The sequence below is a fragment of the Kyrpidia sp. genome, assembly GCF_023512215.1.
Classification (GTDB): domain Bacteria; phylum Bacillota; class Bacilli; order Kyrpidiales; family Kyrpidiaceae; genus Kyrpidia; species Kyrpidia spormannii.
This window is the reverse complement of sequence record NZ_JAILZZ010000003.1, coordinates 1-57,671: the sequence shown is the minus strand read 5'-3', so window position 1 is coordinate 57,671 and position 57,671 is coordinate 1. Positions and strand designations below refer to the sequence as shown.

The 57,671-nt window shown below is 58.8% G+C and carries 48 protein-coding genes; 24 read left to right on the top strand and 24 right to left on the bottom strand.

Annotated features, from left to right (window positions below):
• Positions 1 to 152: 152 nt before the first annotated feature.
• Complete coding sequence (locus K6T64_RS02480; protein ID WP_288008415.1) at positions 153 to 1,124, top strand: DMT family transporter; 972 nt, start codon at positions 153 to 155, stop codon at positions 1,122 to 1,124.
• A gap of 144 nt (positions 1,125 to 1,268) precedes the next feature.
• Here the strand turns inward: K6T64_RS02480 and K6T64_RS16825 are convergent, their stop codons facing one another.
• From K6T64_RS16825 to K6T64_RS02430, 11 genes are all read right to left on the bottom strand, one after another.
• A complete protein-coding gene (locus K6T64_RS16825) occupies positions 1,269 to 1,526 on the bottom strand; it encodes a type II toxin-antitoxin system RelE family toxin (RefSeq protein ID WP_013076939.1) in 258 nt (85 codons plus the stop codon).
• Positions 1,523 to 1,777: a hypothetical protein gene (locus tag K6T64_RS02475; RefSeq protein ID WP_288008414.1), complete on the bottom strand. Its 255-nt coding sequence runs from the start codon at positions 1,775 to 1,777 to the stop codon at positions 1,523 to 1,525. The genes K6T64_RS16825 and K6T64_RS02475 overlap by 4 nt, the downstream gene beginning before the upstream one ends.
• Positions 1,778 to 1,993: 216 nt before the next feature.
• On the bottom strand, positions 1,994 to 3,661 hold the full coding sequence (locus K6T64_RS02470; protein WP_288008413.1) for an acyl-CoA synthetase: 1,668 nt from the start codon (positions 3,659 to 3,661) through the stop codon (positions 1,994 to 1,996).
• Between the two features lie 48 nt (positions 3,662 to 3,709).
• The gene (locus K6T64_RS02465) at positions 3,710 to 4,453 is read right to left on the bottom strand and encodes an ABC transporter ATP-binding protein (RefSeq protein WP_288008412.1); all 744 of its coding nucleotides are present in this window, start codon (positions 4,451 to 4,453) and stop codon (positions 3,710 to 3,712) included.
• A 4-nt stretch (positions 4,454 to 4,457) separates the two neighbouring features.
• Positions 4,458 to 5,180, bottom strand: coding sequence for an ABC transporter ATP-binding protein (locus K6T64_RS02460; RefSeq protein WP_288008411.1), 723 nt, complete (start codon positions 5,178 to 5,180; stop codon positions 4,458 to 4,460).
• A 43-nt stretch (positions 5,181 to 5,223) separates the two neighbouring features.
• On the bottom strand, positions 5,224 to 6,207 hold the full coding sequence (locus K6T64_RS02455) for a branched-chain amino acid ABC transporter permease (RefSeq protein ID WP_170086531.1): 984 nt from the start codon (positions 6,205 to 6,207) through the stop codon (positions 5,224 to 5,226).
• Positions 6,208 to 7,071 carry a branched-chain amino acid ABC transporter permease gene (locus tag K6T64_RS02450; protein ID WP_100668818.1) on the bottom strand — a complete coding sequence of 288 codons (864 nt, stop codon included), beginning with the start codon at positions 7,069 to 7,071 and terminating at the stop codon, positions 6,208 to 6,210.
• Between the two features lie 39 nt (positions 7,072 to 7,110).
• The gene (locus K6T64_RS02445; protein ID WP_170086530.1) at positions 7,111 to 8,361 is read right to left on the bottom strand and encodes an ABC transporter substrate-binding protein; all 1,251 of its coding nucleotides are present in this window, start codon (positions 8,359 to 8,361) and stop codon (positions 7,111 to 7,113) included.
• Between the two features lie 102 nt (positions 8,362 to 8,463).
• Entirely contained in the window at positions 8,464 to 9,609 is a 1,146-nt protein-coding gene (locus tag K6T64_RS02440; protein ID WP_288008410.1) for a CaiB/BaiF CoA transferase family protein, read from the bottom strand.
• 194 nt (positions 9,610 to 9,803) lie between these two features.
• On the bottom strand, positions 9,804 to 11,210 hold the full coding sequence (locus K6T64_RS02435) for a sigma-54 interaction domain-containing protein (RefSeq protein WP_288008409.1): 1,407 nt from the start codon (positions 11,208 to 11,210) through the stop codon (positions 9,804 to 9,806).
• A gap of 26 nt (positions 11,211 to 11,236) precedes the next feature.
• On the bottom strand, positions 11,237 to 11,887 hold the full coding sequence (locus tag K6T64_RS02430; protein WP_288008408.1) for a class II aldolase/adducin family protein: 651 nt from the start codon (positions 11,885 to 11,887) through the stop codon (positions 11,237 to 11,239).
• A 458-nt stretch (positions 11,888 to 12,345) separates the two neighbouring features.
• Here K6T64_RS02430 and K6T64_RS02425 point away from each other — a divergent pair, with 458 nt between their 5' ends.
• The 4 genes from K6T64_RS02425 to K6T64_RS02410 are packed head-to-tail and all read left to right on the top strand — an operon-like array spanning position 12,346 to position 16,999.
• A complete protein-coding gene (locus K6T64_RS02425; RefSeq protein ID WP_288008407.1) occupies positions 12,346 to 13,686 on the top strand; it encodes an APC family permease in 1,341 nt (446 codons plus the stop codon).
• 31 nt (positions 13,687 to 13,717) lie between these two features.
• The gene (locus tag K6T64_RS02420; protein ID WP_288008406.1) at positions 13,718 to 14,617 is read left to right on the top strand and encodes a carbon-nitrogen hydrolase; all 900 of its coding nucleotides are present in this window, start codon (positions 13,718 to 13,720) and stop codon (positions 14,615 to 14,617) included.
• Positions 14,586 to 16,199 (top strand): amidohydrolase, encoded by a 1,614-nt coding sequence (locus tag K6T64_RS02415; protein WP_288008405.1) that lies wholly within the window; start codon positions 14,586 to 14,588, stop codon positions 16,197 to 16,199. The genes K6T64_RS02420 and K6T64_RS02415 overlap by 32 nt, the downstream gene beginning before the upstream one ends.
• Before the next feature lie 11 nt (positions 16,200 to 16,210).
• Positions 16,211 to 16,999, top strand: a complete 789-nt coding sequence (locus tag K6T64_RS02410; protein WP_288008404.1) for a carbon-nitrogen hydrolase family protein — start codon at positions 16,211 to 16,213, stop codon at positions 16,997 to 16,999.
• A gap of 24 nt (positions 17,000 to 17,023) precedes the next feature.
• Here K6T64_RS02410 and K6T64_RS02405 read toward each other — a convergent pair whose 3' ends face one another.
• Positions 17,024 to 19,069 (bottom strand): PucR family transcriptional regulator, encoded by a 2,046-nt coding sequence (locus K6T64_RS02405; protein WP_288008403.1) that lies wholly within the window; start codon positions 19,067 to 19,069, stop codon positions 17,024 to 17,026.
• A 327-nt stretch (positions 19,070 to 19,396) separates the two neighbouring features.
• On the opposite strand from K6T64_RS02405, the gene K6T64_RS02400 reads away from it, so the two are divergent.
• From K6T64_RS02400 to alr, 5 genes are all read left to right on the top strand, one after another.
• Positions 19,397 to 20,083: an EAL domain-containing protein gene (locus K6T64_RS02400; RefSeq protein ID WP_288008402.1), complete on the top strand. Its 687-nt coding sequence runs from the start codon at positions 19,397 to 19,399 to the stop codon at positions 20,081 to 20,083.
• Between the two features lie 133 nt (positions 20,084 to 20,216).
• Entirely contained in the window at positions 20,217 to 21,605 is a 1,389-nt protein-coding gene (locus K6T64_RS02395; RefSeq protein ID WP_288008401.1) for an amino acid permease, read from the top strand.
• Between the two features lie 222 nt (positions 21,606 to 21,827).
• Complete coding sequence (locus tag K6T64_RS02390; protein WP_288008400.1) at positions 21,828 to 23,201, top strand: LCP family protein; 1,374 nt, start codon at positions 21,828 to 21,830, stop codon at positions 23,199 to 23,201.
• 242 nt (positions 23,202 to 23,443) lie between these two features.
• Positions 23,444 to 24,376, top strand: coding sequence for a ketopantoate reductase family protein (locus tag K6T64_RS02385; RefSeq protein WP_100668806.1), 933 nt, complete (start codon positions 23,444 to 23,446; stop codon positions 24,374 to 24,376).
• Complete coding sequence (gene alr / locus K6T64_RS02380; RefSeq protein WP_288008399.1) at positions 24,373 to 25,500, top strand: alanine racemase; 1,128 nt, start codon at positions 24,373 to 24,375, stop codon at positions 25,498 to 25,500. Before K6T64_RS02385 ends, alr begins: the two co-directional genes overlap by 4 nt.
• A 107-nt stretch (positions 25,501 to 25,607) precedes the next feature.
• Here alr and K6T64_RS02375 read toward each other — a convergent pair whose 3' ends face one another.
• The 6 genes from K6T64_RS02375 to K6T64_RS02350 form a co-directional block, all read right to left on the bottom strand.
• Complete coding sequence (locus tag K6T64_RS02375) at positions 25,608 to 26,150, bottom strand: AAA family ATPase (RefSeq protein WP_288008398.1); 543 nt, start codon at positions 26,148 to 26,150, stop codon at positions 25,608 to 25,610.
• Between the two features lie 438 nt (positions 26,151 to 26,588).
• Complete coding sequence (locus tag K6T64_RS02370) at positions 26,589 to 26,771, bottom strand: aspartyl-phosphate phosphatase Spo0E family protein (RefSeq protein ID WP_170086517.1); 183 nt, start codon at positions 26,769 to 26,771, stop codon at positions 26,589 to 26,591.
• A gap of 551 nt (positions 26,772 to 27,322) precedes the next feature.
• On the bottom strand, positions 27,323 to 28,213 hold the full coding sequence (locus K6T64_RS02365) for an NYN domain-containing protein (RefSeq protein WP_157935546.1): 891 nt from the start codon (positions 28,211 to 28,213) through the stop codon (positions 27,323 to 27,325).
• A gap of 31 nt (positions 28,214 to 28,244) precedes the next feature.
• Positions 28,245 to 29,279, bottom strand: coding sequence for an NAD(P)H-dependent flavin oxidoreductase (locus K6T64_RS02360; RefSeq protein ID WP_100668801.1), 1,035 nt, complete (start codon positions 29,277 to 29,279; stop codon positions 28,245 to 28,247).
• Positions 29,280 to 29,355: 76 nt separating this feature from the next.
• Positions 29,356 to 30,333, bottom strand: coding sequence for a patatin-like phospholipase family protein (locus tag K6T64_RS02355; RefSeq protein ID WP_288008395.1), 978 nt, complete (start codon positions 30,331 to 30,333; stop codon positions 29,356 to 29,358).
• Positions 30,334 to 30,367: 34 nt separating this feature from the next.
• Positions 30,368 to 31,612 carry a lysylphosphatidylglycerol synthase transmembrane domain-containing protein gene (locus K6T64_RS02350; protein WP_288008393.1) on the bottom strand — a complete coding sequence of 415 codons (1,245 nt, stop codon included), beginning with the start codon at positions 31,610 to 31,612 and terminating at the stop codon, positions 30,368 to 30,370.
• Positions 31,613 to 31,695: 83 nt separating this feature from the next.
• Between K6T64_RS02350 and K6T64_RS02345 the strand changes: the two genes are divergently transcribed.
• Positions 31,696 to 35,487 (top strand): S-layer homology domain-containing protein, encoded by a 3,792-nt coding sequence (locus K6T64_RS02345; protein WP_288008391.1) that lies wholly within the window; start codon positions 31,696 to 31,698, stop codon positions 35,485 to 35,487.
• 99 nt (positions 35,488 to 35,586) lie between these two features.
• Here K6T64_RS02345 and K6T64_RS02340 read toward each other — a convergent pair whose 3' ends face one another.
• A complete protein-coding gene (locus K6T64_RS02340) occupies positions 35,587 to 37,278 on the bottom strand; it encodes a methyl-accepting chemotaxis protein (RefSeq protein ID WP_288008389.1) in 1,692 nt (563 codons plus the stop codon).
• A gap of 169 nt (positions 37,279 to 37,447) precedes the next feature.
• On the opposite strand from K6T64_RS02340, the gene K6T64_RS02335 reads away from it, so the two are divergent.
• Complete coding sequence (locus K6T64_RS02335; protein WP_288008387.1) at positions 37,448 to 39,406, top strand: stalk domain-containing protein; 1,959 nt, start codon at positions 37,448 to 37,450, stop codon at positions 39,404 to 39,406.
• Between the two features lie 52 nt (positions 39,407 to 39,458).
• Here the strand turns inward: K6T64_RS02335 and K6T64_RS02330 are convergent, their stop codons facing one another.
• Entirely contained in the window at positions 39,459 to 40,556 is a 1,098-nt protein-coding gene (locus tag K6T64_RS02330) for a polysaccharide deacetylase family protein (protein WP_288008385.1), read from the bottom strand.
• A 183-nt stretch (positions 40,557 to 40,739) separates the two neighbouring features.
• Between K6T64_RS02330 and K6T64_RS02325 the strand changes: the two genes are divergently transcribed.
• The 10 genes from K6T64_RS02325 to K6T64_RS02280 all read left to right on the top strand — a co-directional run bounded on the left by K6T64_RS02325 (position 40,740) and on the right by K6T64_RS02280 (position 51,033).
• Entirely contained in the window at positions 40,740 to 41,840 is a 1,101-nt protein-coding gene (locus tag K6T64_RS02325) for an LCP family protein (RefSeq protein ID WP_288008383.1), read from the top strand.
• Between the two features lie 25 nt (positions 41,841 to 41,865).
• Complete coding sequence (locus K6T64_RS02320) at positions 41,866 to 42,630, top strand: WecB/TagA/CpsF family glycosyltransferase (RefSeq protein ID WP_288008381.1); 765 nt, start codon at positions 41,866 to 41,868, stop codon at positions 42,628 to 42,630.
• A 150-nt stretch (positions 42,631 to 42,780) separates the two neighbouring features.
• Positions 42,781 to 43,989: a methionine adenosyltransferase gene (gene metK / locus K6T64_RS02315; protein ID WP_288008380.1), complete on the top strand. Its 1,209-nt coding sequence runs from the start codon at positions 42,781 to 42,783 to the stop codon at positions 43,987 to 43,989.
• A gap of 349 nt (positions 43,990 to 44,338) precedes the next feature.
• A complete protein-coding gene (locus tag K6T64_RS02310) occupies positions 44,339 to 45,175 on the top strand; it encodes a response regulator transcription factor (protein ID WP_288008379.1) in 837 nt (278 codons plus the stop codon).
• A 90-nt stretch (positions 45,176 to 45,265) separates the two neighbouring features.
• Complete coding sequence (locus K6T64_RS02305; RefSeq protein ID WP_170086503.1) at positions 45,266 to 45,832, top strand: glycosyltransferase; 567 nt, start codon at positions 45,266 to 45,268, stop codon at positions 45,830 to 45,832.
• 114 nt (positions 45,833 to 45,946) lie between these two features.
• On the top strand, positions 45,947 to 46,192 hold the full coding sequence (locus K6T64_RS02300) for an alpha/beta-type small acid-soluble spore protein (protein ID WP_013076908.1): 246 nt from the start codon (positions 45,947 to 45,949) through the stop codon (positions 46,190 to 46,192).
• A gap of 239 nt (positions 46,193 to 46,431) precedes the next feature.
• On the top strand, positions 46,432 to 48,708 hold the full coding sequence (gene recD2, locus K6T64_RS02295) for an SF1B family DNA helicase RecD2 (protein WP_288008480.1): 2,277 nt from the start codon (positions 46,432 to 46,434) through the stop codon (positions 48,706 to 48,708).
• 84 nt (positions 48,709 to 48,792) lie between these two features.
• Positions 48,793 to 49,674 (top strand): DegV family protein, encoded by an 882-nt coding sequence (locus K6T64_RS02290; protein WP_288008378.1) that lies wholly within the window; start codon positions 48,793 to 48,795, stop codon positions 49,672 to 49,674.
• 125 nt (positions 49,675 to 49,799) lie between these two features.
• Complete coding sequence (locus K6T64_RS02285; RefSeq protein WP_288008377.1) at positions 49,800 to 50,597, top strand: ComF family protein; 798 nt, start codon at positions 49,800 to 49,802, stop codon at positions 50,595 to 50,597.
• A 235-nt stretch (positions 50,598 to 50,832) separates the two neighbouring features.
• Positions 50,833 to 51,033, top strand: coding sequence for a hypothetical protein (locus tag K6T64_RS02280; protein ID WP_133121325.1), 201 nt, complete (start codon positions 50,833 to 50,835; stop codon positions 51,031 to 51,033).
• 68 nt (positions 51,034 to 51,101) lie between these two features.
• Here the strand turns inward: K6T64_RS02280 and K6T64_RS02275 are convergent, their stop codons facing one another.
• Positions 51,102 to 53,012: an APC family permease gene (locus K6T64_RS02275; protein ID WP_288008479.1), complete on the bottom strand. Its 1,911-nt coding sequence runs from the start codon at positions 53,010 to 53,012 to the stop codon at positions 51,102 to 51,104.
• 313 nt (positions 53,013 to 53,325) lie between these two features.
• Between K6T64_RS02275 and K6T64_RS02270 the strand changes: the two genes are divergently transcribed.
• The gene (locus K6T64_RS02270) at positions 53,326 to 54,489 is read left to right on the top strand and encodes a GerAB/ArcD/ProY family transporter (RefSeq protein ID WP_288008376.1); all 1,164 of its coding nucleotides are present in this window, start codon (positions 53,326 to 53,328) and stop codon (positions 54,487 to 54,489) included.
• A gap of 118 nt (positions 54,490 to 54,607) precedes the next feature.
• The gene (locus K6T64_RS02265) at positions 54,608 to 54,994 is read left to right on the top strand and encodes a TIGR03826 family flagellar region protein (RefSeq protein WP_288008375.1); all 387 of its coding nucleotides are present in this window, start codon (positions 54,608 to 54,610) and stop codon (positions 54,992 to 54,994) included.
• Positions 54,995 to 55,169: 175 nt separating this feature from the next.
• Here K6T64_RS02265 and K6T64_RS02260 read toward each other — a convergent pair whose 3' ends face one another.
• From K6T64_RS02260 to K6T64_RS02250, 3 genes are all read right to left on the bottom strand, one after another.
• The gene (locus tag K6T64_RS02260; RefSeq protein WP_288008374.1) at positions 55,170 to 55,691 is read right to left on the bottom strand and encodes a hypothetical protein; all 522 of its coding nucleotides are present in this window, start codon (positions 55,689 to 55,691) and stop codon (positions 55,170 to 55,172) included.
• Between the two features lie 5 nt (positions 55,692 to 55,696).
• A complete protein-coding gene (locus K6T64_RS02255; RefSeq protein WP_288008373.1) occupies positions 55,697 to 56,956 on the bottom strand; it encodes an HD domain-containing protein in 1,260 nt (419 codons plus the stop codon).
• Positions 56,957 to 57,018: 62 nt separating this feature from the next.
• Positions 57,019 to 57,576, bottom strand: a complete 558-nt coding sequence (locus K6T64_RS02250) for a Uma2 family endonuclease (RefSeq protein WP_288008372.1) — start codon at positions 57,574 to 57,576, stop codon at positions 57,019 to 57,021.
• Between the last annotated feature and the right edge of the window lie 95 nt (positions 57,577 to 57,671).

Below are 57,671 nucleotides of genomic sequence, written 5' to 3'. Positions count from 1 at the left end.
GGTCGTGGTACCATGGAAAAGGTGTGATTTTTCTCAATGGGGGTGATGGGAGAGATGGAACCGCCCTTTGAGCGAGACGTCCCAGTTGCCCTGCTCGGGTTGTAAGACCGGGCGGGGACCCCGCCCGGATTTCCGGCGGGGAGGGGACGAGAATGAGAGGTTATGTCTACTTGTCGGTGGCGGCCGCCATTTGGGGCGGCATGTACGTGATCAGCAAAGCTGCACTCGATGTGATTCCCGCTTTTGTACTGCTGTGGTTGCGATACGCGGTAGCCTTGGTCATGCTGGCTCTCGTGCTCAAGGCCCGGCACCAGCCCTGGCCCCGGGATGGGCGGACTTGGCTGTGGTACGGGGCCGTGGGCGCGGCCGGCTATGCAGCGTCCATTGGGGCGCAGTTTCTCGGTACGGCGTGGACTTCCGCCCACCTCGGGGCACTTGTGACAACGTCCTCCCCGGTTTTCGCTGCTTTGATGGCCCGTTGGAGCGGCGAGCAAGTGGGGGGACGGGTTTGGACGGCGGTGATCATCGCCCTGGCCGGGGTCGGTCTGGTGGTTGGTGGAGATGTGATCCTTGGCTCTGCTACGCGGGCCGACGGTGGCTCAGCCGGTGCGACGGGGGCGGTGGCTTCATCGGAGTCTCCAGTGTTATTCTGGGCAGGAGTGGGCTGCCTGGTGGTGGCGGCGGCCACCTGGGCGGGAATGTCGGTGTTGGTCCAACGGGCGGAGTCTCGTTTGCCGGCGTCAGAATCCGATCCTCTCGTTTTGACGGCCGGGGCGCTGGTCACCGGGTGGGTGATGGTCACCCCGATTGCTTTCATGCAAGGAATGGCGGTCGGTTGGCCCGCCCTTTGGCGAATATTGACCACGCCAGAGGCTTTGGGAAGTGTTCTCTACCTCGGCTTAATTTCCACAGCCCTCGCCTTCTTTTTGTGGAATGCCGGAGTGCAGTATGCTTCCGCGGCCCGGGCCAACCTGTTTCTCGCCCTTCAGCCCGTTGTGGGGGGCCTACTCGGCCACTGGGCATTAGACGAGCCTTTGAGGCTGACGTTCTGCGTCGGCGGTGCTGCCGTTCTAGTGGGGCTATGGATTGCAGCCGGAACCCAACCCGGACGAAGCGCAAGTTGAACCAATGGTAAACCGTGTGCCCTGCAACGGACGCGACTTAGAAGATTGGTACCTGAAGTACTTGAAAAAGCCGCCCGCGCTCCGCATGAGGGAGCGGGCGGCCGTCAAGAATTATGAGTCCCTTTACATGGTTGTTCGGGACGGTCAACGTTTATAAGCTCCACTGCGGGGTAAAACTCGAATCACTACAACGAGGTGCGACTTATGATTCAGGATGAACCGAACGCGCCAATTCCCGACGCGCAGGCGGTATTCACCGTCGGCATTACTGAGCCTCCTGACATCTCCGCGGCCGGTTTCTGCAAATGTTTCGACGGCTGCGATGATTCTTGTGGCGGTAGACTTGTCCAGCTTCTGTAAATCGCGTAAGGCTTGCCTAGACCAACTCACGGAATAAGTCATAGCCCAAGCTCACGCTTTAAGGTATCGGTGGACAACGTCCTGCCCAGGCGGACGTCCGCTTTGCCTTCTTGAACCGCCCGTTGCTCTTCCTCGGTCTGAGGCTCATCGTCGACGGGCGCATTGGCGAGTGCCCGTTGCACCGGGTCGTCGGAAGCATCCGTGAACCTCTTCAAGTACCTCAGAACAATTGGCAACTGGCTCTCCGGAATTTCATCAATTATGCGATGGATTTCCTCTCGAGTCACGTTCACCGTCATGTCCCCTTTTCATCGTTAGCGCGTACCTTACACGATGACGCAACTGCCTCTGCCATTCCCATTGTATCATAAAGATTTGAGCGAAAGCTCACCTCAGGATGAGAACATGATTTCAGTTCTCGCCTGAAAAAGCCGCCCGCTCCCTCAAGGGAGCGCGGGCGGCCTTCGACAACATCGGACCCCTGGGGCAAGTTTATGCCGCTGCCCGCATCATCGGCGCTTCTTTGCTTCTTCTTGTTTTCTTAAGACCTGTCGCTGAATCTTTCCGGAAGGTGTCATGGGGAAACTCTCCACGAACTCGATCTCTCTCGGATATTCGTAAGCCGCCAGACGGGTCTTGACCCAATCTTGGAGCTCCCGGACCAGGGCCGGGCCGGCCTGGGCAGGATCGGACAATTTGATGAAGGCCTTCACGGCCTGGCCCCGGACGGGGTCCGGCGTCCCCACCACGGCGGCCATCAGCACGGAGGGGTGCTTGACGAGAACCTCCTCGATTTCCGCCGGCCCGATGCGATAACCTGCCGAGGAAATAATATCGTCGTCCCGGCCGATGAAGATAAAATGTCCGTTCTCATCTCTGTACCCCAGATCCCCGGTTCGGAGCCAGTCCCCCACGAACTTGCGGGCGGTGGCCTCCGGGCGTTTCCAATATTCGAGAAACATCACCGGATCCGGCCGGCGGACGGCGATCTCCCCCACTTCTCCCGGCGGAATTTCTGTGCCATTTTCATCGATAATCCGCACCACGTGTCCGGGCACCGGCCGCCCGGCGGAGTTGGGCGTTGGGGGATAGAGCTTGCCCGCATTGGTCAACACGAGGTTGCATTCCGTTTGCCCGTAGAATTCGTTGATGGTGAGGCCCAGTGCTTCCCGGCCCCACTCCATGGTCTGCTCGCCGAGGGGCTCGCCGCCGCTGGCCACGGTGCGGAGGTCGAGATTCCAGCGGTCGCGGGGGTTTGTGACTCCCCGCATCATTTTGAGGGCCGTGGGAGGGAAAAAGACATTTCTCACTCCCCATTTGGCCATCAAGGCGAAGGCCTCTTCCGGGTCGAACTTTGGCATGCGCCGGGCGAGAACCGGGACCCCCCAGTACAGGGCCGGAAAGAGGACATCGTACATCCCCCCGATCCACGCCCAGTCCGCCGGTGTCCAAATAAAATCCCCCGGGGCGGGCATCAAATCGTGGGACAGACTCACGCCGGGCAGGTGGCCCAAGAGCATGCGGTGGGCGTGCAGGGCGCCTTTCGGGGCCCCGGTGGTCCCCGAAGTATAGATGATGATCGCCGGATCGTCGGCCCGGGTGGGGAAAACGTCGAATTCCGGGGAAGCGGCGGACAGAAGGTCCCCCCAAAATGTTGTCCCGGGTACCCGGCCGTCTGTGACGATGATTCGTTTCAGGCCGGGCATCTCGGTCCGGTGGTCCATCACCACACCGACGTGTTCGTGATCGGTGATCAGCACCTTGGCTTCGCTGTCATTGAGTCGATAGACAAAGGCTTCGGGGCCGAACAACGTGAACAATGGCACCACGATGGCACCGAGTTTATAAGCCGCGATATGGGCGATGGGGAGCTCCGGGCATTGCGACAAAAACACGGCTACTCGATCTCCGCGATCCACGCCCAAACCGCGGAGTGCATTGGCCAGGCGATTGGACGTTTGCTCCATCTCCCAGAATGTCCATTTTTCGTGGTGACCGTCGCCCCGGTCGTAGACCAGCGCCAGCTGGCCTCTTTTTGACGCATGCCGGGTGCACACTTCTTGTCCAATGTTGAAGCGTTCCGGCACATCCCACACAAACTTGCGGTCAATCTCCTCATAAGACATCGGGTGCGCTGAAGTTGTGGCCCAAAAATCATCTCGGTAGTACGGCAGCATAGGTGCACACACCCTTTCGGCTTCAGCTTTCAGTCCTGTACCATGACCCTACACGCCCAAGTAAAGCAGTGCCTCTTCACTGTCGGATAAATCGGTCACGTCTCCGCTCAATTGAACCGCGCCTTTATTCAGGATATAGCCGCGCTCGCTGAGGGAAAAAGCGAACTTGGAGTTTTGTTCGGCCAACAAGATGCCAACTCCCGTTTGTGCCAGCGCCGCGATCCGATTGTGCAACTCTTTGACAACAAGCGGCGCCAGGCCTTCCGTGGGTTCATCCAACAATAAAATTATAGGATTCGCCAAAAAAGCACAAGCCATCTTAAGCATCTGATTTTGGCCGCCAGAGAGGACCCCGGCGGCGACATGGAGCCGCTCTTTCAGAGCGGGGAAGATTTCAAATACCCGGTCAAAAGCCTCGGAAGCATCTTTTTTCTTTCGATGGCCCCGACCTTCCACGGCAACCTGCAGGCACTCTCTTACGGTCAGCTGGTCAAAGGAGCGCCGACCGCTCGGCACGTACACCACGCCCTGCCGGGCGATCTGGTAGGCTGGCAAATGGGTCAGTTCCCGCTCCGCCAACTTTATGTGCCCTTGAACCTGGGGAATTAAACCTGCAATCGCCCGCAGGGTCGTGGTTTTGCCGACGCCGTTGCGACCCAGAAGCGCCACCACTTCCCCGGAATGAACCTGCAGAGAGACTCCGTGCAGAATGTGGCTCTGACCGTAATAAGCGTGCAGATTCTCGACTTGCAAAACAGTTTGATCTTGTGCGGATGACGCTGAACCGGCCATGATGTCACTCTCCCAAATAAGCTCGCTGGACAGCAGGGTTCTCACGGATTTCTTGGGGTGTACCCCGGGCGAGAACCCGACCGGCTTCCATCACGGTGATTCGGTCTGCCAGGCCGAACACCACTTCCATGTCATGTTCGGATAATACCACCGTCAGTCCTTGGGCCGCGACGATTCGCCGAACCAATTCCACGGTTTGCTGGGTTTCGTAGGGCGACATCCCGGCAGTCGGCTCGTCCAGCAGAAGAACCTTCGGCGAAGTGGCCAAGGCCAAGGCGATTTCCAGGGCCCGTTGGTCACCGTGGGACAAGGCGCCTGCAGGAAATCCGTGGTGTTCCGTCAGATTCACCAAGGAGAGCAAGTGTTCCGCTTCCTTCCGTACAGATCGCTCACTTAGCCCCCACACGCGATAGGTGTGGCGGTTTGCCGTATGCACGGCAGACAGAACGTTTTCAAGGACCGTCAGGCTTGGGAAAATATTGGTGGTTTGAAAGGCCCGGCCAATTCCAAGACGGGCGACCTTGTGCGGCTTTTGTCCCGCGATATCGACGTTGTCCAGATAGATATGCCCGCTCGTTGGTTTCATGTGGCCGCTCAAAACATTAAAAACCGTCGTTTTCCCGGCGCCGTTTGGCCCAATAATGGCCATCACTTCCCCGTGACGCACCTCAAAGCTGACATCATCGACAGCCGGGAAAGTCCCAAAGTATTTTTTGATGTGTTCCACTTTTAACCGTATCCCTGAATCAGAGGGGTGATGGGCCATCGCTCTACCCCCGTTTCATCCATAGCTGCCGGATTTGAGACAATGCCCGAGAAGCGCCGCCCGGGTACAGCAGAACGAACCCGAGGACGATCAGGCCGACAAACAGCGGCCAGTGTTGGGTTTCGGTGCCCACCCACATTTGCAAAATCGTGTATATGAACGCACCGACGATGGGTCCTATGAAGGATCCCATGCCGCCCAGCACCGACATCAAAATCGGAACTCCCGAGGCTTCCCAGTTCAACATCGCCGGATAGGCATGTTGTTGGTACACAATGAACAACGCTCCCGCGAGTCCGCAAAAAAATCCACTGATCACAAAGGCCGCAAGCTGGACCGAGAACACGTTGACGCCCAGAGCTTGGGAACGAATCCGGTTGTCGCGAATGGCCCGAAGGGTGAGCCCAAAAGGAGTGCGCCGAATCCACCATAACACCACGGTTCCGAGAGTGCCCACGATTAAGATAAACTCGTAAGAAGAAACGGGATTCCTCAGATAGTCCGGCAACGGAATGCCGAAAATCCCCGTATCACCCTGGGTGAAAGAATAAAACTGAATGCTCAGCGAGTAAAACAACTGTGAAAATCCCAGTGTCAATAACGCGAAATAGAACTCCCGAGCCCGAAGGGAGAGGGCTCCAATGATTAAAGCTACGATTGCCGCAATGAATGGAGCCAACACAAACCCGATTTCGAAGGGCGACCGATTGTGCATCCACAGCAAACCGATGGTGTAGGCGCCCGTCCCGTAGAACACCGCTTGTCCAAAGCTCACCAACCCGGCGTCGCGAACGAGGAAATTCGTGGCCAGGGCGAACAGCGCCGCAACCAAGGCACTTTCCACGATCAGTGTCATTTCAAGCGTCATCATAAAAGGAACGCCTGCCAAGATCAGAAAGACAATCAGGGAAAACCACCCGGCCAATCTGGTCTTGGGTGTTTCCACCGCCTGCGTTGACTCTGCACGGACTTTCGCTTCGTTCGCCATCTACGCCTCAGCCTTTCCAAAGATGCCTGTCGGCCGAATGATCAAAACCAGAATCATCACGAGATACGGAGCCAATGCCGCCACCTCTGGCGCAATCAGGTTCCCAAGGGATTGAAACAACCCGATGACTAAAGCCCCGAGAGCAGTTCCCCAGATGCTTCCCAGGCCCCCGATCACCGAAACGATGAAAGCCTCCATGACAATCTGAGCGTCCATTCCGGGGCCCAACGAGGTGGACGGTGCCACCAGTGCGCCCCCTAGGGCGGCCAAAAAGGTCCCCAGGGCAAATACCTGGGTGTAGAGTCGCTTCACATTTACGCCAAGGGTGTAGATGAGCTCCGTGTCCTGGACCGCTGCCCGGATGATCCTGCCAAGGGGTGTAAACTTCAGCAAAAGCCAGAGTAACGCCGCGATGACAAGGGCCGCACCAATGAGAAACGCGTTGTAAAAGGGAAAAGACTGTCCGCCAATGGCGAAACTCCCGCTTAGACCCCCGGGGATACTCCCTGTTACATTGTTGGGGCCCCACACGATCAAGGTGACCTCTTCAAGCACGAGCATAAGCCCCCAGGTCGCCAGGAGCTGGAAGAGATGTTCACTTTGGTATAAGCGTCGTAAAACGAACATCTCGATGACGATTCCGAGCACACTAACCAGTACTGCGGCCAAAATCAGGGCGATGACAAATCCGGTGGCGCGCATCGTGAGCCCGGCAAAAGCGAGGGTGACCAGATATGCCCCGATCATATAAAAGGTACCATGGGCCATGTTGATAATTCGCATGGTTCCAAAGACCAGACTGAGTCCCGCGGAGACGATGAACAGAATGGCTGCCGTTGAAAGTCCCGTCAAGATGGAAACCATGGTGTCGACTCCTTCACGTCCTTATTGGCCGATGCCGATCTATTGTGCTGACGTCGAGGGTGCGGGAGCATTCATGATTTGGCTCGGAGGAAAGTACTTGATCTCCTCCCAGATCGCAAAAGGATACTTGTCCGTTTTCGCAATATGTCCAACCCATTCCCCGACTTCCGCCTGATGATCGCTTTTGCGGATCGTGATCGGGCCCCGTATCGTGTCGATAGTGGCTCCGGCGATGGCATCCGCCACTTTGTCGGCGTCAAAGGTTCCGGCTTTCTGAACGCCGTAGGCCCAGGTTTGCACGGCGGTGTATGCCAAAATGGCGTAGGAATTCGGATAATCTCCGTACTGTTTATGATATTTATCGACAAAATCTTTCACGCCGGGGGTGTCGATGGCAAAGAAGGGAGCCCGGGCGTATCCCCATGCCCCGACGGGAGCATCGTTCCCCAACGTTTGGAGTACAGTGGGGCCCATCTGGCTGACGAAGGCGGTTTTTTGAAATAGGCCAAAGCCGATGGCCTGTTTTGCAAAGGTGGCGAGATCCCCGCCGTAAAGGGGGCTGAAAACGACGTCCGGCTTTGCGGCCAAAACCGCGCTGATGTCGCTGTTATAATCGGTGGTGCCGAGTTGCGGCCACTGTTGGGCGACAACCTGATAGTCAACGCCTTCGTCTTTCAGTGTCTGTAAGAAATGGTTGACGGTGTCCCGGCCATAGGAATAGTTGGGGGAAATGGTCGCAATTCTCTTCCACCCTTTTTCTTTGATGAATAGGGCCACGGCCGTTGCCTCCATGTTCGTATTCGGAACAACTTGGAAGGCGTACTTCGTGAACCCCTTCGTGGTCAAGTTGATGTCGTTGCTCGTGTGGAAAAAGACCAGTGTCCTGTTCTGAGCCGCCACCGACTCAATGGCCGCAGCGCTTGCGCTGGACACGGGTCCAAAGATTGCCACCACGTGATCGTTGAGGATGGCGGTTTGAGCATATTGTGAAGCAAGATTGGGTTTGGCGTTATCGTCGAATTTCTCCAATTCAATTTTTTTGCCGAGCAAGCCTCCTTTGGCATTAATTTCGTCAATTGCCATTTTTTCAGCGTTATATCCGGGTATTCCGAGGGGCGCAGTAGAAGTCGTAAATGAAGTGATGGCCGCCACCTTGACGGTGTCGCCTCCTCCCCCGGCACTGCCGCCGGAACTGCCGCTGTTGGTCGGTGTATTTGCGGCGGTGTTGCAACCGGCGAGTACGAGAGAAACTAACGCTAGGGTTGAAAGAAGCGGGTGTTTTTTAATCATCGAATGACCTCCGATCTGTATTTTTGTATTCATATAGAAAATCTGTCGACAATGATGTTTGACAGATGCTTTCCTTGATAATCACCCCCTATCATTGTTGCCTCAACGACCTTCCAGCCAAGTTCTGAGGACCTCATCCGTAGCATTTCCCAAAACGGGTGGTCCCGTCATTTCCCCACCGTATTTCTTCCACGGTGAGGTCGGCCAGGAGAGCAGACCCATGGTCGGGTGTCTCGCGGTAATGCGGGGCACTTTGCTCATCGCCCATTTTGTCGCCGCCGAGGACACCGATTCTACAATGGCCACCGGCAAGTTGGCCCTTGTAAACGTATTTTTCCAATGTTCGGCTGTGCGGGTGACCAACTCTTTTTCAATCGACTCGTGTAAATGCCTTCTGTCCGCCACCCGTGCTTCGTTGGTCGCCCATTCACTCTTCTGCGGCCACTCCGGATGGCCCAGGGCGTGGGCCAAACGTCGAAATTGTTGATCATCCACAGCTCCCAGGATGAGTGGGCGATCCATCGTTGAAAACATTTCATAAGGGGCGATGTTCGGGTGTTCGGTGCCAGCTGCTTTGTATTCGACATTTCCCGCCAAATACATGAGCCAGGGGTGAGTCATGAGCAGCGCTGCCGTTTCTTCCAGGCTGACGGAGATATAGGCTCCCTCCCCGGTACGCTCTCTTTGCAAAAGCGCACTGTAGACGCAACTGACGGCCAGAAGACCGGTCATCATGTCAATTGCCGCAACTCCAAGGCGCACGGGCATACCGTCTTCCCCCGGACCGGTAATGGACATCAGGCCCGATTCCGCCTCCAGCATGACCTCCAGGCCGGGGTCGTTCGCCCGGCGGGAAAATTCGGAATACCCGCGGATAGAGACGTAGATGAGCCCCGGGTGAACCTTGCGCAGCTCGGCGGCACCCAATCCGTATTTTTCTAGGGAGCCTGGCCGAATGTTCTCAATAAGCACATCGGCGGCAAGCGCTAATTGCCGAACGATCCCAAGATCGTCCGGACGTTTAAGATCCAACTGAACACTTTTTTTTCCGCGGTTGAACGCGGCAAAATAAACACTTTCTCCTCCGACAAAGGGCGGGCCCCAGTGTCGCGTCGGGTCCCCGTCTGGTCTTTCCAATTTTACGACTTCGGCTCCGGCGTCCGCCAGTAACATCGTGGCGAAAGGCCCGGACAGGATCTGTGTGAAGTCCAAAATGCGTATTCCCCTTAAAACCGACAAGGTATTCACCCCATTGATTCATATTCCGAGTGGCATTATTGACACATGCAAAATTCATTCCCTTTCTTGAAGAGCCAAAGTCTGTGCCTTTCAGCTGGACCAATCTGATTTTTCTGCAGCACGGCTGTTGAGTCGTGATTTCTAGTTTTCTAGAAATAAGCATGTGTTTTTCTAAACAGATAGAAATATTGGGTTTGATCCGGTTAGGACTTGGGGGAGTTATTCATTTTGTTGTACAGAGTGGCCAAGGAGATTCCCAGTTCCTGAGCTGCCCGTTTCTTTGCCCCAGTACTGTTTCCGTATTTCTCTATGGTCGCTCTGATTGTTTCCAGTTCAAGTTCCCGGATTTTGGCCTTTAACGTACTTGATGGCTTTTTGGTCATTTTCGGTGTCCTCGGGACGGTGCCGGGCAAATCTTCGACGGTAATGGTCCAGTCGTTTGCCATACAGGTCGCATATTCGATGGCATTTTTAAGTTCTCGGACATTACCGGGCCAATCATAGGATTGTAAGACATTGATCGCTTCTTCACTGATCGAGTAACAAGGTTTTCCGGATTCGACCGTCGAATTTCCCAAAAAGAAATATATTAGAGGCAATAGATCTTCTTTTCGCTCTCTCAAGGGCGGAATGTACAGGTTGACTACACTGAGTCGATAATACAGATCTTCTCGGAACCTGGACTTTCGGATGAGTTGATCCAAGTTCTTGTTGGTCGCCGCAATAATGCGGAGATTAACTGTTCGTTCCCGGGTCCCCCCCACCCGCCGTACAGTTTTTTCTTGAAGGACGCGCAACAGTTTGGCTTGGAGATGATAGGAAAGATCTCCGATTTCGTCGAGAAAGATTGTCCCGTGATCGGCAAGCTCGAATAGTCCGACTTTACCGCCCCGTTTGGCGGCAGTAAAAGCTCCTTCTTCGTAACCGAATAATTCACTTTCCAAAAGCTCATTTGGTATCGCCGAGCAGTTGACAGGTACAAAAGGTCCATTGGCGCGGGTACTCTTGTTATGGATTGCTTGGGCAAATAGTTCCTTGCCAGTCCCGCTTTCGCCAGTAATGAGTACGGGCAGGTCCGTTTCTGCGGCTTTGCGCGCCATTGTAACGGTGGTGCGCAGCCCTCCTTCTTTTCCGATAATATCTTCAAATGTATACCTGGCTTTGGCCATGGACCCGATAGTCTTCTCGAGGATATCCACTTTCTCCTTGTGTTTTTTTAATTGTTGGTATAGGGTATGTACCTCTGTCATCGCCTTGCTGATCGACACGGCACCGACCACCTTGCCATCGATGACGATCGGAGCCATGTCCACGACGTATTCCACCCCTCCTTCACTGCGAAACACACCCGACCGACTGTGTCCGTCCTGCAGGACGGACACAAGCTGGGCACCGGGCCGAACATCGAGCAAGGGCCTGTCAATGATTTCATCTGGTCGGACACCGGTTATTTTCGTATATTCAGGGTTGACCATTCTGACGATTCCGGCGCTATCGATGACAAGAATCCCATCGTTAATCGAGGCAATAATTGCCTGAAGCCATTCTAAAGGGTGAGTCGTCACGATGGAATCTGGGCGATGAGATGGTTGGCGGGAGGATTTTGACACAAGCACTCCCCCTTGTTGCGAAGAATTTATCGTTGTCCATATGTTTTAAATTTCTCCGCCACCCGGCGGATCTCCTCGTCTGGCAGGATATTCGGTGAGCCGATGGACCTGGAGCGATAGTAAAGCTCCGCCAGATATTCCACCGTTTCGGCGTGGTGAAGGGCTTCATCCAGATGGCCGCCTACCGTAATGACGCCGTGGTTTTGAAGAAGGATCGCCCGCCGCTCGGGCGAGATGAGTTCGGCGGCGTTTGCGGCCAGATCCTCGGAACCGTAAGTGGCGTATTTTGCCACTGGAATATCTGTTCCCATCCCTGCAATGACGTAGTGGACGGCGGGGATGGCCTCGTTCAATACGGCGAAAGTGGTGGCGAACATCGAATGGGTGTGCACTACGGCTCCGGCCCAAGGGTGGTTGTGGTAGATGCGGGTGTGAAGGGGCGTCTCACTAGAAGGCTTTCGGTTTCCTTCCACGACGGAGCCTTGCAGGTTGACTTCCACCATGTCCGAAGGGGTGAGGCCGTCATAGGGGATGCCGGTTGGGGTGATGAGAAACCGGTCGGTTCCCGGAATCCGAAGACTGACATTGCCGGTTGTCCCCGGGACCAGGCCCCGAGCTGCCAAACGGTGGGCCGCGGCGAGCAAAGCGTTTCGAAATTCTTGGATGTTCTCGGGCATGGAATTCACTCCTTAGTCGGGGAGGGTGCTATTTTCACTTAAACGAGCGCCACAGTGGATATTCAGTCGTGTCCTAACTAAACTTACAGTTCATCTTACTTGCCAGCCTGAGCATAAACAAGAACCCGGCATCTCGTAAAAGTCACGTACAGCGTAATAGTCCTGAAAATGGCAGATTATCGCTCATTGAGCAAGGGGGTCAACGCTTAGTTATTCCGTTAACCTTACATGGACTTATCCACAAAATCATATATTATGCAGATGCGCATAAAACACACTGTGTGTAGAACCTGTGGTGGCGCAAAAGTCTGGGTTACCGTCTGTAACATGCCGGCACGTTTCTTGCATTCTTTCCTAGATATCTGTAGCACGGAAGGAGGAAGTCGAAGGAGATTCCCAAGCCTAGGTTTTTATCATACTAGCAGAACTCTGTGCATTTTTGGGAAGGGAGAAGCGATATGAATTCGGAGATTCGTTTGCACCGTAGCTTGACTCTTTGGCCAGTGGTTCTCTTTGGATTGGCTTATATGGTTCCAATGACGGTGTTCTCGACTTACGGCGTGGTCGCCCAGACAACCCATGGGCAAGTCGCTGCTTCTTACGTAGTGGCACTTGTTGGTATGTTTTTTACCGCGTTAAGTTATGGGAAAATGGTCAGGGCCTATCCGTTTTCAGGCTCGGCATATACGTATACCCAAAAATCAATGAGCCCTCAGTTAGGTTTCCTGGTAGGTTGGGCTGTTCTCATGGACTACTTATTCCTCCCCATGATTAACTATTTATTGGCTGGTATCTTTCTATCTGCAGCACTTCCGGGGGTACCAGCCTGGATATGGATTATTTTATTCAATCTCCTTGCCACTGTGATCAATATCCTGGGGCTACGCCTGGCCAAAAACGTGAATCTCTTATTGATCCTGTTTCAGGTTCTGATCATGATTATTTTTGTTGGCCTGTCGATCAGAGGGCTGCTTTCGGGTCAGGGTGCGGGAACCCTGTTGTCCACACTACCTTTTAATAATCCTGATGGTACCTTTTCCATGATCCTGGCTGGAGCATCAATCCTGTGTCTTTCTTTCCTCGGCTTTGATGCAGTCTCTACGTTTACCGAGGAAACCATTGAACCTTCAAGAACTATCCCCAAGGGCATCCTCTTGGTAACAATGATTGGCGGCATAATGTTCATTATCGTGTCTTACTTTACTCAACTCGTATACCCCGACTATAACTCGTTTACTAATCCGGATGCTGCTGCGTTTGACATTGCGCGTTTTATCGGAGGCAATCTTTTCGCCTCAATTTTTATTGCCGGTTATGTGGTAGGATGTTTTGCCTCCGCATTGTCCGCCCAGGCGAGCGTGGCGAGATTGCTCTATGCCATGGGCAGGGACGGGGTATTGCCGAAAAAGGTTTTTGGTTATATTCACCCCACTTATCGCACCCCGATGTTCAACCTCTTATTGGTGACGCTATTTTCTTTGACCGCTTTGGTACTTGATCTCGTAACTGCTGTTTCTTTTATCAATTTTGGGGCACTGGTTGCTTTTACCTTCGTAAACCTATCTGTGATTGCGCATTATTTTGTGAGAGAAAAAAAGCGAACTCTTAAGGACATTCCTAGTTACTTAATCCTGCCGTTAATCGGTGCCATCGTCACGTTCTGGTTGTGGACGAGTCTAGACAAACATGCCATTTTGCTTGGGGCTGTGTGGGCTATTTGTGGCATCCTTTATTTGGCGGTGTTGACGAAAATGTTTCGTCTACGTCCTCCTGAATTTGATTTTAGCGAGATGGATTGAAAAAGAGTTCATATCTTGAGGAGGGCAAGTCATGTGTGCCGTTACAATCGGATTGATTCAGTTACATTGCACACCAGATCCGGAAGCGAATATAGAACGTACTATCTCAGCAATTCAGGATGCAGCTACTAAAGGTGCTCAAATTGTATGCCTGCAGGAGTTGTTTCATTTGCAATATTTCCCGCAGCGGGTTGCTATGGAAAACTATAATTTAGCTCAGCCGACTGACGGGCCTCTGCTCGAACGTATGGGACGTGTAGCGGCGGAACTCGGGATTGTTTTAATCGTTCCCTTTTACGAGCGGGCGGGGAAGGGAATGTATTTCAACAGTGCGGCGGTGTTCGACGCCGACGGAACGATGCTTGGAGTCACTCGAAAAAACCACATACCAGAAAGTCCACAGTATTACGAGAAGTATTATTTTTCACCAGGCAACACAGGATACCCTGTTTACGCCACTCAATACGGGGTGATTGGCGTAGGGATTTGTTGGGATGAGTGGTTCCCGGAGGTGAGCCGGATACTGGCCTTACGAGGGGCAGAAATTTTATTCTTCCCATCCGCAATTGGGTCAGAGCCAGAACACCCACATATTTCTACTAAAAGAGCCTGGGAAAAGGCTATTTCAGCCCAGGGGATTTACAATGGTGTTTTTGTGGCGGCTGTAAACCGAGTGGGACAAGAAGATCAAATGACTTTCTACGGAGGTTCATTTGTGAGCGATCCCTTCGGTGAGATAAAAGAATCATTAAGTGACCAAGAGGGTTTGCTTTTATGTACTGTCGATCTTACGGATATAAGTTTTGCACGCAATCTTTTACAGTTTTTACGAGATCGTCGAGTCGAGACGTACCAGCCACTCTTAGAACTTGAGAATTTCCAGGCGGGAGGCAAAGTCCATGCGAAAGGCAGATTGGATTCTAGAAAGTGAGGCATTGTTTACAGGAATGACCGCAGGTCCCGAGCCCGGCTGTGTAGCAGTCGGGGGTGATCGCATCTTAGCTGTAGGGTCACACTCTGAGGTTGGAGACCTTCGCGGTCCTAACACGAAGGTCTTCCGATTCGGGAACCAACTGATCATGCCGGGGTTTCATGATTTTCATTTGCATGTTGTATTGGGCAGTCTATGTCTTGAAACGGTAGATTTAACCTCGGCCACGTCTGAGGAGGATGCGGCCCTTATGGTCAAACGGTTCGCGGATACGCGACCTGACGATCCGTGGGTTCTCGGTTGGGGATGGTACCATACTTTTTGGAACTCTAAGCGTTTACCTCATCGTTCCACCTTGGACCGACTGATTCCAGACCGTCCAGTGTTTTTGTTCAACGCCGAATTTCACGGTGCTTGGCTTAACACTAAGGGATTAGAAGTGGTGGGGATTACCAAAGAAACTCCTGATCCGCCCTTTGGTCGGATTGAACGGGAACCTGATGGGAGTCCGTCGGGCTTTTTGTATGAAACGGCTATGGGTCTAGCGAAAGAAGCATTGAGCTTGTCAAAATCCAGGCGCCGGAACCTCATTAAAGGCTTTTTGAAGGAATGCGCACGGCAAGGTGTTACATCTGTCCATGATATGTTTCCTTTGCCTGGTCTCAACCTGGGAGACCTAGAAACGTACGAGGAACTTGAACGATCGGGAGAATTGACCTCTCGTATTCATTTTTTGTCAGCTCTCGATGGAGATTTTGAGTGGCCGCAATATCTTAGACGGACATACCGATCTGATGTTTTGCAGTTTTCCGGTCTCAAACAATTCCTTGACGGTGTTCCCGTTACCTATACGGCGTATTTACTGAGTCCCTATTCAGATCGACCGGACATTTCGGGTCGCCCTTTGTTTCCCCCTGAGATTGTGAAAGAATGGACAGTTGCAGCCGATAAAGAGGGGTTCCGGGTTCGTTTTCACGCATGTGGAGATGGGGCCGTACGATTAGCACTTGATTGCTTTGAACTAGCAAGGGTAAAAAATGGTCATAGAGATGCTAGGCACACCATTGAGCACATTGAGGTTATTCATCCAGCCGACCTACCGAGATTTGCTGAACTGGAAGTTATTGCCTCTATGCAACCTGAGCATCTGAGAGCTACCCCGTTCTTCGAAGACAACCCCTACAGGGTTCGCTATGCGGGTGAACGGGAACAGTATCTGTGGGCGATTCGTTCACTCAAGGAGCATGGTGCACGGGTAGCATTGGGCAGCGATTTTCCTGTAGTTACTATTAATCCTTTCACAGAAATTTATCGTGCGGTGTCTCGATTGCATGATGACGGTCAGCCTGTAGGGGGCTGGAATCCAGAGCAAAAGCTTTCTGTGAATGAGGTTTTGACCGACTATACTGCGGGATCGGCATTCGCGGCGTTTCGCGAGAACGACTTGGGGACCCTGGAGCCAGGAAAAAGGGCTGACCTTGTAGTCCTGGATCGCAACCTCTTTGACATAGATCCAACTGAAATTCGCGATACGCGTGTAATTCTTACCATGATGAATGGGAGAATCGTTTATGAAGGGTAGGGGAACGTAACATGAAAGTGGCTTTGGTTCAAGAGGCTCCGATCTTAAACGATCCTGAGACAAATCTCGTTCTAATCGAAAACTACGTATCGGAAGCTGCAAAGGCGCGGACTGACCTCGTGATATTCCCGGAAATGTTTGTAACGGGATACTCCATCTCGGCAGAATTTCGAGCTACTTACCGTCACGAACTTTATCTTGAATCTCTACAGGACATGGCAGGTACTTACAAGCTTTGGTTAGTTCTGGGGTATCCAGAACGGGCGGGTGACGGCCAACTGTATAACACAGCTGCCATAATCTCTCCGAAAGGAATCATCGGGCAGTATAGGAAGGTTCACCTCTTTGGGGCTGAGGTTACTATGTTTACACCTGGTCATTCTTTTTCTGTCTTTGACACACCTTGGGGTCGTATGGGACTCCTAATCTGTTACGACATAGAGTTTCCTGAAGCCGCCCGAATCCTAGCTCTTCGCGGCGCCCAGTTGATCATTGTCCCAACGGCGAACATGATCCCGTGGCAAGAATATCAGACTTTATATACTCGAGTAAGGGCGATGGAAAACGGGGTCTTCGTTGCTGTGGCAAACCGTGTAGGGAAAGAAGGGCAAGTGACCTTTTGTGGAGGAAGTGCCCTGGCCGGACCGGACGGAAAGTGGGTTATTGAACCCGCCGATGCAAACGGGCTGTTAATCGGGGATATTGATCTTGCTATCTGTAGTGACATACCCCAAGAGGTACAATACCTATCACAACGCAGACCAGATGCGTACCTGCCGTTGATTGAAAGAACCTTATAGCCTCTCAAGGAGTAGAGAACGTGTTTATTCGCCCCGCCCGGGGCTGCGGGCGGCGAGGAACCGGGCGGCATCGATGGCCACCTCCAAGGCGAGGCGCCTGGGCGGCTGGTTCCAACCGTCTCCCAGAAGTGCCGAAATCTGTTCCAACCTATAATAAAGGGTTTGCCGGTGAATGAACAGGGCTTGGGCGGTCTGTTGCTTAGACTGATTGCACGCGAAAAACATCCGGGCCGTTTCGACAAGCTCCGTTCCGTGTAAACGGTCGTGGGCAAGCAAGGAACCAATTTGGCCGTCTACGAACTCGGCCAAGGCGCGTTCGTCCATTTGAAGGAATACTTGCCAGGTGTACAGGTCGTCGTAGGACAAAAACGAGATTCGGGGTTGCTCATTGTCCGCTTGACCGGCTACGCTTGCGGTGCTCTTCGATCCACTGGCTGCCAAAAGCCGCGGGCCGGGTACCGCCGAGGAGATGCCGAGAGGGCGACCGGAGGTGGGCATCTGGGCGGCCAGGGCATGGGTGGCCTGACGCCACGCCTCGGACACCTTCGCCGGGTGGAACACGATCCGACCGATCCCCACAACCCACTCCTGGCCGTCTGCGGCATTGCCGGAAGACAGTCGGCGCATAAGTTCCCTCAGTGCCTCGCGAACCCTCATCATGACCTCGGGTTCCAAGCTCCTGGCCGGATCGCTGTCTCTTGCTGGCGGACTGGGAAACGAGTCCCGGGCGGGACGGGTGTGCGCCCTTCGGCTCCCCGTCAGCTCTGATGATTCCGGGACAAGGGTCCCCGTACTCGAAACCACCGCCCCCCGGGGACGTCCACCATTCCGCGTACCTTTTGTGCCCCCCGAGTCCGCCGTAGCCCGGGTGTTCGCCGCGATCACAGCCCAGTGGTTTCCCACCGGGGACAACCAGGCGGTAAAACCATAATTTTGAAACACCCGGGGGAGAATTCGGGCCGCCCGGAGTAATAGGCGATCTTCCGGCGACCCTTCCAGGGAGTCCCTCAGCGCCTCCCCGGGTTCTTCTGCTTGCGTTCCTGGTGTGGCACTGCCCGGGTTGGGGGCCGTCGCAGCCTCTACCGCGCCTCCCCGGGGGAGAGGAAGGATCGCTGTCACGACCAGGGCAGTCTCCGGCCTCAGGTGTTTGGCCGCCGTTGCGGGCAGATGATCCACACCCCGGTGGAGCAGATCGTCCATCCACCGGCGCGTGGTTCGCAGGCGCCGCTCTTCCAGGGACATGCGGCGCAACAATTCTTGTGCGATGGCGGTGGCCGCCCGGTCCAGCACAAGATGCAAAAACTCCGTGGGTTTTCCTCGTACAACGACGCTTAACTCCCCGACCCGGGTGTCCATGGCCAGGATGGGTTGACAGAACACCCGAGGGCCCCGGGATTCCCCGGCGGCTTCCCCGGCCCCCGCAGCTTTGGTGTCGAGCGCTTCCCCCTGTCCCGGGCCGGTCCCTTCCGGGGTTCCGCTCGCCGAAGCCGCCATCTCCGCTTCGGCGTCTTCGGGGTACACCAACACCTCCCCATCCTCCTCTTGCAGTCGAACGGGGCAGCCGGTCTCTCGATACAGGAGTTCCAGAATTCGCCGCAACCCTTGGGGGCGCAGCGTCAATTGTAAAAATTGGCGTGAAATCCGTTCGAGTTCCACCAACTGGTCGTGGTGGCGGTTGATCAAATGGGCGTGGATGTCCTGGGTGATATCGATAAACCGGACGGGTCGCTCGAAAACGATGATGGGGAACCGGCTGGCATCGGCTAAAGAGCGCAAGCCTTCGGGCACTTCCGGAAAATACTTGCCAAGCTCGATGCACAATCCGGAGACTCCTCTGTCGATCAATCCCCGCACATACTGGAAAGTCAGCGACTCGTCCCGGCCGAGTCCAACCCCTGTGGTGAGAATCAGTTCTTCGCCATGGAGCAACTCCGCGGCGTCGGTGACCTCCAGGACGTGCACCCAGCGCACCGGACGCTCCAACCCGTCCCTTCCGGCCACGAGTTTTGCGTCCTGAAAAATCGGACGTTGAAGAACATCTTTGACGCAAAAAGGCTTGCGGATGGCCATGGGCGCTCCCTCCATTTTGACCTTACCAGACCGTAGGCCGGACGTCTATCCCAGAAAAAGGCCTACACGATTTTTGCCTTGGCGACCGGGGAAGTGGAGGCGTCGGCGGATGTCGTCGGTGCCTATGCCGCCGAGGTGGTGGCCCAGGCGATCCTGGACGCCTTGCCATGAGAGGAGGCAAAGATTCGCCCGGCCGGGAGGTGGCTGGGCGGATTTTTTTGTCTCTTGATCCTCCCGAGCAGGAAAATGTCCAACATTCGCTGAATCATCTATCAAGACGCTCGTGGATCCAGCAGGAATCTTGTCGAAAAGGATTGTGCGCCCGACATGAACCGTGAAGTCATTGCCCAGTCGCAACATGTGTATCAGCCCATCGTTCATTTGGCCTCGGGAGAAGTGGCGGGGTATGAAGCCTTGGTGCGGGGGCCGGCCGATCTGGGACTTTCGTCTCCCCTGCAGTTGTTTCAATGGGCCGAAGATCAGGGCATCGCCGAACAATTGGATGTGGCCTTGTTTCCAAAAGCGCTGGAGGGTGCCCCGCCGGGCCGGGTGTTTGTCAACGTCCGGGCGAGCACTCTGGCAAACTATGGCGAGCGGGTTGTGGAGCACCTCCGGGAAGTGGGGGGGCACAGGGTGACGGTGGAGATCACCGAGCAAGCGGCGGTGAAAGACCTGGTCCAGCTCGAACGGGTAGTGGACCAGATCCACCGGACGGGGGCGAAGGTGGCCCTGGACGACGTGGGGAGTGGGTATGCCAGCCTCGAATGGCTGTTGCACGTCCGTCCGGACGTGCTAAAGATGGACATGGTGTTCACCCGGGCGGCGGTGAACGGGACGTGGGCCGGGGAGATAATCCGCAGTCTGGCCAGGCTGTCGAGCACCGTCGGTGCCATGTTGGTGGCGGAGGGCATCGAGACCCTGGAGATGTGTGGGGCGGTATCGAATTTGGGCGTCGAGTGGGGTCAAGGGTATCTGTTCAGTCGACCCGCCCCCGCGTCGGCTTTCATTCAGTGAAAACCGGAGGCTTTCGTTCAGGGCGGAGGAGCTTGCGAACCGCCCGGAGGGCGCCGGTTGACAAGATTTGGGCCGTGCGGGTACAAACTACCGTAGAAGGGCGGGGGAATGCTTCAAAGGGGGATGAAAACAGATGCCCGAAGAGTCGGAGTTAGTTCGGGGACTAAAAGAACGTCATTTGCAACTGATCGCTTTGGGCGGTGCCATCGGTGTCGGATTGTTTCTGGGGTCAGCCCGGGCGATTCATTTGGCGGGGCCGGCTTTAACCATTTCGTACCTGGTGGGTGGACTCGTCATTTTCCTGATCATGCGGGCACTGGGCGAACTGGCCTTGTACAAGCCCGTGGCGGGGTCGTTCAGTACATACGCCGAGGAATTTGTCGGCCCTTGGGCCGGATTTATCACGGGGTGGACTTATTGGTTCATGTGGATCACCACAGCGATGGCCGAAATTACCGCGGTGGGGGTCTATGTACGATATTGGTTTCCCGCGGTGCCCCAATGGCTGCCGGCATTGATCGCGCTGGTGATCATGTTTCTCGTCAATCTGATTGCCGTCGGGGCTTACGGGGAGTTCGAGTTTTGGTTTGCGCTGATCAAGGTGGTCACCATCGTCGCGATGATTGTGGTCGGCTTGTTGATCATCCTGTTTGGGGTGTGGAACCACGGGGTGCCGGTGGGATTCTCAAACCTGTGGAGCCACGGGGGATTTTTCCCGACGGGGATCAGCGGTGTACTCCTCGCCCTGCAGATGGTCATGTTTGCCTACGTGGGCGTGGAGTTGATCGGGGTGACCGCCGGTGAGGCCCGGGATCCGTCGAAAACGATCCCGGCGGCGACCAATAAGATCATCTGGCGGATTCTGATTTTCTACGTTGGGGCTCTGTTGATCATTATGAGCCTGTATCCGTGGAATGAGCTCGATGCTCAAAATAGCCCCTTCGTGCTTACTTTTCAGCGGATCGGCTTCCCAGCCGCCGCGGATCTCATCAACTTCGTCGTCCTGACGGCGGCGTTGTCATCGTGCAACAGCGGAGTGTTTAGCACTGGGCGCATGCTCTATTCGTTAGCGCAGTACGGCCAAGCGCCCCGGTTTCTGCAGGGTCTCAGTTCCAGGCGGGTGCCGGCGGCGGCCATTGCCGCTTCTGCGGCGGTGATGCTCGTCGGGGTGATCCTCAATTATGTGGTGCCTCAGCAAGTGTTTACGTACGTGACGAGCCTGGGGGCTGAAGGGGCGATATGGACCTGGGGCATGATTCTCGTGGCTCATATGGCTTATCGCCGCCGGGTCGCGGCCGGCCAGGTGCAGGGGGTCAAATACCGCATGCCCGGGACCCCGGTGACGAACTGGATTGGTCTGGCTTTCCTGGCCCTGGTGGTGGTGTTGCTGTTGTTCGATCCCGATACTCGGGTGGCTTTTTATGTGGCTTTGGTATGGTTTGCGATCTTGGTGATTGCGTATCAGTTTGTGCGCCGCCGGGCGGGGCATGGCGTGGACGCGGAAGGTCCGGGCCGTCCCTGAGGATTCGCGGAGGCGTAGGGCGCGTTTGGCCTGATTCGGGGGATGTTGCGGTGGCACACCGGCAACATACGGTGTTGCCGGCAACACAACTACTATTGACAAGGTGCCTCCAGACGAGAATAATAGACGAGAACCAACTTGAAGAAGGCTGCAGGTAACAGCAGACCGTGTGGCCCCCTAGACTTGCTGTAGTGGCGAAATCCTCCCGGGGAGGCTCGGAATTTGGCAAAACGAAGACGCTGGCTGTGGATCGCCGCAGCGGTGCTTCTCGTCGTCGTTCTCGGCACCGGCGGGTATTACGTGTGGTCGATCCGGCATTTTGTAGGGGCAATCCAGGGCGAGTCCGCGGATTTGCCCCAGTGGACGGGGACGGAGCGTGTGAACATCCTGATGATGGGAGTGGACAATCGCAACCACGACCCGCATCCCCGTTCAGACACGATGGTGTTGGTCAGTGTAGACCCGGTGACCAAAACGGCGCAGATGTTTTCGATCATGCGCGATACCTGGTACAAGATTCCCGGATATGGATACGAGAAGATTAACGCCGGTTATGCGTTCGGTGGACCTCAGCTGGCCGTAAAGACGGTGGAAGATTTTCTGCAGATACCGATTCATTACTATGTCGTGACCGATTTTGTCGGGTTTGAAAAAGTGGTGGACGCCGTGGGCGGCGTGGATTTGAACGTCGAGAAATCCATGAACTACGTGGATGACGGCGTTTACGACATCCACCTCCAGGCCGGGTATCAGCATCTGGACGGCGCCCACGCCCTGATGTATGTGCGGTTTCGCCACGATGCGGAGTCCGATTTTGGCCGGACCCAGCGGCAGCGGGAATTCCTGCTGGCGTTGGCGAACCGGTTGAAGGCTCCTTCGTCCATCGCGAAGTTGCCGATTATTCTTCAGGCCATGGAGCCCTATGTGCGCACCAATATGAACTTTGGGGACATGATTCGTTTGGCCGGTTTGATGCGGGGGGTGGACATCAGCCAGGTGCAGACCGCCCAGATCCCCCAAAACCAGGATCTTCTCCCAGAGTATGTGGACGGCCAGGCGGTGCTGATTCCTCATGTGGCGGCATGCCGGCAGACGGTGCACCGGATGTTGGGCATGGCCGACGCCAGTACCTTGACGGCTTCGGCGTCGGAGGATTATTACTGGAACCTGTACAAGAATGGCGGGCCGGCCAAGTCCACCACGAAGGCGGTGGCGGCTCCTGCCCCCCAACCGGCCCCGGCTCCTCAACCCGTGCCGGAGCCCTCGGCCCCGGCCCAGGAGTCCGGGAATTCGAGTGATCAGGGGACGACCACGCCGACCAATCACAAGCCGTCTACAGATAACGGTGGGCCGTCGGGGAACAGCGGCAATGAAAAAGGTAACGGATCGGGACAACCCGGGCCTGCGGGTGGCTCTCAAGCGGGAAGCGGTGGGACGAGCGGAGGTGGCGGCACGGGAGGGAACGGCTCGCCAGGTTCTGGAACGACGAACCAGGGTGGGTCAGTTGACACAGGGACAGGGACAAAGGGCGGAACCGGGGCAGCCACTTCTTCCGCGTCTGCTCAGAACTTCAAGACGTTGCACCGAGCGGGATAGCGGCTCTCGTTTCTGCTCTACACATGATAGCCAGCGGCGATTTGCGGCATCACCACCGCGAATGGCCGCCTTCTTTTTTGAGGGCTTGGCGACCACCGGGCGGTCCAAATGACTGGTGCCCTCCTCCGACCCGGTGCCGTTTTCTGGACCTGCCCTTCCCGTCTCTCCCCATGCGCCCAGTTTCCTTCTGAGGTACAATAGTCCCGAAGAGATCCGTATCCGATGGCGTGGGGGGACTGTAGATGCGTTTTGCGGTAATCGGGGCCGGAGCGGTTGGCGGGTATTTTGGCGGGCGGCTGGTCCAGGCGGGGCAGGATGTCACTTTCATTGTCCGGTCCCGGCGGCGTCGTCAACTGGAAGATAAGGGGCTGGTGATTCAAAGTCCCGATGGGCACTGGAGCGGGCCGGTAAAAGCCGTGGAGTCCGCCGAGGGCGTCGATGCCGATGTGGTGTTGTTGACGGTCAAAGCCTACGATGCCGAAGGGGTCTGGTCCAACCTGGATCCCTTGGTCCAGCGGGGGGCGGCGGTACTGCCCTTGCTCAACGGCGTGCGCCATATGGACATCCTTCGCCGCCGGTACGGGGACGATGCGGTGATCGGCGGCCTGTGTCATGTGGAAAGCTACTTGGACGACGACGGTGTAATCCACCGCAGCAGCCGGGTGCAGGACATTACCTTCGGGGAGTGGAGCGGAGTGATCACTCCGCGCATCGAAGCCCTGGACGAGGCGTTTCGCAGGGCGGGAATCGGGTCTCACCCCAGTTCGGCCATCGAGGTCGCCCTATGGGACAAATACGCCTTTATCACGGCGGTGAGCGGCACCACGGCCCTGACCGGAGCGGGGATCGGCGTGGTGCTGGGCCACGGGTCGTCCCGGGCGGTGTTTCAGCACCTGGTGGAGGAGGCGGTGACCACAGCCCGGGCCCGGGGAATCTCCATGCCCGATGATGCCGTGGAAACGGTGATGCGACGGGCGGAAGGGTTCGAACCGGGGATGCTCGCCTCCATGGCCAAAGATCTTCGGGCCGGGCGGCCGGTGGAAATCGACCACCTCCAGGGGGCCTTGGTGGAGATGGCCCGGGAGTACGGGGTGCCCGCGCCGGTCCACGAAGTGGTGTACGGCCTGCTCACCGCCGCGGTGGCCGGCCGTTCGGTGGGCGGGGATCGGGCATGAAAGGGTTTGAAGACGGGGCGCTCACCTGGGCTGAGGTGGATCTATCCGCCATCCGTCACAATGTTGAATCCTTTCGCCAGTTGACCCGGGACGCGGAGATCATGGCGGTGGTGAAGGCGGATGGCTACGGGCACGGCGCGGTGCCGGTGGCCAAAGCGGCCTTGGAGGCCGGCGCCCGGCGCCTGGCGGTGGCCCGGTTGGAGGAGGGGCTCGCCCTGCGGAAAGCGGGCATTCGCGTCCCCATCCTGATCCTCGGGTGGATCGACCCCGGAACTGCCCGGGAGCTGGTGGCGGCGGATCTCGAGGTGGCGGTTTTCGATCCCGCCCACATCCCCCCATTGGCAGCGGCGGCCAGGGAACTGCACAAACGGGCCGGTGTGCACATCAAAATCGACACGGGCATGGGGCGCATCGGTTGGCGGGATACGGACCAGGCGCTGAAGTGGGCGGCCGAGCTCAACAAGGTGCCCGAAGTGGAGATTCGGGGCACCTTTACCCATTTTGCCGCGGCGGACGCCGAAGATCTCACCCATGCCCGGGGCCAGTGGCGTCGCTTTGACCACTGGGTCAAAGCCTTGGAGAGCCACGGCATGCGCCCCCCGCTCATTCACGCGGCCAATACGGCGGCGGCTCTCAGCTTGCCCGAAGCCCACTACGACGCCCTCCGGGTGGGGATCGGACTGTACGGCTACCTGCCCAATCCGGGGTGGAAGGCGCCCGTTGTACTCCGCCCGGCCCTCCGCTGGATGGCCCGCCTGGTGTATGTCAAATGGGTGGAGCCTGGCGCGACGGTCAGTTATGGCTGCACGTACCGCGCTCCGGCCCGCCGGCGCATCGGTACGGTGGCGGTGGGGTACGGGGACGGGCTACGCCGGGGATTGTCCAATGCGGGGTACATGCTGGTTCACGGCCGGCGGGCGCCCATTGTGGGACGGGTGTGCATGGACCAGACCATGATCGATCTTACGAACATTCCCGAGGCACGCTCCGGGGATGTCGTGACTGTTCTCGGTCGCGACGGGGAGGAGAGCTGGACCGCCGACGATCACGCCCGTCTGCTCGATACCATTTCGTACGAGATTCTCTGTGGGATCGGAAAACGGGTTCCCCGGCGGTACGTTTGACGGCCAGGGGATCGATGGATGCGGATTCTCCACCTCGGGGGCCGGGTGGTGCCTCCACTTTGGAACTCGTCCGATCTGGAACTCGTTCGGTTTACCGCCGTGGCCCTTTAATGATCGATGGCGGACAGAAGGGCCAGGGCAGCTTCGGCAGGGCTGAGATGGGTGGTATCCACCCGAGGTGCCTGAACCCGGGTCCACTCCTGCTCGGTGGCATCTTTAAAGGCGATGGGGCCGGGGAGCGCCCCGTCCCGGGCCAAAAGCCGCCGGCGACGTTCATCGTTTTCACAGGTCAGGACCACCACCGCCATGCCCCGTTCCCTCGCCCACTCCGCCTCTTCCACTGTCCGTCCGTCGTCGATGACCAGGGGGCCAGTGCTGTTCTCCAACGCCGCCTCTGCATGTCGGAGAATCGGGTTGGGCACGAAGCTGCGCAAAAACGCGCCGGTTCTCTGCAAGTAAATCCGGCGGATCGATTTGGCTTCATCTTTCAGCCAAGGGAACGCTGTCTCCACCACCCGATGGATCGGCTCGGCCAGAGAATACCTGCGATACCCGTAGTTTTGCTCCAGAACCTGGGCGGTGGTCGTCTTTCCGACCCCCATGGCCCCCACGATCAAAATCGACGTCCCAGGTCGCATCGCCGCCGTCACCGTCTTCACCCCATCCATATTGTCTCTATTGGCATGTCCGCAGGGAGACAAAAACGGCGGCGCCGGTTTTTGGCCGACATCCGCCGAAACGATTGCCGAATTGACTGCCCACCCGCGTCACGCCTTTAAGATTGCGTCGATTCCTCCCCCTGGTCTTCCCCTGACCACGACTGTTCGGTTAAAGCTCCCGACACCTCCTGTGCCCTTGACCGCGACTGCCGACGGACGACATGCCCGCATAAGGCATATGTATCGCAGGAACTCGGAGCTCGGTTCGTGGGCGGAACCGGAATCTCTCAGGACAATCAGCGGACCAGTCGATGAACAACGACCAAAAGAAGCATCGTCGCCACGTACCGGATTTCGACCTCCGGGTCGTGCCATGGCTGTTTTGGTCGAGATAGGTCGGGCGTTTCGATCCCCTATGCCAACATTCGCCTAGGTCGCGATATATTGCTGATTGTGTTCTTCGAGGCGCCTCCTCTGAACGAACACCACCAGATGGTCGAGTTGTTGGCTTTTTCTCACCATCTGAGGATCGGTTAAACGCCCATTGCACTGTTCGAACAACTGGACCAATTCGGCCCGAAGCTGGCTGATCTGGTCCGCCACCACCAACATGCATAATTCCCTCCTTAAAACAAAAGATGGCCAGATGCGCGAGTAGGGTCTTGCCGCTTGCATACGGAGGTATTATACAACGGTTTGTCGGTGAAGGCTATATATTGAAATATACAGACTTTCGACTTTTTCTGATCGCCTTCGACAAGCCTCAAGGTCTGGCGCATAATTCGACCGGCCCCGGCACATACCTGATGGTGCAAGCAGAGGGGGGAGAGTCCGTGATCAAATATTTTGACGACGGGGATCAGATTTGGCACCTCCGATATGGAAAAGGGCGGGTCCTTTCATCTTCCGCCGGAACGGTGTTGGTAACATTTGATAAAGGAGGAACGAAAGCTTTCACCAAAGACGACTGGGCGCTATGGCCCTGGCCACCTTGGCGGCGGATTCGGGCCACAGCGCCGTAGCGGTGAACCGGGGTCAGCCGGCCGGTCGGAACAATGGCCGGCTTCCCGGGTTTCTGGAGCAGGCACCGGCGCGTCCGCGCCGGCCCGGGTGCCCCGGTCGCTCACCGGCAGGCAAGGACACACGCTGCCGGTCAAAAGGTTTCAGTCGTCCCGTTGATCGAATTCACCGGGGTCTGCATCCATATAGTCTTCGTCGGGACTTTCCGTCCCATCCCCGAATCCCCGCAACTCTTCTAAAGCGTTGAGTGCCTCCGCCCCCAAAGTCTCCCGCACCAAAGGATGCTCCCGATTCAGACGCACGGCGGTGGTGGGAAAATCTGGGTTGTTCGGATTCGGCACTTTGTAGACCTCAAGAATCCCTTCATTCTTCGCTGCGTTCAGAATGTCTTCAAACCCGAAGCGGTAAGGGTAGCGCCGGGTCAGTTCCCGCTGCAACAAACCAAACCCCACAAAGGGAAGCCGTTCCTGCATTCCAGCCAGGACGTGAATGACCTGTTCCAGATCTCCTTCTGAGATCTGCGGCCCCGCTTCCCGAATCCGGTCCCGGGTGATTTCCTCCCGGTGGTCCAGGGCGGTGAAGGTTTCCGCCCATTCCCGCAGCGCCCGGTGAGTATAACTTTGAAAGCCACATAAATGAATATGTTTCCCGTGCTGGGTCAACCTGCGGAAAAGCGGCACCCAGCTGATGTCTCCACCCACAAACAAATGATCGGTGATGTGGGGGAGCGTATGTACACTTTCGAGCGCATCCAAGGACAACTCCAGGGCGACGGCGTCCCGGTGAAATTCTCCTGCCTCTCGGGCGGCCACGTGCCGGGGCTGAATCCCGACCTGAAGCAGCCGGGTTTGCAATCCGTAATCTCCCCGGTCAAAATCCCCATAAGCCAACGTTCCGCACCAGTGGCCCTGCAGGCCGCAGATCTCCTTAATCACCCGAGACAATTGGTCAAAATCCAGTTCTTTCCCCACACCTCGGTGCACGATTTCCCCTAATTGCTCCCAATGGACCCACGCCAAACTATTGCGTTCCACCACAATCCCCTCCAGAATACGTCGTATGCCTTCATACTGGACGAACCCCGTCGACCCCTTCCAGCCATTCGGCCCATGTGGGACCCCGGCGCAACACCCGGGCAGCCTCTGCTGCCAGGTCCCGGACCACGTCCCCGGCGGACCGGACCGAGTGAATCAGTCCCACTCCCTGGCCGGCGTTGACATACCCTTCATCCATATGCCCTTCAATGGCCGCAATCCGGTTGTTCCTCCCCACGATAAAGGGCAACAACTCTTCCATAGACGGTCGCTGTTTCTCCAGATCGAGAATTCTCTCTGTGAAAGGACTCCGCAACACCCGGGTCACCCGCCCCTGACTCCGTTCGATGACCACGGTCGCTTCATCGCCGGCCTCCACCAGGGTGCGCTTATAGGCCGGGTGGGCTTCACATTCCTCCGTGGCGACAAACAGCGTGCCGATCTGGACCCCGTCGGCGCCGAGCATGAGAGCCGCCGCCATCTGTTCCCCCGACGCAATCCCCCCCGCTGCTGCCACCGGCACATCCCGGCCCCTCTCCCGGAGGGCCCGCACCACCTGGGGAACGAGCGCCATCGTCGTGATTTCCGCCGGGCCGTTGTGGCCGCCCGCTTCAAACCCTTCGCACACCACGACGTCGGCTCCCCCCTCGGCCGCCTTCAGGGCCTGGGAGACGGTGGAGGTGAGCACGATCACCCGAAGTCCCATTTCTTTAAATTGCGGAATGAGAGGCCGGGGATTGCCCGCCGATAAGCTCACCGCAGCGATGGCGCGGCGATGTTGATCGATAACGTCAAAATAAGGGCGATTATCTTTTCGTTCGCTGATGGGAATGTTCACACCAAAGGGTTTTGTGGTCAAGGACGCGGCCAATGTAATCTCTTCGGCAAACTGTTCCGGGCTGCGTCCCGCCGATCCCACCTGGCCGAAACCTCCGGCTTCAGATATCGCTGCCGCCAACCGGCCATTTCCGACGTGGGCCAACCCCCCTTCCAGGATGGGGTAGCGAATCTCCAATACCTGACAGAGGCGAAATCCCCACTCATCTTCGTCCCAATTTCCCGGCATATTCGTCACCTCACTGACACAGACCTATCTCCACACTCAATGTATCATTATATGCGCCTTGGGGGAAGAATATCCGTTATCCTTCTCGCTGTTTCTCCAAAGTTCGACAAGTCCATTCATAAGCCGCATCGGCGATTTCGCCCAGGCGACGGAAGTCGTTCACGGCGATGGGGGGGATTTCGGGATGGATGACCCAATCGGCGGCGAGGTGAGCCGTACGGCTCTGATGGGCCAAAATCACGTTCACGGAGCGAAACAGGATGGAGATCGGGCCGTCGAACCGCCGCTGAGGCCGCCAACCCCAAGGGCTGACGAGATCCACCGCCACCGCGGTCGGGGCCCCGAGCGCCCGAAGGGGAGCCACCGGGCAATTGTCGAGCAGTCCCCCATCCACGAAAACCCGATCTTTCCATACCACCGGTTGAAAAATCACCGGGACGGCTGAACTGGCCAAGAGGGCGAGAGAAGCCGGAATCTCTTGAATAACCTCCCAGTGCAGGCCCCTTGGTCCACGAAAGGCCGATTCAGCCCCATCGGCGTCCTTGATCTGCCTTTCCGTTGCCGGTTCCAAGGGGGTCCCGTCCTTCCCATGACCCGGTGCGTCCTCCGATGACCCGTCAGTTCGAGGGGGCAGCACGTCACCAAGGGGGCGGGACGCGAAGATCACTTCCCGTCCCCGGCTGAGATCCACGGCGGAGAGCGCGACGGGGCGGGGAAGATCCCGCATTATACGAAAATCCGTGAGAGAGGCAAGCCATCGTTCCAAACGGGATGCACGAAAAAACCCCAGCCATTCCCCTCGTTGGCGGAGGAGCCGCCGCCGGGCGAGTCTTCTCCAGTCCACATCAAAATGCCGCCGCTCCAAGCGATCGAGGAGGCCCCGCAACTCCCGGCTCTCGTACCCGGCGGCCCACAGCCCGGCGACCAGGGCGCCTCCCGAGGTACCCGACATATGGGTGATGACATACCCGGCTTCTTCGAAAGCCCGTATGACCCCGACGTGGGCCGCCGACGCCGCGGCTCCTCCGGACAACGCCAAACCCACCATTTTCATTTTGCTTTCACCGCCCACTTCGCTCTGAGGCTCACTACTCCGATGGCTCCCCGGCGTTTCGATAAGACCCGGCACCCGGGGACGGCGGCTGACCGGGCCACCTCACCATGGCCAGCAGTCCCAGGGGAATCGGCAACCAGAAGGTGATCCCCCGATACGCCAAGGTCAACGCCCAGGACTGGGTCCAGGGGACGCCCAACCAGTGGTACAGGGCGGCCATGGACACTTCGAAGATTCCCAGGGAAAAGGGCAGGGCCGACAAGTTGACCAGAAGGACCACAAGGCCATATCCGGCGATCAAGTGGTGCCAGGGCAACGAAATGTGCAAAGCCGACATGAAGGAAGCCAAGGTGCCGATGCGCAGCACGTAGAGCAGAAGATTCTCGGCCAGCGCAACGCCCCACAATCCGGGTTCTTTTCGGATTCGCTCCCAAGTGGCCTCAAAGGCGCGAAACCGCTCCTCCGGGTCCCAGATTCTGCGCCGCCGACGGGGTACCCCGGGGGAGGCCGGGGCCGGGGTGGCTTGGGTCGGAGAGATCCCGCCAAAAAGTTCCGCGGCCCCGGCATTTGGGGAACCCGTGCTTGTCCGGCGCCTGCGCCGGGCCCGCCATCGCTTCCACCAGGCGGGTTCGTGAGCTTTCCACCAATCGATCAACCCGCCGATCCAATGCACGATTCGCCGGACCGCCCGGCGGCGAACCGGTGTCCATAGGAACCCCGCCCCAAGCACCACGCCGCCGATCGCCGCCCACCGGCCGACGAGCAACGCCTGATGAATAGAGGGCGGCAAAGGAATGTCAAAGGTGGACAAAAGGACCACCGACAGGGCCACAATCAACAAAGTCGCCACCAGCCCCAGGGAAGTAAACAAGCCCATCATCCACAATGTACTTGCCCAAGTGACCCCCCATCGGGCCCCGGCCACCGCCAGGACGGCGATGGTGCTGGTGCCGGCGGTTGGAAGCAACCGGTCGACGACACCGGAGACAAGGAGCAGGCGAAACAATGCCCCTCGCGGCACCGGGGTGCCCGCCGCCCGGTACAGCCGGCCCACCAGATCCCAGTAAGTTAGGAGGAACCCCGTCTCGCACGCCACCGCCAAAAGGGTCCCGGCGGGCGAGGCGTGCCGGATCACGTCCAGGATATGCCAAAGCTCATCCCGATAAAACCAAAGGGCCACAGAGACTCCGAGCACCAAGGCACCGAGCCAGATCCATAGCCATATGCGATTGGTGGTCCCCGGTTCCCGGGGTAAATCTTGGGACAGCTGATCGGCCACTGAGCGATCCTCCTCACTCGGGCAGGGATGGGATCTTCCCCTGCTGAAGCTTAGTATGACATATTTTGAGGGAGGGGGAGGCCATGAAAAAGCGGAATGTGCGCTGGGTCGCATGGCTGCTGGTCTGGCTGATGGCTCTCACCGCGGCGCCGGTGGGGGCCCTGGCCGACACCTGGTCGCTGACGGCGAATCTGCCCACCAGTAGCGATGCGGCCCTGTCGACGAATTCGAAGGTCATGGATGTGACCGTGACCTTCAACAACGTGGTGGATATCAAATGTCTGGTGCAACCCGACGGTTCCCAGGCGATCAACACCTATGAGAATCCCCAGATTCAAGGGAATCAGGCGACCTTTCCAGGCGTCGTGCTGAACCCGGGGCTCAACCTGATTTCCTTTCTCGGCACCTCGGGAAATCTTCAGGTGCAATCACAAACGTATTACGTCAACTTTCTCAACAATCCCCGCCTCAGCAATATTCAAGTGCTGGGGACGAACATCGATTCGGATTCCACCGTCGCCGTTGAATCCAGCCCGGTCAGTCTTCAGTACGACACGGAAAATGCCACCCGGAGCACTGTGAACGGAACCAGTGTATTCGGGTCGCCGGTGGGGACGAAACAAACCTGGACGACCACCCTAAAACTGAGTCCCGGGGAAACCCCGGTCACCATCGTCGCGGCTAACGCCCAGCGGTCGGTTGCCGTGCAAAAGTCGGTGGTCCTCCTCGACCCCGCCACGAAGTCGGCCCCCTTCGGTGTGACGCTGACCAGTAACGACGGCCAGGTTACCTCCCTGTGGGCAGGGCAGAAAGCGCGGGTGACGGGCTCCCAGCCTCTCACGGTCAAGGGCCAATTGGCGGCACCCGGCTCCGCGACCACTCCACCCACGGTGGAAGTCTCGGTGGATAACGGCCCATACCAACCCGTCACTTCTATCTCGGCGTCCGGCACGATCAAAGAGATGACCCAGTGGGGCGCTTCTAGCCCCCTTCAGGTGTGGGGCTGGAGTCTACCCCTTTCGACCCTCCCGGGGTCAGCGCCGGATCACACTCTCCAGGTGCGGGTGACGGTAAACGGGACGACTAACCAGAGTGCGGTCGGCGACTATGCGTTCACCTACGTGGACACCACTCAACCCTACTGGGGTAATCCGGCGCAACTGTTTGGAGTGACTTGGGCGGGTAGCACCGTTCAGGCCGCCCAGTCGATGCCTGTCGCCGATCCTTGGACCGTCTCTCAGGCGCCTGTCGACCTGGCGCTGTCTTTGAACAACTTCACCGGGACCCCCGATTTTAGCCAAATAAAGATCCAAGCCAAGGATGCCCAAGGCAACGTGATTGCGAACAACGTGTCCGCCACAATCGGGACGCTCTCCGGACAGCCGAACACCGCGGTGATCGAATTCGGCTCCGGCGTTCTGCCCTCCGGGGACTATAACCTGGTCATCTCCATGCCCGGTGTCCCCCAGGATTTTGTCCTGCACACGGTGGTGCAGCTCTCGCCCATGCTCCAGGTGGAAGTAAAGCAGGCCGGCCAGACCCTCTCGGACGGCGCGGTGGTCCAAAAAGGCGATCCCGTCTCGGTAACGGTGACACCGATCAACTTCAGCCAGATGCCCCAGGTGTCCGGCTCCGTGAACGGGCTGAACCTGGCGCTCTCCCAGTCCGGAAACACGTATCAGGTGGGCAATGTTCAACTGAGCGAGGGAGCCAATACCTTCACGTTCAGCGCGGAGGACCCGACCAGTCACGTTCGGGTGAGTTCCACCTTGACCATTTACAAGGCAAGCCCGTCGAATTTGGCGATCACCGGTTTTCAGGCGGTATCCCCGGCCGACGGGACCGTTCTTCCTTATGATGCCACCACGAATACTTATAGCACGTCCTCCCAGCGGGTGGATCTGGAACTGAAGGTCGGCCCTGTGGGGACCGGCCCCAACCAGGTCAACCGCATCGATCTGTATAAAAATGGACAGTTGCTGACCACGCTGTCCACCAATAACCCGAACCAGACCGGTTACACGTCATCTTCGTTGAATGGGCTCACTTGGTATTACCAAGGGGATGTCGTTCGCGAGATTTCCGTGGACAATACCGGCACGATGAGCCTGCGGATTTCGAGCCGGGATTCGGGCAATGGGAACTGGCTGGGGGTTGCCATGCCCGCCAATCAGACCACCAGCTTTAAAGTCACGGCGTACTCCATCTCAGCGGATGGGCGCGCCATTGGTCAGCAGGTGACGCAGACTTTACTTGTGGCTAACCAACTTAAACCCTACCAGGTTTATCTCTTTAACGGGCCCGGGTCCACCCCGAACAAGCCCTTGAGCGATCCCGTGGATCTTACCCAACCGGTTCAAGTCAATCAGAACTTCCTGGATGTGATCATTGCCACCCCGTCGCCGGCGGACGCGGTAACGATCAATCGCCAGCAGGCGGTACAGTGGAAGAATCCGCCCGGTGCGGACGGAAGCCAGTGGTATTACGGGGTGGAGCTGCAGAATCTCAAGACCGGATTGAACAAAATTGCTTTCACCGTTCAGTCGGGTTCGGCGAACGAGAAGGGCACCTTGTTGGTCAATAATCTGGACCAGGCCCTCACCTACGGCCAGGCGAAAGCCTATTTTGGCAAATCTACCTCCATCAGCGTATTTGACAAACAGGTGTCTTTGAAATTCCCCAGAAACACGATGCTGGCCAATGCGGTGGCCGAAGGGAGCGAGATCATGCCCGGGGACGGGGCGACCAACGACCGGTATCTCCTGTTTGGCATCGCCGACCCCCAAACCGGCTCCATTAGCGGTCCGAACGCTTCGTCAAACGGGAATCCCTTCGCGAAAGTCCCGGATCAACTGCCCGCCGGGGGCTGGGCGGTGGCGAGTCCGGTGTACTGGATCGACGCTGGCCCCAAAAACTTCAACACAGAAGACTTGGGATTGCCACCCTTTGTGCCCGCCGGCGGGATCGATCCCTTTAACGCAGGCAACGGGTTTGTCCAGCGGGGGGGACCCAACGGCGGAGCGAACGATTGGATGCAGCCCACGAAAGAAGGAACGTTGACCCTGGCCTATGACCCGCTCATCCGCAATCAGGAGGCCGGGCGGCTCACAGTCTTTTATCTGGACATGAGCGCGGTGCAAAACGGCATCTCGTCCAATCCCTGGCGGAACATCGGAGGGGTCGTGAACCTCTCCAGCCACACCATTTCCGTGCCCTTCCGGCATTTTGGGTACTACGTGGTGGCCAAGGAGGTTTACTCCTATCAGGACGTGGCGTCCCATCCCTGGGCCAAGGATTACCTCGAAACCATGTATTCAAAAGGAATCATGACCAACGACCCCGCTTTGGTGGACGCCTTTAATCCTGACGTGCCGATCACCCGGGGCGAGTTCACAACCATGGTGGTCAAGATGCTGGGGCTCCCGCTGGATTACGATCCCAATCACCGCCTGTTTATTGACGTGGGCCAGGCCACGGGGGGCCTGTATGACTACCGGTACATCGAGACCGCCGCGCGAAAAGGCATTGTTCACGGCGCGGGGCCGAACATTTTCCGGCCTGGTGATCCGCTGAGCCGTCAGGAGGCGGCGACGATGATCGCGGCGGCGATGAACCTCAAGATGACCGATGGCGTGTCGGCGAAAGCTGCCCTGTCCCGGTTGTACGGCGATGCTAATTCGGTGGACCTCTACGCGGCGCCGGCGGTGCTCGCCGTGAGCCAGAAAAAGATTATGGAGGGGTCCCCAGCCCCGGGGTCGGTGACCACGGGCCGAGGGAGCAAACCGGTGATGTATTTTAACCCGAACAGCCAGCTCACCCGGGCGGAAGCGGCGGCCATCGCTTATAACGTGATGAAGCAACTGAAAAAGCTGTAATCCCCCTGAGAGCGCAGGGTGACGGAATCAAAAAGGCTGTCCTCGGGCGGTCAAGCCGCCGGGGACAGCCTTTCTTGCAGGCCCTTCGGACCCACTTGGTCACACCTTAAACCGGCGGACCACCTGCAACAACTCCTCCGCCATGCCGGCCAGGGCCTTGGCGGAGGCGGTGATTTCCTCGATGGAGGCCGTCTGTTCCTCGACCGCCGCCGATACGGTCTGAACTTCTCCCGCGGTTTTCTGGGCGGTGGTGACGATCTCGGACGAACCGTGCAGGATCTGATCGGTACCGGCGGAGAGCTCCTCCACAATGGCCGACATGTCCTGGATGCGGTTCGTGACCCCTTGTACATTCTCAAGAATGCTCGTGAAGGTCTCCCCGGCCTGCTCCACGGTGCGAGTGCCCGTGGCCACGCTGTCCGTCCCCCGCTCCATGGCGGCCACCGCCTCGGCCTGGTGGGCCTGGATCGTGTCAATGAGGGCTTTGATCTCTCCCGCTGCCGACGATGACTGCTCGGCCAGCTTGCGAATCTCCCCGGCCACCACGGCAAAGCCCCGACCCTGATCTCCTGCCCGGGCTGCCTCGATCGCCGCGTTCAGGGCCAGCAGGTTCGTCTGTTCCGCCAAACTCTGAATGACCCCCACGATGGAACCGATCTTCGCCGAATGCTCGTCCAGGTCGTGGACCGCCTGGGCCGTCCGGCTCACCGCTTCCTCGATGTGTTCCATCTGCTCGGTGATCTGTTTCACCATGGCCCTGCCGCCTTCGGCCGCTTCGGCGGAGCCCGCCGCCAGCACCGTCACATTCTGCGCTGATTCCGCCGCCTGTTGTACGCCTGCCGTCATCTGGCGCATGGTTTCGGACGCTTGGCGGATCGCCTGAAGCTGTACGTCCGCCCCCTCGGCGATGGCCTGGATGGAGTTCGAAATCTCCGTCGCCCCTTGGCCCACCTGTTCGGCTCCCGCGGTCAATTGTTCCGAGGTCGCCGCCACCTGCTCGGTGCTGGCCAGAACCTGGCGCAGGATGTCCTGGATACTGTCCAGCATCTGGTTGAAAGAACGGGCCAAGTCGGCCACCTCGTCCTTGCCCTTGACCTCGATGCGCTGGGTGAGATCCCCGCCCTGCAGCGCCATTTCCTTCATCCGGGTGCTGACCCGTTGAATGGGCACCACGATGTTCGCTGCAGTGCCCACCGCAAAGGCAATGGCGATGACAATGGAGGCCGCGGAGAGCACGCCGAGAACCAACCGTTCCTGCAGGTACGCTTTTTCCACTTTAGCGGCTGCACTGTTCAGCACATTTTGAATCTCATTCGCAATATCGGCGTAGGTGGCGCGAAAATCATCCATGTACACTTTCCCGCCGGCGAAGTTGGCCCGGGCCTCGTCCATCTTCCCCGCTTTGGCCAGGTCGATCTCTTGTTGAAAATAATCCTGAACCCGGTTGATCTTCGGGACGGCTTCGGCATTCAACAGTTCTTTCAGTTTGGGGTACGCATCGCTGTGCGACTGGAGATACTCGAGGTCTTTTTTGAGTTGATCGCGGCCACTGAGATACGGCTGCAGGAAATACTGATCTCCGGTGAGGAGGAATCCCCGGGTTCCTGTTTCTTCGTTGAGCAGGTCGACCATAAGGTTGTTTGTCGCCTGAATCACGGGAATCGAATTGTTTACCACAAACTGGTGATTGTTTCGCATCAGATTGAGCTGGATATACGCCATCACCGCCTGAACCACCATAAGCACCAATAAGACCGAGAATCCCACTGCGAGCTTTGAACGAATTTTCACCTACTTGTCCCTCCTATCTTGCGGCCTATTGATCGCCAGATGTCTGTTTCACAAAATTCGTCCGCCTCCAGACGGTTCCCTGCACCGCCTCATCCATTGTTTTCCGTCGGCAGTTGTGCGGTTGGAAGAAATCCGTTAGGATGAAAAAGGGAGAGGAGGAGGGTCCTTCGTGCAAATCAGCTCGCGGTGGACCGGGCGCCGCAATGGCCTCACCGGGAAGGTGCGCCGACCCGGGTGGGCGGTTGCGCCGTTGCTCGTTCTGGGGTCATGTCTGATAAGTCCGGGCGTGTCCCAGGCGGCCGCCGATCATCCGGCGTTGTACGTGGACGGCAAACGGTTGACGAACGACGTTCCCCCATACATAGTCCGCGACCGGGTTATGGTTCCGGTGCGAGCGGTGGCGGAAAGTCTCGGCGCTTCCGTCTCGTGGAATGAAAGGCAGAAGACCGCGACCGTTGATCGCGGCCCGGTGCATATTGAGATTCCGATCGGCCGCAATGTGTTGTACAAAGATGGCTCGGAAGTTCGCCTCGACGTCCCCGCGGAGCTGGTGAGGGACCGGACGATGGTACCCCTGCGGGCGGTGGCCGAGGCGTTGGGAGAACAGGTGAACTGGGACGGGGTTCAACAGGCGGTGTTCATTGTGACCCCGCCATCTTCGGGAACAGGTGGCTCCCCGCAGACGGGCAACGCCGGACAGACCGGGACTTCCGGCCAGACGGGCACCTCCGGTCAGACTGGAACCTCCGGCCAGGGGGGCTCCCCCGGACAGGAAGGCCAGACGGGCAGCCCTGGCCAAAGTGGCACCTCTGGTCAAAGCGGCGGTCCTGGTCAAAACGGCAACCCCGGCCAAAGCAGCAGTCCCGGCCAGAGTGGCACTTCGGGCCAACCCCCCACTCCTGGCCAAAGCGGGGTTCCCACAGCCGGGGGCGGACCGGGTGCCGACAGTCCGAATCCGGACGTCGTGGCGAACTTGATCGATGTACAAAGCGCCGAGCCCGGAGTGACGATCGGTCAAGTGAACAAGATCCGGGCCTTGATCCAGGATGCGGGCATTTATGATCGGCTGCGCCAGGATCTCCCCGGGGACTTCACTCAACCGGTGCACATCCATTTGGTGATCACGAAGGACGGGTTTAGCAAAGCCCTGGCCGCCGCCGGGATGAGTCCCGATCAGGTGGAGACCTTTTCGGATATCACCAGCGGGGCAGCTTTTGGCAACGAAATTTACCTGCCTCTCTATGTCGTGGCGGACGACGCCCAGATCGCCAATGTGCTCGCCCATGAACTGACTCACGTCTACCTGGATCAAAATGGCCTGGGGAATCGGATCCCCGTGTGGTTCAACGAAGGGCTGGCCTGGCACGAGGGTCTCGCCGCCCAAGGGAAGTTCCAGGCACCGGTAGTGCTTGACGGGTGGAAAAAGCGCATCGAAGCGGCGATCATCGACGGGCGGCAGAAGGGCCTCCTGGGGCCGCTGACGGGGATTACCGAAGACTTGATCTTGCACACCCCGGCCTACAATCCCGAATGGCAGGGGTACGTGGCATTGGAACACCTGGCCCAGGGCCACTGGGATCGGGTGCGGGAGTATTTGACGGCAGTGAAAAACGGCACTCCCGAACAGGTGGCTTTTTCCCGGGTTTTCGGGCAGACGGAAAGCGCGTTCAGCGACGAGATGGATCGCCGCCTGGACCAGGAGGCCAGCCAGCCCGACCCCGGCGTCACGGTGGTCTTGAACGTTCTCCCCGGCTTCTCCGGAAGCCTGGGGGTGTTGCCAAAGGGAACGGATGTCTGGGATAAATCCCGGGTGACTCCGGGGAGCTACCAGGTGACTGTGACATCGGATGGCACCATTAGCGGCCTGGGGAATAGCCAAATCTTTTACACCGTGGCCGGGGCTGACCCGAACACCATGTTCATCGGGGTGCAGCCCGACGGCACCGGCCCTGGCGGCGTGGGACAGGAGGGCGGGTTTGCGGTTTCCTACGCTTTTGGCAGATATTTTTACCAAAACGCCTGGAGCCGGACGATCGGCGATGTCCCCTCCTTCAGTCAAACCGATACGATCCTCGGTGTTCAGCTTCAAGACATCCAGTCCGGCCTGCCATCCAAAGGATCCACCTAACGGGCCGATCGAACGGGGCGGCACTCGGCGCTCAGCCTGGCGCCGCCCGGCGTTATGGTTGGGTCACCCGCCCGGCCACCCCTGGCCCGGTGGCGGTTTTTATGTCCAGGGACCGAAGCGCCGCTGCGAAATTCGTCAACCTCTCTCCCCCAGAGATTCTCAGGCGGTGAAGTGCATAACGGCCCTGGGACAGAGAGGCGGGGCCTGGACGGGTGGTTACAGCGACCAAGTACCCCGTTTCCTCCGCATCCTTCTCCACCGCCGGGTCGTAGCTCCCGGCCGGGTAACATAATGCATACACAGGTTTATGTAAACGTTCTTCAATTGCCACCTTGGATGTCCGCAATTCCTGAATTGCCAAAGGCTTTGGCAAGGAAGCCAGATTCAGGTGATGAACGGTATGGGACTCCACGTCAAAGATTCCCTCCCGCTCCCCGGACTCAAGATCTTCCCAGGAGACGTAATTCGGTTTCCCCACGGAACCGGTGATCACAAAAACTGTGGCCCGGAGGCCAAGCTTTTTTAAGACCGGGTAAGCGGCGGTCATGACATCTTTGTACCCGTCGTCAAAGGTGATCACCACGGGCTTAGCGGGCAAAACCTCTCGACCGGTCCACGCTTTGAGGAGATCGGCCAAGGTTACCGCTGTGTATCCATTTTGGGTGAGCCATTCCATCTGTTGCGCGAAAGTGGCCGGATCGACGCAGAGGCGGTTCCCCGGGTTGTGGGAGATCGAATGATACATCAGGATGGGAACCAGGACCCCGGAATCTTTCACCCGGCTCAATACAGCATCCGTTAACCCACCTAGGGGATCGGGAGTAGCCGCCTCCCCTCTCAACGAGCCGGTATCTGGCCACGTGCCTGCCGCTTGACTCTCCGCTTGTCCGCCCCGGGTAATTTGGGAAACAGGGAGGTGGGGCGGCCCCGGGGTCGGCAAGACCTGGGAAGGGTGGTCGGAAGGCGCGGGTCCTGCCGCAGACATGGTGCAACCCGTCAGGGTGACGGCCAACGAGAATCCCCACAGGACCAACCGCCTCCGTATCTGAGCCGTCCCTCTTGGAGAGTGCACCTCCCTCCCCCCGGTCACCTTTTTGCCCGCTTTACCATCCTGATGGTGCTTGGCCCCTGAACTGCGTCTCCGGTGCATGGGTCCCCTCTCCCTCTCCGTGCTATCCGCTGAACATCAGCAGCTGCCAGCTCGGTTTGCTTTTCTTCCATTATAGCGGATAGGGTTGGCGTAGTTTGCGTGCCCGTCCCATGACTGCAGAGACCCCTTTTGCCCGCTTCGGCGCATACTAGCCCTAGGACGATCCAGGGGGGAGGTGGGCCGGTGGGAAAAGGGAGACGCATGCTTGTTGTCTTTTTTGGGGTGTTGATCGGCGTCGTCCTGCTTCCGGCAGGACTTGGGTCAGGTCTCATCAACCACCCGGGTCGTCTCCTCAATGTCCCGGGACATACAGGGGCACACCCTTGGGCCCTTCCGTGGATCGGGCGGGTGGGGCCCGGGGACGGCGCCGAGGGGAACGGGATCGCCTCCGGGTCCCAGCCCCCGATGTCGGAGCAAACCCCAAGCTCTTCCAGGAACCCGGATCCCCTCGCTCCCGACTCCCGGACCTCTCCCCCCGGGACTGGGCCGTTTTCCACTGGGCCAAGCCCCGGAGCCGTCCTGCCAAACATGAACGTGCTTCTCGTTGGCGTCGATCGGCGGGGGAAAGAGATCGGCCGGTCGGACACCATCATCCTCGCGGGAGTTCGGCCTGCCCGGCGGGAAGTTCTTTTGTACTCGATTCCCCGGGACACCCGGGTGGCGATTCCAGGGGTGGGCTTTACGAAAATTAACCACGCCGCCGCTTATGGCGGGATTCCTCTTCTAAAATCCTCTCTGGAAACCTGGTTGGGCGTTCCCATCGACCACTGGGTGACGGTGGATTTTGAAGGGTTCCGGCGGCTTGTAAACCGCATTGGCGGGGTGCCGGTGGATATCGAAAAAGCGATGGATTACGATGACCCCGAAGACGGAACCCACATCCATCTCGTCCCCGGCCGGCAGTGGCTGGACGGCCAAGGGGCTCTGGATTACGCGAGGTTTCGTGGAGATCCCGAGGCGGACGCGGCCCGGGTCCGGCGGCAGTTGCAGTTGGTGCACGCCCTTTTCCTTCGCAGTTCAAACCCTGGACTGTGGCCCGCCCTGGCGGCGGAGGCCATGACCTGGAGGGACCACATCAAAACGGATCTTGGCACCAGGGCCCTTGTCAATCTGGCCGTTGCCCTGTACCCTTTTGACCAGGTGACAGTTCGCACCCGGGCGCTGACCGGCGTCTCCTATGTGGATAACCGGGATGGGGTGTGGTATCTCACCCCGGATCGCCGGGAAGTCGATCTTTTGCGCCGGTCCCTGGCCCGGTCCGAGGCCCGGGAGGCGGGAAGTTGAACGGGAAAGGGGTCGCCATGGGGTCATGGAGCAGCGGGTGGAAGTGATGGGAACGGGCTTTGATCCGGTGACCTTGGAAGAGGCGGCCAAGCGGATCGCCGAGTGGGTGGATGGATGGAACGGGGCCGGCCCTTTAAAGCAGGTGGTGACCGCCAACCCCGAGGTGGTGATGCTGGCCCGGAGGAATCCCGGGGTGGCACAGGTGGTGCGTCGGGCGGATTTGGTCACGGCAGACGGGATCGGGGTGGTTTTGGCGTCAAAATGGCTGGGGACTCCAGTCCCCGAGCGGGTCACCGGGGCGGATTTGGCCGATCGGCTCCTCGGTTTCGCCGGACAGCGGAAGTGGAGGGTGTACCTGCTCGGGGCATCTTCCGCTTCCCTGGGCGGTGCTTTGGCAGAATTGAGGCGCCATTACCCCGAGGTGGATTGGCATGGACATCACGGATATTTTGATCAGCAAGGGGAAAAGGAAATCCTTCAGGAAATCGCCGAAGTTCGGCCTCATCTGCTTTTCGTCGGGATGGGGGCACCCCGCCAGGACCTGTGGATCGCTCGGCACAGGGATCTTCCGGTGGGGGTGGCGATGGGGATCGGTGGCACCATCGACGTCTGGAGCGGCGCTGTCAAGCGGGCTCCTGTGGCCTGGCAGCGGTTTCACCTGGAGTGGCTGTACCGGCTGATCCGTCAGCCGTCCCGGATTCGCAGGCAGCTGGTGTTGCCGCACTTTGCCCTGCTCGCTCTGGGGGCGGCCCTGACGATGCGGAGGAGGGGTGGGCCGGGCCCAAAGTGATCGCCAGCGTTTCGGTTGCTCCCGAGGCGGATGGGTGCCGCGGGTGGCGCTGATTTTTCCCGTTGACGCCAGGTGGAACGCATACTATAATTATTACGTTTTATCAGCGGGTTTGATGCGGATTTGCGCCCAGGAATGGAGGAGTGGCACGTGCCGAGGCGGTACCTGTTCACGTCGGAATCCGTGACGGAAGGCCATCCGGATAAGATGTGCGACCAGATCTCCGATGCGGTATTGGATGCGATTTATGCGAAAGATCCGATGGCGCGGGTAGCGTGCGAAACGTCCGTGACCACGGGACTGGTGCTGGTCGCCGGAGAGATCACGACGGAGTGTTATGTCGATATTCCGAAAATCGTCCGCGAAACCATTCGCGAGATTGGATATACCCGGGCAAAGTTTGGTTTTGACGCGGACACCTGCGCGGTGATCACCTCCATCGACGAGCAGTCCCCGGACATCGCCCAGGGGGTGAATCGGGCGCTGGAAGCCCGGACCGGCGAGATGTCCGATGAGGAAATCGAGGCCATCGGGGCCGGGGATCAGGGCCTCATGTTCGGATTTGCCGTGAACGAAACTGAGGAACTGATGCCGCTCCCCATCTCCCTGGCCCATCGGCTGGCAAAGCGCCTGGCCGAGGTGCGCCGGGAAAAGCTTTTGTCGTATCTTCGCCCGGACGGCAAAACCCAGGTGACGATCGAGTACGAGGACGGGCGGCCCGTGCGGGTGGACACCATCGTGATCTCCACCCAGCATCATCCGAAGGTCAGCCTGGACACCATCGAAAAAGACATTAAAGAGTACGTCATCGATCCGGTGGTGCCCCGACACATGATCGATGTCCGCACAAAGTTTTTCATCAATCCCACCGGGCGGTTCGTCATTGGCGGCCCCCAGGGGGACGCCGGGTTAACCGGGAGAAAGATCATCGTCGATACCTACGGCGGGTATGCCCGGCACGGCGGCGGGGCTTTTTCGGGGAAAGACCCCACCAAAGTCGATCGCTCCGGGGCTTACGCGGCCCGGTATGTGGCGAAAAATATCGTGGCGGCAGGGCTGGCGGACAAATGCGAGGTTCAGGTGGCCTATGCGATTGGAGTGGCCCGGCCGGTGTCCATCATGGTGGATACGTTTGGCACGGGGCGGATCAGCGAAGAGCGCATCGAGCAGTTGGTTCGGGAGTATTTTGACCTGCGGCCCGCGGGGATCATCCGGGAATTGAACCTCAGGCGTCCCATCTACCGACAGACGGCGGTTTATGGGCATTTTGGACGGCCGGATTTGGACCTGCCCTGGGAGCGGACTGACAAAGCCGAGATCCTTCGGGAGGCGGCGGGACTGAAGTTGATCGGCGGATGACTCGGACAAGGCCAGAGTACCCTCATACCGAGGACAGGGTCGACGTATACTGTAGTATCACCCTTACCCCATTGCAATCGGACGCCTGGAAACGGCGTCCCTTTTTTATTTCCGCCCGCATCGGTTCGGAAGAGGCCGGCGAAAGCACAGGCCGGGGCGGAGGTATGCAGAGAAGGCCGGAGGCCTTGCCCTGCGCGAATTCTGTCGAAATTTGTCCTGTCCAAGTGATGGCAGGGCAAGGTATAATGGAACCACATACATACAAGTCGGGAAACGGATCGGTGGAATCAGCAGTTCGGTACCTCCCGGTAACGGGCTGTGAGATGTCAGGTGCAATGGGGAATGGTTTATGGCAGAGATACGGATTCTACTGGTGGACCATCACCTTCGGTACCGCCGGGGTCTGCGTTCCATCCTGGAGATGGAAAAAGAAATGATGCCGGTGGGAGAGGTCCGCAATATTCAAGAGATCCAAAATGTCCTGGAGAATACCCCGATCGACGTGGTGGTGCTCGACCTGGCGACGGCGGGGGACAAGGCCGCTGAGGCAGTCAGCATGATCAAATCGATCCGCCCGGAGACCCGGGTCATGGTGCTGGCCCATGAGGCGAATGGCCGAGTGGTGGAGGTTTTGGCCGCGGGGGCTGATGGGGTGCTCCTGAAGGATGTGGGGGCCTCGGGCTTGGTGGATGGCATCCGGGGTCTGGCCAGGGTCGGGGCTTATCTCCACCCGGCGGTGGCCCGGGTCGTCCTGGAGGTGCTCCGAAACGTCCTGGTCGAGGGCAGGGAGGATGCGGCATGCGGGGAAGCCGTCGGCTGGGGCGGGGCCCAGGTTCCGGCGGCGGTGGCGGCTCCCACTCCCGCCCTGGCGGTTCACGCGCCTGCCGGGGAAAGGCGGGACGCTTCGAGGGGGGAAGCCGGGTGGGATTGGATGGTAGAATTGGAATCGGAAGAGGCCGGGGAAGACAGGGCGCCAGGGATCGTGGCGCCTTTGACGAAACGGGAGTTCGAGGTGCTTCAGCTCCTCGCTGAGGGGCGGAGCAATCGGGATATTGCAAAAGCTTTAGTCTTGAGTGAGAAAACGGTGAAAAATCACGTGGCGAGCATCCTCGATAAGCTGGTGGTCAGGGATCGCACCCAAGCGGTACTGGTTGCCCTGCGGCGGGGATGGGTGACGTTGAGTTAGGGGAACGACCGGCGGGCCCGGCGAGTACTGGGCAATCACCCCGCCCATGGGCCCGGCATATCATGGCAGCACCGAGGGAGGTGCTGCCGCATGTTGGCCGTATTATTGTGGATATTTTCCGTTTATGGTTTCATTAGCGCGGTCTGGCATATATTTGGCCTTTTGAGCTATCGGCGGCCGGTGTTTCCGCCCACGGACGTGACCCTGGTGGTCCGGAACGCCGAGTCGTTTATCGAGGGCTTGCTGAGGCGGATTGCCGCCGAGGTGGCGGTGGCGGTTCCGGGATTGCGGGTGGTCGTGGTGGACGATGGATCGGTAGACGACACCATGGCGATTGTGGAGCGATTGGCGGAGCGGGAGACGTGGCTGGAAGCCTATCCGGTTACAGCCGGAAGAGCGCCGGGGGTCGGTGCGGTCTTGCCCGGGGTGACGGGAGGCTCCGCAGGGTGGGGGGCAGCCGTCGGTCTTCCCCTTCCGTCGCGGGCCGGAGGTGCGCCCCCGGCGCCCAGGCGGTGGGTCGGGTTTGATCTGCGGAGTGGAGCCGGCTTGGAGACGGTCATGCCAACCCTCCGGGCGCTGTATGGGCTTGGACCCGAGTCCGGGGCGCGCCGGGCTGAGGCGGCGGGGACGGGGGAGCGGGAACGGCACATGTTTTGAGATTTTGCAGAGGGTGGGGGAAGGTCGGCCGGGAATTTTGCTGCGCGTCTGCGCATAAACCCCCGGGTTCTGAAGAGACTACCAAATACCCAACAGCGAAAGGGGGGAGAGCAGATGGCGCGTGGCCAAAAGCGGAATACCCCCGTAGTTCCTCAGGCCGGCCGAGCCCTTGATCAGTTCAAGTACGAGGTGGCCCAGGAACTCGGAATTCAGGTGCCCCAGGACGGCTACTGGGGGACGATGTTGACCCGGGATACGGGGGCGATCGGGGGGAACATGACCCGTAAGCTGGTGGCGTTGGCCGAGCAGCAGCTGGCCAACTACGGCGGAGCGGGGGCTGGTCGTACTCCTCAGGCTTAACGGAGTCACAGGGATGGAAAGTGCCCGGGGATCCTGAACAAAACCCGGAGCGACGGACAGGTAGGGCGAGTCAGGGCGGGAACACCGATCGACGGTGACCGCCCGTTTTTTTTCGCCCGCCCCGGGGTGCGGAAGGAGAACCGACGGCCCGTGTAGAATTGAGCCAAGAGGCGAACAGGACGTGAAGACAGGGAAAAGCGCGGCCGACGGCAAGGGAAAGGTCGGAGAAACGGTTGGAAATGGTGGTCGGTGTGGTGGAGCGGGTGACCTACGCGTCGGAGGACGGCCGATTCACGGTGTTTGTCCTGCGGCCGGAAAACGGTGGTCCGGAAGTCACGGCGGTGGCCCGACAGCAGGTGCGGGCTGGAGAACGACTGCGGTTGACCGGGCGGTGGAAACATCACCCCCGATTCGGGGCCCAGTTGGATTGTCTTCACGTGGTAAGTCTCGCTCCCAACAGCCGAGAGGGGTTGATTCGATTCCTCGGCGGAGGATTGATTCGCGGGGTGGGGCCGAAAACTGCCGAACGGCTGGTGGATCATTTTGGACAAGACATTTTGAGGGTGATCGAGGACGAGCCCGGGCGGCTTCGGGAAGTGGAGGGGATCGGGGCCCGGAAGGCGGAGCAGATCGCGGATGGATACCGGGAACACCGGCAGATGCGGGACCTGATGATGTTTTTGCAGGATAAAGGCGTGGGGCCGGGGCTGGCCGGGCGGATTTGGCGGACGTTTGGGCACGATGCCCTGGCGGTGGTGCAACAAACGCCGTATCGGCTGGCCGAGGAGGTGTCGGGCATCGGCTTTGCGACGGCGGACCGCATTGCCCGGGAGGTGGGGATTGCCCGGGACGATCCCGGGCGCTTGCAGGCGGGGGTCTTGTATGTGTTGATGCAAGGGGCGGAGGAAGGGCACACCTGTCTGCCGGAAGACCGATTGGTGGAGCGGTCGGTGCGGCTGTTGGAATCTCCGCCGGACGCGGTAAAGGGGGCGATGGCCGACCTGATCGCCCGGCGGCGGGTCTACGGGAGCGTGGTCACCGGGGAGAGGGGCGGGGTTTACTATTCTCCGGCCGTTTATTACCACGCGGAACGGGGGGCGGCCCAACGGTTGACGGCCATGACCCTTTGGTCGGCTACCGAGGCGGGCCCGCTCGGGCCGAAGGAGACCTCGCCTGCCGCCGATAAGGAGGACGACACGTCCCCAGGACCGGAAGGTTGCCGGACCGCGTCGTCCGATTCGCCCGCTCCGTTCGATTCACCCGAGGGTGGCCGGGATGTTATTTTGACTCCAGAACAGTTCGAAGCGGTGCGGGCGGCGGCCGAGGCTCCTCTGGTGGTGATCACCGGCGGTCCTGGCACGGGCAAGACCACGGTCCTGCGGGAAATCCTCAGGCGCTTGGAGGAGCAGGGCCGGAAGGTGGAACTCGCCGCCCCCACCGGCCGGGCGGCGAAGCGCTTGGAGGAGAGCACCGAGCGGCCTGCCAAGACCCTTCACCGCCTCCTTGAGGCGGGGCACGTGGAAGGCCGGGGATTGCGGTTCCAGCGCCACGAATCCCGGCCCATCGAGGCGGATGCCGTGGTGGTGGACGAGTGCTCCATGATGGATACGCTCCTCCTCTATGCCCTTCTCCGGGCTTTGGCCCCGGGCACCCGCCTGATCCTGGTGGGGGACGCGCACCAGTTGCCCTCGGTGGGGCCCGGCCAGGTGCTGGAGGACATTATCGCCTCGGGCTTGGCCCGGGTGGTGCGGCTGACCCGGGTGTTTCGCCAGGCTTCGGAAAGCGGTATCGTGCGCAACGCATATCGGATTCTCGAAGGGCAGTTGCCCGAACTCCGGTCGCCGGAAGGGGATTGGTTCTGGTTGGAACGCCGGGACCCCGAGGCGTTGGCGCGGGAAGTGGTGTCCCTATATGTCCGGCGTTTGCCGACATTTATCGGCGGGGACGGGGAGATTCAGGTCCTGACCCCCATGAGGCGGGGTCCGCTCGGGGTGGAGGGATTGAATCCCCGCCTTCAGGGCGAGGTGAATCCTCCGGGGCCGGATAAGCCCGAAGTCCAGGCGGGGGGCAAGGTTTTTCGCCTGGGGGATCGGGTGATGCAGGTCCGCAATGATTATCAAAAAGAAGTGTTTAACGGGGATGTGGGCCGGGTGGTGGAGATCGACCCCGAGGAACGGGACATGACGGTGGAATACCCGGATCCCGCCGGCCCTCGCCGGGTGTTGTATCGGGATGGGGAGTGGGATGATCTGCAGCTCGCTTATGCCCTTTCGGTGCACAAAAGCCAAGGGAGCGAATACGACGCCGTGGTGATCCCCGTCGTGCCCGCCCATACGGTGGTCCTGGAGCGGGCGCTGCTGTACACGGCGGTCACCCGGGCGAAACGATTGGTGGTGCTCCTGGGGGACCGCCGGGCGCTCCAACGGGCTATCGCCCGGGTGCGCGGGCACAGCCGTTTGACCCTTCTCGCCGCCCGCCTGCGGGGGGAAGTGGAGGATTTAATCCCCGGCGGTTAAAATGGGGGTGGTGTTTGGCTTGAGCGAAGAGGCGGGTCCGGCCGGATCTGCCCGGCTGGGGTCACACGTGGAGACGGACGGGAGATGGTGCGCGTGGTAATGGGCGGTGTTCATGGGCAGAAGCCTTCTTTTGCCGTGGTGGTGGATTCCACGGCGGGAATCCCGGAGGATCGGGTCCAGGCCCTTGGCCTCACGGTGGTCCCACTGACGGTCATTATCGGCGACAAGGCTTATCGGGAGGGCGTGGACCTTGCGACCAGAGAGTTTTATGCCAGGTTGAAACAGGGGGCTCCTCCCCCCACCACCTCCCAGCCACCGGTGGGGGAGTTCGTTGACGTATTTTCCCGACTACTGGAAGAGTACACGGGGGTAGTGTGCATCGTGCTCTCCAGTGCGCTGAGCGGGACGGCTCAGGCGGCCCGGACGGCGGCGTCCCAGGTCTCCGGCCCCGTCGCGGTGGTGGATTCCCGATTCGCCTCTTACGGGATGGAGGTGCTGGCGGTGGAAGCCCTGAAGATGGCAAAGGCGGGCCGGTCTCCGCAGGAGTGCGCCAAGCGCCTTGAAACCTTGGCGGGGCAGTTGCGGGCGTATTTTGTCGTAGACGATCTGAATTATCTACACCGCAGCGGACGGCTGGGGGCGGCCCAGGCGCTGATGGGAACGATGCTTCAGGTGAAACCTATTCTCACCCTGGAGGAAGGACGGCTGGCCGTGGCGGAGAAAGTGCGGACCCACCGCCGGGCGGTGGAGCGGATCCTGGAGCGGGTGGAAGAAGCGGTGGCGGAAGGGCCTCAGAATATCTGCGTCATCCATTCGGATCGTGAGGCGGACGCTGAAGCCCTGCGTCAAAGGGTGGAGGGCATGGCCGCGGAGCAGCCCGTCCCGGTGCGGGAGCTCGGCCCGGTGCTCGGGGCCCACGTGGGCCCGGGAGTCTTGGCGTTGCTTCATTATCCGGCGCAAGGGTAAGCTGAGTCACCCCGGCGACATGGACCGGGGCTCATCAACGGTTTACAACCCGGTGCAAGGCGGGGAGGCTTCGTCAATGGGGTTGTACTCGTGGCGGGGGTTTGGCGCGGGAAGGAGGTTTGAGGGTGGACCAGTGGTTTGGTGGGGAGTCGGCGAGCGGGGGGAAACGGAAAGCCCCGGGGATCGGTGGCCGCCTGCGGACGTGGTTTGATCCACTTTGGCCGCCGCCTCCTGGGTGTCCTTTTTGCGGCCGCCGGGGGAACCTGGTCCCTGTAGGACTTCCAGAGCTGGACAGGCCCCGTTTGGCCACCGCCTGTGACCGCTGTGCCGGGCAACTCATCCTTCGTCATCATCCGCCCCACTGCCCGGGGTGCGCCAGGAGCACGCCGGCTCCGGGGCTGTGTCGAGACTGCCTCCGACACCCCTTGGGTCTGCGCCGGGTTTGCGCCTACGGGGCATATCGGGGAGCCCTGCGGGAGGCGATTCATCGGGTGAAATTCCAACGGGACGGCGGTCCGCTGGAGCTTTTGGCGGGGATGCTGGCGGTGGCGTGGCGGGACCTGAATCCGCCGGCAGACGCACTGATCGTGCCCGTGCCTATGCACCCGGAAAAGAGGAGGGCTCTCGGTTGGAACCATGTGGAGCGGGTGGCCAAGGGGCTTGGGAGGGCCGTGGGCCGAGCGGCGGTGCCAGCCCTGGAGCGCCGGGGCGAGCTTCGGAGCCAGGCGACCCGGGGACGCCGGGAGCGGCTCACCGCCTTGGAGGGCCGCTTTGCCCTCTCCCCGGAGGCTGCGGAGATTCGGGAGCGGGCGGTGGTGCTGGTGGACGACGTCCTCACCACCGGGGCCACGGCGCAGGCCTGCACCCGGGTGCTCCGGGCCGGGGGTGCCCGGGAGGTGTACGGGCTGGTCATCGCCAGGTAAAGTCTGGAACAAGGAGCGCGGCCACGGCTGGAGAGAGGCGAGGTCGGCGGTTTTTCACGAATTGCGCAAAATTCCGCCTTTCGAGCCATAGACGTCGCGGCATTTCTGTGGCAACATGAAAAAGGCGGGCGGCGGTGGGACGGGCCGTGTTTGCCAATGGACTGGCAACCCGGACCGACCGCTCGCATACACTGAGCGATTGAGGAGCATTCCTCACTGTTCGGAGGTGGAGGCGGTGGCCTCAGGCCTAAACACGCGCCGCACGTTTGTGGAGATGTTTCAGGGGCCGACCCTGGCCCACATCAAGAGCCAGATCCAGCTGACCCAAGACGCCGAGCGGGCGGACCCCATTTCTGTTTCCTTGGTTAAGGACCGCCGGGAATTCAACGCTTTGGTGGTCTTCGCTTATCGGGATCTGGAAACGGACGAAGAATGAACCCGGGCCTTGCGGAGGCCCATTTTTTGCGCAGGCATGGGCGCCTCGCACCGCATCCCGCAAGTTCTCTATTGGTGCAAATGGTACGGCACCGTGGTCACCACCACATCCCGGTTGCGCATCAGCCACAATCGGATCAGGAGCGCCGTCTGGTTGTGGAGCGCATTGTGCCACCACCGCCTCGGGATGAACTGGGGGACGATCACATGCACCCGGTCCGGCCCGCCCTCGATCCTCTCCAAAGTGCGGATGAACAGGGACAACGGCCGGAGAAGAGAGCGGTACTCGCTCTTCAGCGTATACAGCTTGCACGGCGAGCCCCACGCCTCCCACTTTTTTTTCATCCTCTCGATGGACTCCTCGTCAAACCCCACATAAACCGCGATCACGTTTGTGTGAATGCTTTGGGCGAAGGACAGGGTGTTCAGGACCACCCGATGGACCCCGGACACCAACACGATGGAGATCACCGAATGGGTTTCCGGGCGTTCCTCCGCCAGGTCGATGGCGAGCTCCCGGCCGATTTGCTCATAATGGCGGTGCACCGCCGCCGACAGGGCGACCAAGAGGGGCAGCACCACGATCACAATCCACGCCCCGTCCGTGAATTTGGTCACGGCGAAAATGATGGCCACCAGAGCCGTCACCCCGGCCCCCACCGCGTTGATCGCCAATTTTACGGGCCAAATCCCCTGGCGAAGCCGCAGCCACCGTCGCACAAGGCCCGCCTGGGCCACGGTGAAGGACAGGAACACCCCGATGGCGTACAGGGGGATGAGGGCGTTGGTCTCGGCGTGAAACACTTCGATCAGCAACGAGGCCAGGGCCGCCAGCACCAGCATGCCGTTGGAGTAGCCCAGCCGGTCGCCCCGGATGGTCAGGGCCCGGGGGAGGAAGCCGTCCGCCGCCACCAAAGCCGCCAATTGGGGGAAACCCGTAAAGGTGGAGTTGGCGGCGAGGATGAGGACGATGAAGGTTGACCAAATGATCACCTGATAAACCACCCCGTGGCCAAAATACAACCCCGCCAGCTGGGAGAGCATGGTGTTGTTCGGGTTCACCGAGATGCCCTGGACATACAGGTGCCAGGCAAAACCCAGCAAGGTGATCCCGGTGATGACCCCGAGACCGATGTACGCTTTGATGGCGTTTTTCTGATGGGGCTCCCGGAAAACCGGCACAGAGTTGGAGATGGTCTCGATCCCCGTCAACGCTGAAGACGCCGAACTGAACGCTTTGAGGGCGAGCAGCAGGGTCAGCCCGGCGGGCAGCACGCCCAGAGGGGGCGTCACGGCCTGGTGGAACCCGTGATGGGCCTCATTGACAAATCCCGCGAAGATCAAGGTCATCATGCTGATCATGAACAGGATTGTCGGCCAGGCAAAAATCGACGCCGATTCCGCCACCCCGCGCAAATTCACGAGGAGGATGATCAAAATGCACAGGATGGAGAGGGTCGTTTCATAAGGAATCACCTGGGGGTAGGCGGAGGACACGGCCTGAATCCCGGCGGATACGGAGACGGCGACGGTGAGCACGTAATCCACCAGGAGGGCGCTGGCCGCCACCAGGGATGCCCAGGGCCGGCGAAAATTATCTTTCGCGATGGCATAGGCGCCGCCTCCGTCGGGATACGCCATGATGCCCATGATGTAGGAGGTGATCAGGATGACGAGCAGAGACACCGTGGCCGCGGTGATGGGGAGAATCAGCCATTTGGCCGAATCCCCGAGGCCGGCGAGCTCCGTCATGCCCGCCTCCGGGCCGTAAGCCACCGATGAGTACAAGTCTGCTGCCAGGACCGGCAAAGCCACGTACCACAACAGTTTGGTGTGTTTGGCGTAAAGCTCCCGGGTGCGCATGGGGCGCCCGATCAGGATGCGCTTGACGGCGCCAAAATTCAAGATCGCAAAGCCGATAGCAAGAAGCGCCAGGACGATGAGCACCGGGTGAAGCCAGGGTTCCAAAGAGGCCAGCATAACCGCACCTGATCGAGTTTCCGGGACCACGGTCCGCTTCCTGTTGGGGCGCGGCTTTCATTGTTTGGTCCGCGTGCCGCCCGCCGGGTTCTCGACCAGGGCCTTCGCCCCCTTTCGACGACGGATTCAGAATGCCGAAACACCAAGGCAAGAAACCGGCGCGCTGAAGCCGGCCCTCACCTTTACCTCCGAAGTATACTGCGGCCCGGCCCCCGGCAAAAGGGGGAGGGTTGGACGGGGGGAAATTTGGCCGATCAAACAGTTCTTCGGTTTCATATTGGCGGCCGAATTCGCGCACACTGCATGTGACCAGATGTGTCCCGGTCGGCTAGAGCGGCGCAGACGTGCCGATGGGCAAGGCAGGTGGAAGGCGGTAAAACAGCAGTTATCGGAATTGCAATTGTCCTTTTTGATGATTTGGCTGGTGCTGGGCACCGGGATTCTTTTTCTCCCGTTTGCCATCAGCCGCTTCGTCGTGCGGGACGCCTGGTTGACGGGCCCCCTTTTCTTTATCGGGGGTGCGGTCGTGGTTCTCGTCATCATGGGGTTTCGGCGCATGTTCCCGGGCCAGACGATGATGGAAGGCTATTTCACGGTTTTTGGCCCCTGGTTCGGTCGGGCGGTGGGTTTGGGGTCGTTGGTTTGGCTGTATGTCACGGAGGCCACGGCCATTCGTCAAATGGTGCTGTTTCTCACGGATACGCTGTTGTCCGACACCCCGGGGTACGTCATGGCCGGGCTCTTTTTTATTCCGGTGGTTTATGCCGTAACCCAAGGGCTTGAGGCAGTGGGACGGATGGGGGAGATCATTACCCCGGTCGGAGTGGTGCTTGTGATGGCCCTGTCTCTTTTTTCTTTGCAGTATGCGGATTTTCACCATGTGCAGCCGGTGTTGGCGGATGGCCTCGACCCGGTGCTCCGGGCGACGGTGGTGCCCTGGCTGTATGGTGTGGAACTCATGACGGTGGTTCAAATTCGCCCGGCGGTGGCGGGGGGGAGGATTTATCGGCCCCTGTGGGTGGCGGTGGTGGCCATCAGTGTGGCCGGGCTCCTGGCGGAGACGGTGGTGACGACGATTCTCGGCGACTCCCGGCAGCACGTGCATTATCCGACCCTGGAAGTGGTTCGAGCCCTGAGGGTGGCGGATTTTTTGGAGCGGCTGGATGCCATCTATGTGATCGGCATCTTGGCGACGATGTTTCTAAAAGTGTCGGTGCTTCATTACACCCTGGCCACTGCAATCAGCCAGTGGGCGGGCCTTCGCCACCACCGGCCTGTGGTCGTCCCCGGGGCGATTCTGGTATGGGCGGGGAGCTTGATGTTGTTCTCCAGCGGTATTAACATGCGGTACGAGATCATCAATGATGGCTGGGGGTTCTCGATGGCGGGCGGCGTAGGGCTGCCCTTGGCGGCGGTGGTGGTGCAAGGGGTCCGCCGGGGCTTCGGCCGGTGGTTGGGGCGGAGCGCAGCGGGGTGAGACGTGGCGCGGGGTGGGATCGGTGCAGGAGACTGCCGGGAGCGGGACGAAATTTTTGCAATAAGGATGTGGGCCGGGTTGGAGGCCCGAGCGCGGTTGCGGCGGGGGGGTGCGCGGCGTGGATTTTGCCAACTGCAAGCGGTGTGGGCGGATTTATCAAAAGGTGGGCCGCGAGCAGGTTTGCCCGGCTTGTCGGCGGGAGGAAGAAGAGCTTTATCAGAAAGTGCGGGAGTACGTGTCGCAGCACCGGGGGGCGACGATCGTCGAAGTTTCCGAGGCCACAGGGGTCGATCCCGATTTGGTGCTGCAGTTTTTGCGGGAAGGTCGCCTCACGGTGGTGAGCGGGGGGAATATGCGCTATCCCTGCGAGCGATGCGGCCGCGAGATCACCAGCGGGCGGTTCTGTGACCGGTGTACCGCCGAGTTGGCCAAGGGGTTTGCGCAGGTTAAGAAGGACGATGACGGCAAGTTTCACACCCGCCCGGGCTGGACGAAGCGGTCGTAAGGTTTGGAGGTGGAGGGAGTGGGCGGGAGATCCCACTCCGATGGAAGGGTGCACGGGGCATGGTTGGGCCGTTTAGAAAGGGTGTGAGAGAATAAGGGCTGGACACCTTCTGGCCCGCACATCTAACTCTTTAACCTGTTTTGGGATTGCATCTCGTAAAACTCGGTCATAATTCTCAAATCAGTTGATGATCCATCAATTCGTCATAGGCGTTGCGGATTTCGTCAAGTGAGAATTTATCTCCTTTAATCTCTTGAACTGTCTTTATTACAGATTCCGGGTCCGCATTTTTGCCATATCTCTTTTTCGACACAATGACAAAGTGGGTCGTTGACCATAATTCCAGGGTTTTCGGGTCATCCGGCAAAATGCTGAGCAGATCGTCAATCTTGGACTTATATTCTTTTACGATCTGGTCTTCGGCAATCATATCCTGGGCTTGCGGGCCCGGTTGAATGGTCCAGGCCAGAAATCTTCCATTCTGTTCCTGTTCCATGGTGATAGCCCCTTGCATATGGATGTTATCCATTTCATAATCCAAAGCAGATGAGTAGGGACCGTAGTGATAAATACGAAACGTAAGGCCGGTTGGAATGCCGGATGATGTTAAAAAGTAGAAAATCTTTTGAAAGGCTTTTTTCCCTTTAATTTGGCCTTGTCGCATGGTGACATATGCTGCGAGTGCACCCAATCCCATCATTGTCACTCCCATTCCATCTTGAATTTGCGCCTGGAAAATTTGTGCACGTCGTTTTTTAGTCCGCGCTCACAATAGATCCTAGCATACAGGATCGGTTCGTCGATTTTACTAACAATGCGAGCGACGTCTTGAAAGGGTTTCGGTTCGTCGTCATTGGAAGTTACAACCCATATCGTAGGTTCCTCTTCATGTTCAAATTTGATAGGAGTCTTGGAGGCGAAGTCGGCTATGACTTGATTATATCCAAACGTCTGTTCGATGTCAAGAAGCAATTCCTTGAGCCGTTTGGTTTCTTGGGAGCTTAGAGGTCGGCGGGCAGGTGCTTGATACGCTAACACAAAGTGTTCCCGGTTTAGAATCCGCCGCCCCCATGGCGACGGATGCTCTTTCGCACGCTCCAAAACGCGTATATCATCCCAGTTCAAATACTCCTCCACGTTATCGGGTAGTGTTTTTCGGTCGTTTGGCAGAAGGTCTTGCAAAAAGCGCTCCATCATTTTGTCATAGACCCGACGAGTTTTGTGAAAATAAATTTGCACGAACATGTAATATCTTGCCATTACCAATCCCTCAACAGCTTGTACCCCTCCTTCCTCGACACCCAGCCTCCACGTCCTCTCATGGGGGAACAAGCACAAGGTTTGTAGGATTCTCGGCAGGTCAAATTTTCCGTATTCGACCCCCAGTGACATGGAGTCTCTTAACAGGTAGTCCATCTTATCAGCATCGAGTTCACCGATTAAAAGATCTCGGAGTAAACGATAATCCTTTTCGGGTAATCCCTGGGTAATCATGTCAGCTATGTGTTGTCTGCCGAAGTCAAATGGCTTGCCGATTTCGTCAACGATGTCCCCAATTTGCGTTTCACAAATAATCTTTGCGCCCATCATTTCGTGATTGAGGTCCGCCGGGAAAATACTATCTGATGTGTGAGAAAACGGTGCATGGCCAATATCGTGCAACAATGCTGTCAGTCGAAGCATTTGTCGGTATTTCATGATTTGTTGTTTCGTCCAGTTCAATTCCGTGTGGTGTTTATTTACGAGTCGATCAAATATGCGGGTTGACATCTGCATGACGCCAAGGGAATGGGTAAAGCGTGTGTGTTCTGCTGTTGGATAAACAAGGTAAGTGGTCCCAAGTTGATGAATTCGCCGCAATCGTTGAAAAGGAGCACTGTCCACAATCCGCAGTTCACTTCGGCTGAGCTCGATAAAGCCGTGGATCGGGTCTCGGATTTCAAACTTCGGCTCATATGGCATATTGGATCCCTCATTTTCTATCGGCTGCGTTATTATTCATTCAAGGTCTCCCAAGCGGCCTCCTATCCAAAAACCTGGTCGACTCGCATCACGAGGTCGCTAAACATCGAAGGCGCCAGGGTGTCACCGGGCTGATATTCCCTCTGCCAGCGGAGGACGATGCCGTCGTGGAGGTAGACGTGGATGCGATTTTCCATGGGATCGACGATCCAATACTCCGTCACCCCGGCCCTCTGGTACAGGTTCATTTTGCGGATGAGATCATTCGCCACCGTCGAGGGAGACAGGATTTCGATGATCCATACGGGCGCGCCGATCACCCGGGGGCCGGGCGGCACCGGGTCACAGATCACGAAAAGATCGGGCTGTACCACGTCTTTCGTTTTGGAATCCGGAGAGAAAGTCAGGTCCATGGGCGCGGCGAAGGCGCGACACGCCTTGCCGCGCAGATATCCGCCGATTTCGACCGACAGTTGCATCAAAATCTCCTGGTGCTCCGTGCTGGGACTTGCCAGGAGGTAAGGGACACCGTCGATCAGCTCCCACCGTTCCTCGCCATCCCATGTTTGGTAATCTTCGTAGGTGTAGCGACCGGAGCCGCTGGTCCTGGGTCTTGGCAACCTTCATCCCGCCCGAAGGAGAATTTCACCGTTCTGGGCCCAGTATAGCGCAAGTCTCGCCAGGGAAACAACGAAAATTCGTGCAGGTCAGTCGC

Excerpts from the sequence above, each read along its gene's own strand:
- K6T64_RS02480 (WP_288008415.1), top strand. The coding sequence starts at position 153 with ATGAGAGGTTATGTCTACTTGTCGGTGGCGGCCGCCATTTGGGGCGGC.
- K6T64_RS16825 (WP_013076939.1), bottom strand. The coding sequence starts at position 1,526 with ATGACTTATTCCGTGAGTTGGTCTAGGCAAGCCTTACGCGATTTACAG.
- K6T64_RS02470 (WP_288008413.1), bottom strand. The coding sequence starts at position 3,661 with ATGCTGCCGTACTACCGAGATGATTTTTGGGCCACAACTTCAGCGCAC.
- K6T64_RS02465 (WP_288008412.1), bottom strand. The coding sequence starts at position 4,453 with ATGGCCGGTTCAGCGTCATCCGCACAAGATCAAACTGTTTTGCAAGTC.
- K6T64_RS02455 (WP_170086531.1), bottom strand. The coding sequence starts at position 6,207 with ATGGCGAACGAAGCGAAAGTCCGTGCAGAGTCAACGCAGGCGGTGGAA.
- K6T64_RS02450 (WP_100668818.1), bottom strand. The coding sequence starts at position 7,071 with ATGGTTTCCATCTTGACGGGACTTTCAACGGCAGCCATTCTGTTCATC.
- K6T64_RS02445 (WP_170086530.1), bottom strand. The coding sequence starts at position 8,361 with ATGATTAAAAAACACCCGCTTCTTTCAACCCTAGCGTTAGTTTCTCTC.
- K6T64_RS02430 (WP_288008408.1), bottom strand. The coding sequence starts at position 11,887 with ATGCCCGAGAACATCCAAGAATTTCGAAACGCTTTGCTCGCCGCGGCC.
- K6T64_RS02425 (WP_288008407.1), top strand. The coding sequence starts at position 12,346 with ATGAATTCGGAGATTCGTTTGCACCGTAGCTTGACTCTTTGGCCAGTG.
- K6T64_RS02420 (WP_288008406.1), top strand. The coding sequence starts at position 13,718 with ATGTGTGCCGTTACAATCGGATTGATTCAGTTACATTGCACACCAGAT.
- K6T64_RS02415 (WP_288008405.1), top strand. The coding sequence starts at position 14,586 with ATGCGAAAGGCAGATTGGATTCTAGAAAGTGAGGCATTGTTTACAGGA.
- K6T64_RS02410 (WP_288008404.1), top strand. The coding sequence starts at position 16,211 with ATGAAAGTGGCTTTGGTTCAAGAGGCTCCGATCTTAAACGATCCTGAG.
- K6T64_RS02405 (WP_288008403.1), bottom strand. The coding sequence starts at position 19,069 with ATGGCCATCCGCAAGCCTTTTTGCGTCAAAGATGTTCTTCAACGTCCG.
- K6T64_RS02400 (WP_288008402.1), top strand. The coding sequence starts at position 19,397 with ATGAACCGTGAAGTCATTGCCCAGTCGCAACATGTGTATCAGCCCATC.
- K6T64_RS02395 (WP_288008401.1), top strand. The coding sequence starts at position 20,217 with ATGCCCGAAGAGTCGGAGTTAGTTCGGGGACTAAAAGAACGTCATTTG.
- K6T64_RS02385 (WP_100668806.1), top strand. The coding sequence starts at position 23,444 with ATGCGTTTTGCGGTAATCGGGGCCGGAGCGGTTGGCGGGTATTTTGGC.
- alr (WP_288008399.1), top strand. The coding sequence starts at position 24,373 with ATGAAAGGGTTTGAAGACGGGGCGCTCACCTGGGCTGAGGTGGATCTA.
- K6T64_RS02370 (WP_170086517.1), bottom strand. The coding sequence starts at position 26,771 with ATGTTGGTGGTGGCGGACCAGATCAGCCAGCTTCGGGCCGAATTGGTC.
- K6T64_RS02360 (WP_100668801.1), bottom strand. The coding sequence starts at position 29,279 with ATGCCGGGAAATTGGGACGAAGATGAGTGGGGATTTCGCCTCTGTCAG.
- K6T64_RS02355 (WP_288008395.1), bottom strand. The coding sequence starts at position 30,333 with ATGAAAATGGTGGGTTTGGCGTTGTCCGGAGGAGCCGCGGCGTCGGCG.
- K6T64_RS02345 (WP_288008391.1), top strand. The coding sequence starts at position 31,696 with ATGAAAAAGCGGAATGTGCGCTGGGTCGCATGGCTGCTGGTCTGGCTG.
- K6T64_RS02330 (WP_288008385.1), bottom strand. The coding sequence starts at position 40,556 with ATGCACCGGAGACGCAGTTCAGGGGCCAAGCACCATCAGGATGGTAAA.
- K6T64_RS02320 (WP_288008381.1), top strand. The coding sequence starts at position 41,866 with ATGGAGCAGCGGGTGGAAGTGATGGGAACGGGCTTTGATCCGGTGACC.
- K6T64_RS02310 (WP_288008379.1), top strand. The coding sequence starts at position 44,339 with ATGGCAGAGATACGGATTCTACTGGTGGACCATCACCTTCGGTACCGC.
- K6T64_RS02305 (WP_170086503.1), top strand. The coding sequence starts at position 45,266 with ATGTTGGCCGTATTATTGTGGATATTTTCCGTTTATGGTTTCATTAGC.
- K6T64_RS02300 (WP_013076908.1), top strand. The coding sequence starts at position 45,947 with ATGGCGCGTGGCCAAAAGCGGAATACCCCCGTAGTTCCTCAGGCCGGC.
- recD2 (WP_288008480.1), top strand. The coding sequence starts at position 46,432 with ATGGTGGTCGGTGTGGTGGAGCGGGTGACCTACGCGTCGGAGGACGGC.
- K6T64_RS02290 (WP_288008378.1), top strand. The coding sequence starts at position 48,793 with ATGGTGCGCGTGGTAATGGGCGGTGTTCATGGGCAGAAGCCTTCTTTT.
- K6T64_RS02275 (WP_288008479.1), bottom strand. The coding sequence starts at position 53,012 with ATGCTGGCCTCTTTGGAACCCTGGCTTCACCCGGTGCTCATCGTCCTG.
- K6T64_RS02270 (WP_288008376.1), top strand. The coding sequence starts at position 53,326 with ATGTGTCCCGGTCGGCTAGAGCGGCGCAGACGTGCCGATGGGCAAGGC.
- K6T64_RS02260 (WP_288008374.1), bottom strand. The coding sequence starts at position 55,691 with ATGGGATTGGGTGCACTCGCAGCATATGTCACCATGCGACAAGGCCAA.
- K6T64_RS02255 (WP_288008373.1), bottom strand. The coding sequence starts at position 56,956 with ATGCCATATGAGCCGAAGTTTGAAATCCGAGACCCGATCCACGGCTTT.